At 53.0% G+C, this 57,168-nt stretch carries 52 protein-coding genes and 1 pseudogene (1 of these 53 cut by a window edge); 40 read left to right on the top strand and 13 right to left on the bottom strand.

What is annotated here, in order from left to right; genetic code table 11:
- Positions 1 to 29 precede the first annotated feature (29 nt).
- Together Q3F21_RS27450 and Q3F21_RS14120 are read left to right on the top strand one after the other, a co-directional pair.
- Entirely contained in the window at positions 30 to 131 is a 102-nt protein-coding gene (locus Q3F21_RS27450) for a PH domain-containing protein (RefSeq protein WP_425341256.1), read from the top strand.
- Positions 132 to 146: 15 nt separating this feature from the next.
- On the top strand, positions 147 to 989 hold the full coding sequence (locus Q3F21_RS14120) for an alpha/beta hydrolase family protein (RefSeq protein ID WP_340253845.1): 843 nt from the start codon (positions 147 to 149) through the stop codon (positions 987 to 989).
- 119 nt (positions 990 to 1,108) lie between these two features.
- Here Q3F21_RS14120 and Q3F21_RS14115 read toward each other — a convergent pair whose 3' ends face one another.
- Positions 1,109 to 1,807, bottom strand: a complete 699-nt coding sequence (locus Q3F21_RS14115) for an MBL fold metallo-hydrolase (protein ID WP_340253842.1) — start codon at positions 1,805 to 1,807, stop codon at positions 1,109 to 1,111.
- Positions 1,804 to 2,445, bottom strand: a complete 642-nt coding sequence (locus tag Q3F21_RS14110) for a TetR/AcrR family transcriptional regulator (RefSeq protein ID WP_340253839.1) — start codon at positions 2,443 to 2,445, stop codon at positions 1,804 to 1,806. The genes Q3F21_RS14115 and Q3F21_RS14110 overlap by 4 nt, the downstream gene beginning before the upstream one ends.
- Positions 2,446 to 2,709: 264 nt before the next feature.
- Here Q3F21_RS14110 and Q3F21_RS14105 point away from each other — a divergent pair, with 264 nt between their 5' ends.
- The 9 genes from Q3F21_RS14105 (at position 2,710) to Q3F21_RS14065 (ending at position 14,174) form a co-directional block, all read left to right on the top strand.
- Positions 2,710 to 3,135 carry an NUDIX domain-containing protein gene (locus Q3F21_RS14105; RefSeq protein WP_340253836.1) on the top strand — a complete coding sequence of 142 codons (426 nt, stop codon included), beginning with the start codon at positions 2,710 to 2,712 and terminating at the stop codon, positions 3,133 to 3,135.
- Between the two features lie 129 nt (positions 3,136 to 3,264).
- Positions 3,265 to 4,965, top strand: coding sequence for a DUF262 domain-containing protein (locus Q3F21_RS14100; RefSeq protein WP_340253833.1), 1,701 nt, complete (start codon positions 3,265 to 3,267; stop codon positions 4,963 to 4,965).
- A gap of 543 nt (positions 4,966 to 5,508) precedes the next feature.
- Complete coding sequence (gene eutH / locus Q3F21_RS14095; protein ID WP_340253830.1) at positions 5,509 to 6,783, top strand: ethanolamine utilization protein EutH; 1,275 nt, start codon at positions 5,509 to 5,511, stop codon at positions 6,781 to 6,783.
- Between the two features lie 156 nt (positions 6,784 to 6,939).
- Positions 6,940 to 8,409 (top strand): hypothetical protein, encoded by a 1,470-nt coding sequence (locus tag Q3F21_RS14090; protein WP_340253827.1) that lies wholly within the window; start codon positions 6,940 to 6,942, stop codon positions 8,407 to 8,409.
- Positions 8,410 to 8,484: 75 nt separating this feature from the next.
- Entirely contained in the window at positions 8,485 to 9,027 is a 543-nt protein-coding gene (locus Q3F21_RS14085) for an RNA polymerase sigma factor (RefSeq protein ID WP_340253824.1), read from the top strand.
- Positions 9,014 to 10,591 carry a hypothetical protein gene (locus tag Q3F21_RS14080; RefSeq protein ID WP_340253821.1) on the top strand — a complete coding sequence of 526 codons (1,578 nt, stop codon included), beginning with the start codon at positions 9,014 to 9,016 and terminating at the stop codon, positions 10,589 to 10,591. The genes Q3F21_RS14085 and Q3F21_RS14080 overlap by 14 nt, the downstream gene beginning before the upstream one ends.
- A gap of 501 nt (positions 10,592 to 11,092) precedes the next feature.
- On the top strand, positions 11,093 to 11,749 hold the full coding sequence (locus tag Q3F21_RS14075) for a TetR/AcrR family transcriptional regulator (protein WP_340253818.1): 657 nt from the start codon (positions 11,093 to 11,095) through the stop codon (positions 11,747 to 11,749).
- The gene (gene map / locus Q3F21_RS14070) at positions 11,746 to 12,495 is read left to right on the top strand and encodes a type I methionyl aminopeptidase (RefSeq protein ID WP_340253815.1); all 750 of its coding nucleotides are present in this window, start codon (positions 11,746 to 11,748) and stop codon (positions 12,493 to 12,495) included. The genes Q3F21_RS14075 and map overlap by 4 nt, the downstream gene beginning before the upstream one ends.
- A gap of 224 nt (positions 12,496 to 12,719) precedes the next feature.
- The gene (locus tag Q3F21_RS14065) at positions 12,720 to 14,174 is read left to right on the top strand and encodes a nicotinate phosphoribosyltransferase (RefSeq protein ID WP_340253812.1); all 1,455 of its coding nucleotides are present in this window, start codon (positions 12,720 to 12,722) and stop codon (positions 14,172 to 14,174) included.
- Here Q3F21_RS14065 and Q3F21_RS14060 read toward each other — a convergent pair.
- On the bottom strand, positions 14,153 to 14,599 hold the full coding sequence (locus Q3F21_RS14060; protein WP_340253809.1) for a hypothetical protein: 447 nt from the start codon (positions 14,597 to 14,599) through the stop codon (positions 14,153 to 14,155). The genes Q3F21_RS14065 and Q3F21_RS14060 overlap by 22 nt on opposite strands.
- Positions 14,600 to 14,667: 68 nt before the next feature.
- A complete protein-coding gene (locus Q3F21_RS14055) occupies positions 14,668 to 15,354 on the bottom strand; it encodes a hypothetical protein (RefSeq protein ID WP_340253806.1) in 687 nt (228 codons plus the stop codon).
- Positions 15,355 to 15,710: 356 nt separating this feature from the next.
- Between Q3F21_RS14055 and Q3F21_RS14050 the strand changes: the two genes are divergently transcribed.
- From Q3F21_RS14050 to Q3F21_RS13970, 17 genes are all read left to right on the top strand, one after another.
- On the top strand, positions 15,711 to 17,129 hold the full coding sequence (locus Q3F21_RS14050; protein ID WP_425341257.1) for a DHA2 family efflux MFS transporter permease subunit: 1,419 nt from the start codon (positions 15,711 to 15,713) through the stop codon (positions 17,127 to 17,129).
- A 249-nt stretch (positions 17,130 to 17,378) separates the two neighbouring features.
- A complete protein-coding gene (gene metA, locus Q3F21_RS14045; protein ID WP_340253800.1) occupies positions 17,379 to 18,296 on the top strand; it encodes a homoserine O-acetyltransferase MetA in 918 nt (305 codons plus the stop codon).
- Positions 18,297 to 18,649: 353 nt separating this feature from the next.
- Positions 18,650 to 19,831 carry an ROK family transcriptional regulator gene (locus Q3F21_RS14040; protein WP_340253797.1) on the top strand — a complete coding sequence of 394 codons (1,182 nt, stop codon included), beginning with the start codon at positions 18,650 to 18,652 and terminating at the stop codon, positions 19,829 to 19,831.
- Between the two features lie 161 nt (positions 19,832 to 19,992).
- The gene (locus Q3F21_RS14035; RefSeq protein WP_340253794.1) at positions 19,993 to 21,651 is read left to right on the top strand and encodes a peptide ABC transporter substrate-binding protein; all 1,659 of its coding nucleotides are present in this window, start codon (positions 19,993 to 19,995) and stop codon (positions 21,649 to 21,651) included.
- A gap of 71 nt (positions 21,652 to 21,722) precedes the next feature.
- Positions 21,723 to 22,658: an ABC transporter permease gene (locus Q3F21_RS14030; RefSeq protein ID WP_340253791.1), complete on the top strand. Its 936-nt coding sequence runs from the start codon at positions 21,723 to 21,725 to the stop codon at positions 22,656 to 22,658.
- Between the two features lie 4 nt (positions 22,659 to 22,662).
- Positions 22,663 to 23,592, top strand: coding sequence for an ABC transporter permease (locus Q3F21_RS14025; protein ID WP_340253788.1), 930 nt, complete (start codon positions 22,663 to 22,665; stop codon positions 23,590 to 23,592).
- Between the two features lie 24 nt (positions 23,593 to 23,616).
- A complete protein-coding gene (locus Q3F21_RS14020) occupies positions 23,617 to 24,636 on the top strand; it encodes an oligopeptide/dipeptide ABC transporter ATP-binding protein (RefSeq protein WP_340253785.1) in 1,020 nt (339 codons plus the stop codon).
- A gap of 36 nt (positions 24,637 to 24,672) precedes the next feature.
- Positions 24,673 to 26,181, top strand: coding sequence for a Sapep family Mn(2+)-dependent dipeptidase (locus tag Q3F21_RS14015; protein WP_340253782.1), 1,509 nt, complete (start codon positions 24,673 to 24,675; stop codon positions 26,179 to 26,181).
- Positions 26,182 to 26,549: 368 nt separating this feature from the next.
- Positions 26,550 to 27,095 carry a hypothetical protein gene (locus Q3F21_RS14010; protein WP_340253779.1) on the top strand — a complete coding sequence of 182 codons (546 nt, stop codon included), beginning with the start codon at positions 26,550 to 26,552 and terminating at the stop codon, positions 27,093 to 27,095.
- Positions 27,096 to 27,111: 16 nt separating this feature from the next.
- The gene (locus Q3F21_RS14005) at positions 27,112 to 27,450 is read left to right on the top strand and encodes a transcriptional regulator (RefSeq protein WP_340253848.1); all 339 of its coding nucleotides are present in this window, start codon (positions 27,112 to 27,114) and stop codon (positions 27,448 to 27,450) included.
- Positions 27,451 to 27,464: 14 nt separating this feature from the next.
- Complete coding sequence (locus Q3F21_RS14000) at positions 27,465 to 28,349, top strand: LysR family transcriptional regulator (RefSeq protein WP_340253776.1); 885 nt, start codon at positions 27,465 to 27,467, stop codon at positions 28,347 to 28,349.
- 99 nt (positions 28,350 to 28,448) lie between these two features.
- Positions 28,449 to 28,841, top strand: coding sequence for a CidA/LrgA family protein (locus Q3F21_RS13995; protein ID WP_340253773.1), 393 nt, complete (start codon positions 28,449 to 28,451; stop codon positions 28,839 to 28,841).
- Positions 28,819 to 29,514 (top strand): LrgB family protein, encoded by a 696-nt coding sequence (locus Q3F21_RS13990; RefSeq protein ID WP_340253770.1) that lies wholly within the window; start codon positions 28,819 to 28,821, stop codon positions 29,512 to 29,514. Before Q3F21_RS13995 ends, Q3F21_RS13990 begins: the two co-directional genes overlap by 23 nt.
- 243 nt (positions 29,515 to 29,757) lie before the next feature.
- A complete protein-coding gene (locus tag Q3F21_RS13985; protein ID WP_340253767.1) occupies positions 29,758 to 30,936 on the top strand; it encodes a helix-turn-helix domain-containing protein in 1,179 nt (392 codons plus the stop codon).
- A 231-nt stretch (positions 30,937 to 31,167) separates the two neighbouring features.
- Entirely contained in the window at positions 31,168 to 31,383 is a 216-nt protein-coding gene (locus Q3F21_RS13980; RefSeq protein WP_340253764.1) for a Spo0E family sporulation regulatory protein-aspartic acid phosphatase, read from the top strand.
- A gap of 430 nt (positions 31,384 to 31,813) precedes the next feature.
- Positions 31,814 to 32,233 (top strand): GNAT family acetyltransferase, encoded by a 420-nt coding sequence (locus Q3F21_RS13975; protein ID WP_340253761.1) that lies wholly within the window; start codon positions 31,814 to 31,816, stop codon positions 32,231 to 32,233.
- 478 nt (positions 32,234 to 32,711) lie between these two features.
- Complete coding sequence (locus Q3F21_RS13970; RefSeq protein WP_340253758.1) at positions 32,712 to 33,542, top strand: protein-glutamine gamma-glutamyltransferase; 831 nt, start codon at positions 32,712 to 32,714, stop codon at positions 33,540 to 33,542.
- Between the two features lie 57 nt (positions 33,543 to 33,599).
- Here Q3F21_RS13970 and solA read toward each other — a convergent pair whose 3' ends face one another.
- Positions 33,600 to 34,730 carry an N-methyl-L-tryptophan oxidase gene (gene solA, locus Q3F21_RS13965; protein ID WP_340253755.1) on the bottom strand — a complete coding sequence of 377 codons (1,131 nt, stop codon included), beginning with the start codon at positions 34,728 to 34,730 and terminating at the stop codon, positions 33,600 to 33,602.
- A 193-nt stretch (positions 34,731 to 34,923) separates the two neighbouring features.
- On the opposite strand from solA, the gene Q3F21_RS13960 reads away from it, so the two are divergent.
- From Q3F21_RS13960 to Q3F21_RS13935, 6 genes are all read left to right on the top strand, one after another.
- Entirely contained in the window at positions 34,924 to 36,651 is a 1,728-nt protein-coding gene (locus tag Q3F21_RS13960; protein ID WP_340253752.1) for a methyl-accepting chemotaxis protein, read from the top strand.
- 293 nt (positions 36,652 to 36,944) lie between these two features.
- Positions 36,945 to 37,730, top strand: a complete 786-nt coding sequence (locus Q3F21_RS13955; RefSeq protein WP_340253749.1) for an IucA/IucC family C-terminal-domain containing protein — start codon at positions 36,945 to 36,947, stop codon at positions 37,728 to 37,730.
- 243 nt (positions 37,731 to 37,973) lie between these two features.
- Positions 37,974 to 38,705 (top strand): ZIP family metal transporter, encoded by a 732-nt coding sequence (locus tag Q3F21_RS13950; protein ID WP_340253746.1) that lies wholly within the window; start codon positions 37,974 to 37,976, stop codon positions 38,703 to 38,705.
- A 113-nt stretch (positions 38,706 to 38,818) separates the two neighbouring features.
- Entirely contained in the window at positions 38,819 to 39,622 is an 804-nt protein-coding gene (gene motA / locus Q3F21_RS13945; RefSeq protein ID WP_340253743.1) for a flagellar motor stator protein MotA, read from the top strand.
- On the top strand, positions 39,615 to 40,433 hold the full coding sequence (gene motB / locus Q3F21_RS13940) for a flagellar motor protein MotB (RefSeq protein WP_340253740.1): 819 nt from the start codon (positions 39,615 to 39,617) through the stop codon (positions 40,431 to 40,433). Before motA ends, motB begins: the two co-directional genes overlap by 8 nt.
- Before the next feature lie 378 nt (positions 40,434 to 40,811).
- A complete protein-coding gene (locus Q3F21_RS13935) occupies positions 40,812 to 41,633 on the top strand; it encodes an alpha/beta hydrolase (protein WP_340253737.1) in 822 nt (273 codons plus the stop codon).
- Between the two features lie 208 nt (positions 41,634 to 41,841).
- Here the strand turns inward: Q3F21_RS13935 and Q3F21_RS13930 are convergent, their stop codons facing one another.
- On the bottom strand, positions 41,842 to 42,771 hold the full coding sequence (locus Q3F21_RS13930; RefSeq protein ID WP_340253734.1) for a macrolide 2'-phosphotransferase: 930 nt from the start codon (positions 42,769 to 42,771) through the stop codon (positions 41,842 to 41,844).
- Positions 42,772 to 43,684: 913 nt separating this feature from the next.
- Between Q3F21_RS13930 and Q3F21_RS13925 the strand changes: the two genes are divergently transcribed.
- Positions 43,685 to 44,719, top strand: coding sequence for a hypothetical protein (locus Q3F21_RS13925; protein ID WP_340253731.1), 1,035 nt, complete (start codon positions 43,685 to 43,687; stop codon positions 44,717 to 44,719).
- Here the strand turns inward: Q3F21_RS13925 and Q3F21_RS13920 are convergent.
- Positions 44,709 to 45,347 (bottom strand): VC0807 family protein, encoded by a 639-nt coding sequence (locus Q3F21_RS13920; RefSeq protein WP_340253728.1) that lies wholly within the window; start codon positions 45,345 to 45,347, stop codon positions 44,709 to 44,711. The two genes, Q3F21_RS13925 and Q3F21_RS13920, sit on opposite strands and share 11 nt — an antisense overlap.
- Positions 45,348 to 45,440: 93 nt before the next feature.
- Positions 45,441 to 45,911 carry a low molecular weight protein-tyrosine-phosphatase gene (locus Q3F21_RS13915; RefSeq protein WP_340253725.1) on the bottom strand — a complete coding sequence of 157 codons (471 nt, stop codon included), beginning with the start codon at positions 45,909 to 45,911 and terminating at the stop codon, positions 45,441 to 45,443.
- Between the two features lie 92 nt (positions 45,912 to 46,003).
- Here Q3F21_RS13915 and atoS point away from each other — a divergent pair, with 92 nt between their 5' ends.
- The 3 genes from atoS to Q3F21_RS13900 all read left to right on the top strand — a co-directional run bounded on the left by atoS (position 46,004) and on the right by Q3F21_RS13900 (position 50,716).
- Complete coding sequence (gene atoS, locus Q3F21_RS13910; protein WP_340253722.1) at positions 46,004 to 47,824, top strand: two-component system sensor histidine kinase AtoS; 1,821 nt, start codon at positions 46,004 to 46,006, stop codon at positions 47,822 to 47,824.
- 2 nt (positions 47,825 to 47,826) lie between these two features.
- Positions 47,827 to 49,254 (top strand): sigma-54-dependent transcriptional regulator, encoded by a 1,428-nt coding sequence (locus Q3F21_RS13905; protein WP_340253719.1) that lies wholly within the window; start codon positions 47,827 to 47,829, stop codon positions 49,252 to 49,254.
- Between the two features lie 133 nt (positions 49,255 to 49,387).
- Complete coding sequence (locus tag Q3F21_RS13900; protein ID WP_340253716.1) at positions 49,388 to 50,716, top strand: short-chain fatty acid transporter; 1,329 nt, start codon at positions 49,388 to 49,390, stop codon at positions 50,714 to 50,716.
- A gap of 199 nt (positions 50,717 to 50,915) precedes the next feature.
- On the opposite strand, the pseudogene abc-f reads toward Q3F21_RS13900, so the two are convergent.
- Positions 50,916 to 52,137, bottom strand: a pseudogene (abc-f, locus tag Q3F21_RS13895) (ribosomal protection-like ABC-F family protein); the annotation flags it as partial.
- Between the two features lie 121 nt (positions 52,138 to 52,258).
- Between abc-f and Q3F21_RS13890 the strand changes: the two are divergent.
- Positions 52,259 to 53,302, top strand: coding sequence for a TIR domain-containing protein (locus tag Q3F21_RS13890; RefSeq protein ID WP_340253713.1), 1,044 nt, complete (start codon positions 52,259 to 52,261; stop codon positions 53,300 to 53,302).
- 4 nt (positions 53,303 to 53,306) lie between these two features.
- On the top strand, positions 53,307 to 53,537 hold the full coding sequence (locus Q3F21_RS13885; protein WP_340253710.1) for a hypothetical protein: 231 nt from the start codon (positions 53,307 to 53,309) through the stop codon (positions 53,535 to 53,537).
- 117 nt (positions 53,538 to 53,654) lie between these two features.
- Here Q3F21_RS13885 and Q3F21_RS13880 read toward each other — a convergent pair whose 3' ends face one another.
- The 4 genes from Q3F21_RS13880 to Q3F21_RS13865 form a co-directional block, all read right to left on the bottom strand.
- Entirely contained in the window at positions 53,655 to 55,001 is a 1,347-nt protein-coding gene (locus Q3F21_RS13880; RefSeq protein WP_340253707.1) for a hemolysin family protein, read from the bottom strand.
- 196 nt (positions 55,002 to 55,197) lie between these two features.
- Positions 55,198 to 56,316: a site-2 protease family protein gene (locus Q3F21_RS13875; protein ID WP_340253704.1), complete on the bottom strand. Its 1,119-nt coding sequence runs from the start codon at positions 56,314 to 56,316 to the stop codon at positions 55,198 to 55,200.
- 119 nt (positions 56,317 to 56,435) lie between these two features.
- Positions 56,436 to 56,738: an iron-sulfur cluster biosynthesis family protein gene (locus Q3F21_RS13870; RefSeq protein WP_340253701.1), complete on the bottom strand. Its 303-nt coding sequence runs from the start codon at positions 56,736 to 56,738 to the stop codon at positions 56,436 to 56,438.
- 145 nt (positions 56,739 to 56,883) lie between these two features.
- Positions 56,884 to 57,168 carry the 3' portion of a DUF3905 domain-containing protein gene (locus Q3F21_RS13865; RefSeq protein ID WP_340253698.1) on the bottom strand. The gene runs 63 nt beyond the window's last position, so only the last 285 of its 348 coding nucleotides appear in the window; its start codon lies off the right edge, out of view; its stop codon occupies positions 56,884 to 56,886.

Genomic DNA, 57,168 nt, shown 5'->3' with positions numbered 1-57,168 from the left:
GTGTCAAAATGAATCGAAGATGAACGGTTGTGCATTACGGGAATGGCGGAACGGTGCTGATTTCGCCGAAGGATCGGGACGCGTTTTTGAAAGAGCTGCGCCGCAAATGTCCGAATGCATTGATCGAGTAGAAGGAGGGGAGAACGATGTTTCTCTATGACAAAGAACGACCGCTTAGTTGGAAAGAACATTCTGTGGCAGCAAAAGAAGGGTACAGCGTGAGGGATATTGCCTACGACAGCCCGCTTGGAGGAGAGGTTCCGGCGTATTTGGTGACTCCGGAGGGGAAAGGCTGTCTGCCGGCTGTTCTGTTTTTGCACCCGGGCCAAGGGAACCGCGCTTCCTTTTTGCCGGAAGCGGAGAGATTGGCCACCCAGGGGATCGTATCGCTGTCGATTGACGCACCGTTTTTGCGGCAGGCCTTATCTCCGGAGCTGTCTCAGGAGGAAAGAGCGGTCCAGCTCGTAGAAATGATGATCAAAAAAGAATTGTTTGTCCAGACCATCGTCGATCTGCAAAGAGGGGTGGATCTCTTGGTCAGCCTGGATAACGTCGATGCGGAGCGGATCGGCTATGTGGGCCACAGCTATGGCGCGACCTGGGGCGGTGTCTTCGCGGGCGTGGAGAAGCGCGTCAAGGCCTATGTGCTCATGGCAGGCTACTCCCGGTCCACTGTCTGGCACCGGACCAGCGGGCACCCGGTGTCGGCCCTGGTTCGGCAGATTTTGCCCAAGGAGCGATTTGAGCGGGTTTTTGCCGATCTGGAAGAGCTGGATGCGGTTCACTACATAAAAAACGCGGCTCCTGCTCCTGTACTGTTTCAATTTGTGCATCATGATGAATTCATCGACAGGGAGCAGGCTGATCAGTATATGGCTGCCGCAAGCTCTCCCCGCGAGGTCAAATGGTATGAGAGCGACCATCTCTTCACAGGCTGCGAAGAGGCTGAAGTCGATCGGAGAGAATGGCTGCTTAGACAGTTGGGATAGGGCTGATCAGTGCACGAACAGGCTTCGGATGCCCTGTCTTTCTGCCTGCACGAAAGTCTGCCAGCCGGACGACAGTAGGGGGAGTCCGGCGAGTTCCCCCTACATAGGTAAAGTGTAATTCAAAATGCAATCCCCAGGTCAATCGAGTAGGCCTTCGCCGTTTTCTGCACATATTCATCCAGCTGCGCGGCCGCATCCATGACGGGCCCCCCGTGGCATACCTCCAGACGGCGGGGCGCCAGCTTTTTGACGATAACGCTGCTGCGCACCGCCTCGCCCATATCAGCCGTAAACATCGGCATTGGCCTGTGCAGCTTTCCTTTCTTTGAGGTAAACAAATCCCCGGCCAAAAGCACCTGATCTTCTTCGTGAAAGTAAACGACGTGTCCCGGTGAATGCCCGGGGGTGAGGCAGGGCCGCAAACCGGCCACTGTCAACAGCTGACCGTCCTCGTTCTCCTTGAGGGCTTCCGCCAGGCCGGGTGCCACGTTTTTCTCCGCTTTCCTGCGACCGGGGTACGCAAGCTGGCCTTCCATGTAAGGGATCTCCGTCCGGTGGGCGTAGACGGGGATGGCGTAGCGCTCCACGAGCGCCTTGACGGAACCGGTATGGTCGGAATGACCGTGAGTCAGGAGAATGCGCCGGAGAGGTCCCGCTCCCAGCTGATCCACGGCTTTTTCAATCCCTTTTGCCATAAACGGCATCCCCGCATCCACCAGCGTTACCCCTTCGTCATCGGCTACTGCCCATACGTGTACAGGGATCAGCATCCAGGAACGGATGCTCCAGATATGCTCCGAAATTTGTTCCACTTTCATTTCGCGGAAGCCTCCTCATGTGCGATTTGCTTGCAGCCTGCCAGCGCGACCCGCAGGGCCAGCTCAAAGGTGGAGCCCAGCCGTTCCATCAGCATGTCAAACGGCTCCTCCGACTGGGAGTACGTGCCGATCACGCCGTGCAGCGTGAAAAAATAGACGCGGGCATACGCCCACGACTGTTCTTCTGTCAGATGCGGCGGAAGGCAAGCGGTCACAGCGTCCTTCAGCAGACCAAACAACCGGTTTCGCAAGTGCTGAAGCGCAAGGGAAGGCTCCTTTTCGTCCACGCGGGAGGACTTCGCCATGAAAAACAGCGGGTACATGCTCCGGTTCAGCAAGCAAAAGCGAACGAAGCAGGTACTGACAGCGAGAAGCTTTTCCTCCGCTGAAAGCGAGCCATTTTGCAGTTCCGCCTCCATTTCCGAAAACAAGGCTTGCAGCGGCTCCATGGACAGATGGTGAAGCAGCGCTTCCTTGTCCTTAAAATAAATGTAGATCGTCGTATGGGAGCATCCCGCCGCCTTGGCGATTTCCCGCATCGTCACAGCATCGTAGCCCCGCTCTGCAAAAAGGCGTCCCGCCGCCTCCAGGATCAATCGCTTTGTCTCTTCCGAACGCTGTTCCTGTTTTCTGGTCATATAAGAAAATTCCTTTCCATGTTTCTATTTCAAGAAAAACAACGCAGAATTTATAACCATTGGTTATTAACCGTTGGTTATAATGTAACCGATGGTTATGTTTTGAGTCAAGCGGTTTTTGCCTGCGGTACGCGAAATTTTTGTTCCCCAAACAGTGGGGGATCGCAAGAAAGACAAAGATCGCCTATGAAGTGTAAAATAATGTGTAGGAAGGAAGAGAACATCGATGAGCGTTCTCGCAAATTCACGGACAGGAGATTGGATATGACACAGCAAGCACCCAAAATCGGCGTCGGCGCCGTCATCCTCGATTCAGACGACAGGCTGTTGCTCGTCTACAGAAATCGCGAGCCGGAAAAAGGGACCTGGAGCATTCCGGGAGGGAAGGTTGATCTATACGAGCCGTTGGAGCAGACAGTAGTACGGGAAATCAAAGAGGAAGTCGATTTGGAGGTACAGGTGGAAAGGCTGCTCTGCTTGGCTGAAACGATCCGGCCGGAAAAGGGGGAGCACTGGATTTCCGCCATCTATGTGACCCGCATCGTATCGGGCGAAGCTCGAAACAGGGAAGAGGGCGGAGCCATCGGGGAGATCGGCTGGTTTGCGTTGGATATGCTGCCGGAACATCTGGCCTGCTTCGCGGTGCCGGCGATCGAAAAGCTGCTCTTGGAAGCGCGGTCCCATGCTTAGCTGCAAGCGGCCATTTCCTTGTTTCCGCCCCGGACAATTTTGCTTGGAGCAGGACTGTCCGCTCGTATAAGATAGGAATATAGCACTACTTCCGGTATGTGAAGATAATAGAAAAAGGGAGCGGCAGAAATGACGGCAGGGAAGATCGATTCCGACAAGGAGATTTTTCAAATCATATTTTCAGAGAAATTCTGGTTTGTCATTCCCGAGTACCAGCGATCTTACGTTTGGCAAACGGACAACATCACCGAGCTGGTGGAGGACCTCGTATTTGCTTTTGAGAACAAGCCGGACAATGATTACTTCCTGGGCTCTCTCGTGCTGAAGCGGATCAAGACGAGCTCTTATCCGGAGTACGAGGTGCTGGACGGGCAGCAGCGGCTGACCACTTTCTTTATCATGATGGCCGTCCTGCGAGATTTGATCGACAGTGATCAATTCAAGCACACGCTGCAAAAGAAGATTTACCAGGAAGAAAACCTGTTGGAGAACGTCCCGGCGAGAACGCGGATTACGTACAAGATCCGGGACAAGGTGGAGGATTTCATTCAATCGCACCTGATCGCAATGGACGGAACGACGAAGGAAAAAGAGCTGCAGGCCCTGCGGGAAAGCGAAAACGTCTCGCTGGAGAACATGGCCAATGCCGCCCTCGTTCTGCGTTCCGAGCTGCAGGACAAAATTTCGCCGGGTGATATGCCCCAGTTTGTGCGGTTTATTTTCAACAAGGCCTTGTTCATTTACGTCTCCACGGAAAATACAGAAGACGCTTTTCGGATGTTTACGATCCTGAACAACAGGGGCATTCCTCTGACAAACGCGGATATTCTCAAATCGCAAAATATTGGGGCGCTCTCATCGGAAAGGGAAGTAAACAAATACGCCAAGGTTTGGGAAGAGATCGAAGGAAAGCACGGGGAAAATTTCGACCGCTTTCTCCAGTTCATCCGGACCATCCTGGTGCAGGAAAAAGCCCGCGCCAATCTGCTCGAAGAGTTCCACGACAACATTTACCGTCCGAAAGCGCCGAAACAGCCGAGCCTGCAAATGGGCAAAGACACATTTGAATTAATTGAGCGATACAATACGATTTACGAGGACATCATCGAGCTGCAGGGCTCGAATTTGAGCAATGGCTACAAAAATCTGATCACCGTCATGCGGATCGGCCTGCGTTCGGAGGATTGGATTCCGCCGCTCATGCATTATTATGCCAAATTCGGTGCGGCTCATCTGGAGCGATTCCTGAAAAAGCTGGAGCATAAATTCACCGGAGACTGGGTGTGCGGGATCACGCCTACGGTGCGTCTGGAAGCAATGAACAGCATTTTGAAGGCAATTGACAACACCCCTGCGGATCAAGTGGAAGAGTTGTTCAAGAGGAAGGAGCTCTTCGAGATTGACGAGGATGAGTTTGTCCGCAACATCGATGGACATGTGTACAAAAAGCAGTTCGCCCGTCATCTGCTGCTGAAGCTCGAGTACCTTTTGAGCGATAACACGGTGCATCTCTCCGGCCACAGCTACATTACGGTGGAGCATGTGCTGCCGCAAAATCCGGCGGATGCCAGCCAGTGGAAGCGGGATTTCACGGATGAACAGAGAGTGTATTGGACGAATCGCCTCGCCAACCTCGTCCTGATCAGCCAGAAGAAAAACAGCGCGCTTGGCAATCACGATTTTGAAGAGAAGAAGAAGCTGTATTTGCGAAAAAGGATTGACGCTTTCCAAGCCAACAAGGTATTCATTGAACAGCATTCCAAGTGGACGCCTGACGTTTTGCGGGACAGGCAGGCGAATATGATCGACTTGCTGAAGAAGGCAGATTAGACCGCATCGCTAAAAAACGGCCCCCTGTTCAGCTGCGGCAGGGGGATTTGCTTCGCAGCGTGCCCGAAAGGCGGCATGAAACACAATTCCACCGGTCCAAAAACGAGTGTTGACAACATGACTAACCGCCCATATAATTGGATTACGATAGGCGTAAAGCAATGGAGCTTTACCGTTGAATATTCAGAGTATATCAAGAAGTGGAAATTATGTTTATCACTCCCTTTATTTTTTTGGTTCAATTGTAAGCGGTTCCAGTTTTGTCCCGATTGTTCACAATTCACAAGTGTATATAAAAAAGCAAAGGCGCTTGGGTAATCTGCTACCAGATTACTAAGCGCTTTTATTGTTAATTTTTGCTATTTGCGCAGGGGGAGAACGATGAGGGAAAAAACAGGATGTCGCTGTCCCGGTCTTCGCGACTTGCCGGATGACGCCCCTGACAGCAGAGGAAGTCCGCGGCTGAAGGCTGGTTACACAGGCTTGGGATCGCTCCATGCCAACATGCACGAAAGAATGCTCGAGAAAAGGTGGGGTTGATACATGGACCAAATCGGAAGTTATGTCATTTACTTTATCATGATTTGCGCGGTGATCGGCGCAGTCGCGGCCATCCGCAACAGTGATGAAGGGCTCGGCAAGGAGTTTATGGAAGGTCTTCATTCCACCGGTTATATCTTCGTACCGGCGGCAGGCATCATGGCGTCGATTCCGTACATTTCCTGGTTCATCGACAAGGTTTGCGGGCCGATTTTCAACAAGATCGGGGCCGACCCGGCGCTTGCCGCCACGGCTATTTTGGCCAGCGACATGGGCGGCTACCAGTTGGCCAACGTGCTCAAGAGCTCGTACGAGGGCTGGATTATGGCGATGATCGTCGGATTCATGGCGGGCGCTACGATCGTGTTTTCGATTCCGATGGGGCTGGCGATGCTCGACAAACGGGATCACAAATACATGGCCCTTGGCGTGATGTCCGGGATTTTGACTGTTCCGATCGGCGCCTTTATCACCAGCGCCATCCTGGTGATGACGAATACCAAGGTGCGCGAAACGATTTCCACGGATGCGGAATCCACCTACGCCTTTGCCATCGGATACGGAAAAATCCTCATCAATCTGTCGCCGATTCTGGTGTTTGTGGTCGCGATTGCGCTTGGGCTTCGCTTCTTGCCCGACCTAATGATCAAGGCATTCATGATTTTCGGAAAAACGATGGATGCAGGCATCAAGCTCGTGCTTGTATTTTCGATCGTGGAGTACTTCACAGGCGTCTTTTCCAAGCTGTTTGGCTCCTGGGGCTTCGATCCGATCATCGCTGATCCGACCGATCAGTTCCGCGCCCTGGAGACGGCTGGCTATATTGGTATTATGCTGGCGGGTGCCTTCCCGATGGTGTACATGCTGCGGAAGTACGCGGCGAAGCCTTTGCAGGCGATGGGCAACCGGATGGGCCTGAGTCCGACAGGCAGCGCAGGCTTGCTTGCGACAATCGCCAACATCCTGGCGATGTTCCGACTGGTCCGATCCATGCCTCCGAAAGACAAGGTAATCAATATCGCGTTTGGGGTATGTGCGGCGTTCTTGCTGGGCGACCATCTGTCGTTCTCGGCCAACTTCCAGCCTACGATCATCCTGCCTCTGATTATCGGGAAGTTCGGGGCCGGCGTGATCGCAATCGGCCTGGCCTACTGGCTGTCCGTACCCAAAGCGCTTGAGCTGGAGAAACAGGATCGTGAAAACGGGATCATCGGTCCAACGGAATATCTCGAGGGACAGAAAGAGGTTTCGGCTGCGAAGGATGCAGCGGCGTCGTAAGCAGTCGCACAAGAGAAAAGCAGGATAGATGCAAACGCAGCCAGGCATGTAGAGCATGCCTGGTTTTTGTTGTTTTTTCCCAAAGTTGTAACCTGTACTTTGAAAATCCGTCTATTAGTAGCTGTAAAACAAAAAAGCAATCCGGAGGGAAGATGGATGAAACACTCTTACAAGATTTTATACGCCAACAAAGCAATTGCAGGCTTGGTTATGGCTGCGCTGCTTGCTCCAATTCCGGCTTGGCACGGTGCAACGGCGTCGGCAAAGGAGAGCACGGCGACAAAGGCAAACGAAAACGCGCAAGTCAATCAGGTATCCAAGCAAACAATGGAAAAGGTATACCGATACTGGCCGGAGTTGGGGTCAATGGGAACAAAAGTATTTCTGGGCGGAGGAAGCAGGCCGATCTATACGATCCGGTTTATGAAAGACGGACTCGTCTACGCCGATCTCAAGATTGACGCCGAGACAGGAGCAGTGCTGCAATTGGAGAAACGCTCCGACACCCCGGAAGCTGACGCTTCGGAGGCGGTCGCCAGGGAAAAAGGGGAGGCCTTCTTGCGGGATATGCTGGGGGATGAAGTGTCGCAGTACCGGTTCGGGAACAATTCGTCATTTGTCCGGTACGTCAACGACTTGCCTGTGGCCGGAGACAGCTACTTGATCCAGGTGAGCGACAAGGGGCAAATCGTCCAAGTCGAGGCAAAGGATGCAGCGGGGAGAAAAATTGACCCGGGAGCATTCCCCAAGCCGACCGAAGCGATGGACCGGGAGCAGGCGGAGAGCGCCTTTGCAAGCTATATGAAGCCTCTCTATGTCGGCCGCAACCAGCAGCAGGAGCTGGTATACCGGCCCGCTTTTTCCGGCTCTTTTGACGCCCGGACAGGGAAAGAAGTGGATGACGGTTCGCTGGGAAGCGGCTACACTCCCGTACAGGTGAAGGCGGGCGGCAAGCGGGTGACGATCAAAACGCCGCAGGAAGCGGCGCAGGTGCTGGAGAAGGAATGGGGAATCAAGCTGAACGGCGCGACGTTTGAACCTAGCGACATGCCGAAGGAAATGCTGGCGAAAAATGAAAAAGAGTACCAGACGACCGATGATAGTTTTCGGTTTTCCACGATCAACGATCAAGTCGTGCATTTTTATCTGACGAAGGCATCATTGGAAGAGCCTCCAAATGGAAAAATCTCGCGAGAAGAGGCTCTCTCGAAAGCGATTCAGTTCCTGGAACCGTATCTTGACCCGAATGTGACGGAGCTGCAGGTGAGGGACCGCGAGGAAACGAAAAGCAATCCCCCGAGACCTTATTGGGAGTTCAGCATGTACGTGTCGCATGAAGGAATCCCGGTAAAAAGCCAGCGGTACATGGTGAGAGTTGGCAAGTCAACAGGGGCAATCCTTTATTTCCGAAAGGATTTTCAAGATCAGAAGCTGACTTTCCCCAACGGCAAGCAGGCCATTTCCGCCAAGGCGGCAGCCGAAGCCTATCTCAAAGAAAATCCGTTGGAGCTGGAGTATGTGTACCCGGTGGAAAACGACAAGATTTCTTCCACGCCCGTACTGGTTTACCGCCTACAAAACCGGTACGCCTCTGTCGATGCGTTTACAGGGAAAATATCGAGGTAACGAACTACGCCGCTCCTGATCGGTCAAGAGCGGTGTTTGATCATTTTGAATCGTTTTGTTGAGGAGGTACCCTCGTTGTATGAAAAACAAAGTCTGGAACAGCAAATCATGGAGAACTATCATAAATACTTCAAAGAAATCTACCAAATGATGCTGTTCTTCACGGGAGACAGTCACAACGCGGAAGATTTGACGCAAGAGGTGTTTGTCCGCGTCTTAAAAGCGCTCCCAAGCTTTCAGGAACGCTCCGGTATGAGAACGTGGATTTTTAAAGTGGCGCGAAATGTAGCGATTGACGAGTATCGAAAAAAGCGTTTGCGAACATTGTTTTCACCGGATCTATTCAAAATTCTCCCCTCGACCAATGGATTGCCTGAACAGGAATTGCAGATAAAGGAGACACGTGAATACATTCAGAAGGCTTTATTGAAGCTAAACTCCCATCATCGCCTGGTCATAATCCTCAGGGGGCTGAAAGAATACAGCGTCAAGGAAACTGCAGAAATTTTAGGGTGCAGCGAAGCAAAAATAAAAGTGGATTTCCACCGTGCGTTAAAAAAGTTGAGAGGCACTGTGGAGGAATCTATGAAAGGAGCAAGGACAATTGAACTTTCATAGGGATGACGAGAAATTGTTGGATGAACTGAAAAAGAATCCTGACCTGGAGCCCAGGAGCGAATATTATCATTCTCTGGCAACGCTTCTGTCCAAAAAAGCAAAGGAGATGGAGAAACGAAGAAGATTTGTTTCTTTAGCGGGAACCGTGGGTACGTCGACCGCAGTGATCCTGTTGATTGCTTGGTTGACAGTATTTCCTCAACTGAAATACCCATTTTTTAAAGGGACAAATTCTATCGCTACGCCACAAGCAAACATTCCGGAGGAGAGCATTCAACAGCTGAACGGGATTGCCGGGAAGACGCTTGCAAAGCTGTACCGCTATTGGCCGGAGCTGAGGTCAATGGGAACAAAAGTATTTCTGGGCGGAGGAAGCAGGCCGATCTATACGATCCGGTTTATGAAAGACGGACTCGTCTACGCCGATCTCGAAATTGACGCCGAGACAGGAGCAGTGCTGCAATTGGAGAAACGCTCCGACACCCCGGAAGCTGACGCTTCGGAGGCGGTCGCCAGGGAAAAAGGGGAGGACTTCTTGCGGGATATTCTGGGGGATGAAGTGTCGCAGTACCGGTTCGGGAACAATTCGTCATTTGTCCGGTACGTCAACGACTTGCCTGTGGCCGGAGACAGCTACTTGATCCAGGTGAGCGACAAGGGGCAAATCGTCCGAGTCGAGGCAAAGGATGCAGCGGGGAGAAAAATTGACCCGGGAGCATTCCCCAAGCCGACCGAAGCGATGGACCGGGAGCAGGCGGAGAGCGCCTTTGCAAGCTATATGAAGCCTCTCTATGTCGGCCGCAACCAGCAGCAGGAGCTGGTATACCGGCCCGCTTTTTCCGGCTCTTTTGACGCCCGGACAGGGAAAGAAGTGGATGACGGTTCGCTGACAAGCGGCTACACTCCCGTACAGGTGAAGGCGGGCGGCAAGCGGGTGACGATCAAAACGCCGCAGGAAGCGGCGCAGGTGCTGGAGAAGGAATGGGGAATCAAGCTGAACGGCGCGACGTTTGAACCTAGCGACATGCCGAAGGAAATGCTGGCGGAAAATGAAAAAGAGTACCAGACGACCGATGATAGTTTTCGGTTTTCCACGATCAACGATCAAGTCGTGCATTTTTATCTGACGAAGGCATCATTGGAAGAGCCTCCAAATGGAAAAATCTCGCGAGAAGAGGCTCTCTCGAAAGCGATTCAGTTCCTGGAACCGTATCTTGACCCGAATGTGACGGAGCTGCAGGTGAGGGACCGCGAGGAAACGAAAAGAAATCTCCCGGGACCTTATTGGGAGTTCAGCATGTACGTGTCGCATGAAGGAATCCCGGTAAAAAGCCAGCGGTACATGGTGAGAGTTGGCAAGTCAACAGGGGCAATCCTTTATTTCCGAAAGGATTTTCAAGATCAGAAGCTGACTTTCCCCAACGGCAAGCAGGCCATTTCCGCCAAGGCGGCAGCCGAAGCCTATCTCAAAGAAAATCCGTTGGAGCTGGAGTATGTGTACCCGGTGGAAAACGACACAGTTTCTACCACACCCGTACTGGTTTACCGCCTACAAAACCGGTAAGCCTCTGTCAATGCGTTTACAGGCCAGCTGGCAAGGTAACGAACCTGGCTGTCTCTTGGCAAGAGCAAGGTGGACATGAACTTTTCTGCCAGATCTGGCCGAACATGAGCTGCAGCCGAGTACGAGCTTGCTGCCGCAGGAGCTGGTTCGACCACCGTCATGCACCACCACAACTTGCGCCGGGAGAGGCTCACGATTGAAAAATCCCTGCTCTTTCGGACACTGTCCAAGGCTTTCTTTCAAAAGCGAGACACTCTTTCGCGTCGACCTTTGAGCTGTTACTCGGATACGACTGCTTTTGGAGCGCAGTTTCGCTTTTGGAACGGGGCCGGACAGAAACACGCCAAGAACGTGTTTCACCGAGCCTTGTGTATGTTTCACCTGGTTCATTTCCCTTCCCCAAAAGTCCGGTCAAGACCTTCTCAAACAACTTGCAAGCGAAAACAAAAAGTGGTATTTTATTATCGACATACTTAAAGGTCTAAAAAACAGGAGGTTGCCATGTCTCCGCGAACGAAAGAACAATGCGAAGAGTTACGGGAAAAACGCATCCAACAAATCCTGGAAGCTGCGGAACAGATCTTTTTTGAAAAAGGTCCTCTCTTTGATATCCGCGACGTCGCCAAAAAAGCCGGGCTCGGCTACGGCACTGTTTACCATTATTACAGCAACAAGAACAGCCTCGTCGGCGATCTGTTGGATAGAGGGTTTGAGCTTGCGGAAGCGTTGACGAGAGTCTCTTTTTCCGGGCAAGACAAGTCTGCAGACCTTCTCGATGCGTATTGTGCCGGTCTCCTGCAGTTATGGCTGGAGGCTCCGGCTGCGTTCATCGTGTACAAATGGGCTGCCGAAAACTTTGTAGGGATGGAGGAGCAGCTCCGCCGGACAGCCAAACAGAGATTTGACGATACCCTGTATCAGCCGCTGCTGGAGTGTGTCGCAGAGATGCACAGACAGTCGGACACGCTGACGTCCGGGACCGATCCCGGCCGAATCGCCAACTTTATCATCGGCACCCTGGTCGGCTGCTTCGGCATCTCCATGTACCACAAGGATGCTGGTTTTTCACCGGAGGGAGTGCTGTTCATGATCCGAAAGAGCGTAGGTGAAGGTCTGCTGCTCCAAAGCAGAGAGAGCGATGGGAGGAGCCAGTTGTGATTTACTTGAAGACTCGCGAAGAGATCGAGCAGATGCGGCAAGCAGGCCAGATCGTGGCGACGTGCCACAAGGAGATCGCCAAGAGAATCAGGCCAGGCGTCACTACGCAGGAGATCAACGATTATGTCGAAAAGCTGATCAGGCAGCTCGGCGGAGGGACGTATCTCGATGGATACAACGGCTTCCCGGCAGCGATCTGCGCATCGGTCAACGACGTCATTGCACACGGCTTCCCCAGCAAGAAGCCCCTGAAAAACGGGGATATCGTCAAAATCGACATCGTCGCCACGCACAACGGCTGGGTGGGAGACTCTGCCTGGTGTTATGCGGTCGGCGACATTTCCGACGAAGCGAAAAGACTGATGCGGGTGACCAAGGAATGCCTGTACAAAGGGATCGCGCAAGCTTTGCCGGGGAATCGGATCGGAGACGTGATGCATGCGGTTCAGACCCATGCGGAGGAAAACGGCTACTCCGTTGTGCGCGATCTGCTGGCGCATGGAGTAGGAAAGTCGCTGCATGAGGAGCCCAACTACAATCACGTCGGAAAGCCAGGCAAAGGATTTCGGCTGAAAGAGGGCATGGTGCTTACGATCGAGCCGATGATTAATGCGGGAACCCACCTGATGACCATCGATGCCGACGGCTGGACAGCCCGGACGCTGGACGGCAAGCTGTCGGCCCAGTATGAGCATACGATCGCGATCACGTGCGACGGACCGATCGTGCTGACGGAACAAAACTAGCCGACGGAGCAAAACTATATCGGGCCTTGCCGGTGACCGGATCTCTTTGCACATTTCCGCCTGGCAGGCCTTTTTGCATTTCGGAGCTATACCTTGCCGCCGACAAGAGCTACAATAGGAGGAAGCGTTCTTTTTCGATTGCGCCCGGATGAAAGGGCGCGTCCGGCGCCGCGGAGCCTTCCGGCCTTTCGCACAGGCGCTGTAGCAACAGGAGGCGAAGCAGCTTGCTTTCACCAGGATTGGCTCTACATACAGACAAGTATCAAATAAACATGATGTACGCGCATTGGATCAATGGCACCCACAACCGCAAGGCGGTTTTCGAGGCGTTTTTTCGCAAGCTCCCGTTTGGAAACGGTTACGCCGTCTTTGCGGGCTTGGAGCGGATTGTCAAATACGTGGAGGACCTCCGCTTTGAAGAGAGCGATCTGGAGTATTTGCGCGAGCAGGAGGAAAACTACGATCCCGGATTTCTCGAAGAACTGCGCAATTTCCGCTTCACGGGGACGCTCCATTCGGTCAAGGAAGGCTCGCTCGTCTTTCCAAGCGAACCGTTGGTACGCGTCGAAAGCCGAATTTTTGAAGCGCAGCTGATGGAAACCGCGCTGCTTAATTTTATGAATTACCAAACCCTCATCGCCACAAAGGCGTCGCGAATCCGCCAGGTGGCCAAAGGCGATCTGTTGATGGAATTCGGCATCCGGCGGGCCCAGGAAGCGGATGCCGCGCTCTGGGGAACGCGGGCGGTCTACCTCGCCGGGTTTGACTCTACGTCCAATATGCTGGCCGGAAAGCTGTTTGGCATTCCGACAGCAGGGACCCACGCCCATTCCTGGGTCCAGTCGCACGAAAACGAGGAAGAAGCGTTCCGCCGCTATGCTGCCGCCCTGCCCGACCAAGTGACATTGCTGGTGGACACGTACGATACGCTGGGGAGCGGAGTGCCGCATGCGATCAACATCGGCCTGGAAATGCGCCGGCAGGGCAAACGGCTGAGGGCTGTCCGGCTGGACAGCGGCGATATTGCTTTTCTTTCGATCAAAACGAGGGAAATGCTCGACGAGGCAGGGCTTTCCGACGTGAAAATCGTCGCCTCCAACGATTTGGACGAGCATACGATTATGAACCTGAAGGTACAGGGGGCAAAGGTCGACTCCTGGGGAGTAGGGACGCAGCTGATTACGGCCGCGGATCAGCCGACGCTTGGCGGCGTCTACAAGCTCGTTGCCAGGGAGGGCGACGATGGCGAGTACATCCCGACGATCAAAATATCGGCGAATCCGGAGAAAGTGACGACGCCGGGGGCGAAAGACATTTACCGGCTGATCGACCAGAAAACCGGAAAGGCGATCGCCGATTACCTCTGTTATCCGACGGAGACAGACATCCAGGAGCAGAAGCCGATCAAGCTGTTCCACCCGAGTCATACGTACTTGAGCAAACAGGTGGAAAAGTACGTGGCGCAGCCGCTGCTCGTCCCGATCTTTGTGGACGGCATGCGTGTGTATCAATTGCCTGAACTAGCCGAAATCCGCCGCCATCACGACGAGCAGCTGAAGATGTTCTGGCCGGAGTATTTGCGCATGCTCAATCCGGAGCATTACCGGATTCATCTGAGCGAGAGGGTCTGGCTGACCAGAGCAAGCCTGATGCAGCGCTACATCGAAAAAGGCAAATAGCTGCCCGGCATAGCGGGGAATATGGCCGCATACACATGTGAAATAACGGATATTGAAGTGCGATTCGCCGCCAGGCCACCGTCCGTTACTCGATCCGCCACGGGAACATCATCGCCGAGACCGAGCCGAGCCAGCCTGTTCTCCGATTTGGAGATACGAGTGAAATCGTGACGTTCCAAAAATAACGAGGGGGGATATCCCTCTCTTTTTTTGTGCAAGGAAACATGACCATCAGGAATGACAGAAAATATCCGGTCAATAATGCCGGAGCCAGAGAGGGATGTTTGGCAATCGATCTCATTGAGGGAGAATGGTATGGCGAGGTTGCCGCAAGCAAGCAGGACGAACACGCCTTGAGAGGGAGACACAGAATCAATACCTTTTGCCGTTATCGGAAAATAGCGTCCTGACCTTTGCGTATACACGCACAGGCAAGCTCGGGAAGACGAAAGCCAGCTCTCCCGGCACAAGCGAAGGAATCTCCTCGGGCGTTTCAATAATATGTTCGATTCCGAGTTTTTTCAGAGCGTCGGAATGTTGCTTGGCGTCCGCCCAACTGACGACGAAATAGAGTGATTTTTCCACGGAACAGACTCCTTTTATACGGTAGTTCAGCCGGGCAATAAATGAATCCTCCCCAAAAATCAGGGGAGGATTTGTACGTTAACCCAGGAAATATTTGGCGGCCAGCAAGCCCGCCACCACGAGCACGATGAAAAATACAAATATTTTCAAATCCTTTACCGTTTTCCGAATCATCTCGGCATCTCGTTTGGTGTAATTCATTTTCCGCTTTTCCCCTCTCTGGAATGTCATGCGTTCCATAAGGGGAGCCGCCGATGAATATCGACCCATACCGGATGGGCATGAGCAAGATCCATTTTAGCAGCGTTTGAATCACGAACAGGAAGGTCACGAGCGGAACGGCAAACGTATGTTGAAAATCACGCAGCTTGTCCATGAACATGGACACTTGCAGCTTTTGCTTCAAAAACTTGACAGTAAAATGAGGCCGGTAGCTGACAATGTGAACGGCTTCGCTTTTTACAGACGTGTACTTCGCTGTTGCATCGGAAGCAAATGTATCGGCTGGCGAGGGGATCGCCGGGAATATGCACAAGCAAGCGATGACAATGGCGAGAATCCATTTATACGTCAACCAGTTTGAGCGCAGGGCCATTTTGTCTCCCTTTCTAGCAAAGGTCGTTACCATCTATCATACGCAAAAAGAAGGCCGATTTCCAGATCGGAGCCTTCGCTGGTCTCTTTTGGCGTCGCCCCTGCTCCCAATGCTTTCTCTGGAGCGTATTTTCGACATTGCTATCCCGCCATCAACAAAATAGCAATCGATAAGAAATGCGCGCAAGCATTTCAGGCTAGAATAAGGGTCTGAAAATGAAGCGTCCAGGAGATAACGGTAAGGAGAGCTCGTGAGAAGGGGCGCATTTGCCAAGGAGAGGAGAACGAACCGTGGAAAAACGCGAAGAAACACATACAGGAGGGACATTTGGAAGCAGAGAAAATTTTCTGGTAGTCATGGTCATGATTCTCGGTGTTTTCGTGGCCATTTTGAACGAAACCTTGCTCAACGTAGCTTTGTCCAAAATCATGGCCGACATCGGCATTTCGCCAAGCACGGCACAGTGGCTGACGACCGGGTACTTGCTCGTGATCGGCGTTCTTATCCCGATCACGGCGTATTTGCTCCAGCGATACACGACAAGGAGCCTGTTTCTGTCGGCTATGGGCTTGTTCGCTGCGGGAACATTCGTCGCGGCGGTATCGCCCGGATTCGCCTTGCTGCTTACGGGCCGGGTGCTGCAGGCTGCCGGGACCGGGCTGCTGTTTCCTTTGCTGACGAATGTCGTGTTTGCGATCGTTTCGATGGAAAAAAGAGGCTCGGCGATGGGGACGATTGGCATCGTGATCACATTTGCGCCCGCGATCGGACCTACGCTGTCCGGGGTTATTGTCGAGCACTTCAGCTGGCGTGTCCTCTTTTACGGAGTTCTGCCCATCGCCTTGTTTGTCATTTGTTTTGCCTATGCCAAGCTCAAAAATGTGACGGAGACGACAAATCCCAAGATTGACATCCTGTCGCTGCTCCTCTCAACCTTTGGCTTCGGCGGGATTGTGTACGGCTTCAGCAGCGCAGGAGAAGCGCACGGGGGATGGACGAGCAATGGCGTCCTCATACCGATTGTCATCGGCGTCGTTTCATTGGGGCTGTTCGTATGGAGGCAGCTTGCGATACCCGAGCCGCTGCTTGACCTGAAGGCATTTCGGTACAAGGTGTTTCGCATATCGACGCTGATCATGATGATCGTCATGATGGCGATGTTCTCGGCGATGATGCTGCTGCCGATTTTTCTACAAAACGCGCTGGGGTACAGTCCGCTCCGGGCGGGCCTGGTCATGCTGCCCGGCGGAGTGGTCATGGGGATCATGTCGCCGATCACAGGTCGGTTGTTTGATAAATTTGGCGCGAGGTGGCTGGCGGTCATCGGATTGGCGCTGATCGGAAATACGCTGTGGCAATTTGCCTTCATTACGCTGTCCACCTCTTACGGTACGATCATGCTGTTGAACACGCTGTTGATGCTGGGCATTTCCATGCTGATGATGCCGGTGATGACCAATGCCTTAAATGAGCTGCCGCCGCCGCTATACCCCCACGGCACCGCGATTATCGGCACGCTTCAGCAGGTGTCGGGCGCGGTCGGGACAGCGATGCTCGTAACGGTCATGACGAATAGCTCCAGGCGCTTCCTGGAAAGTCCGTCAGGTGCGCAAAATGATTCCGCTGCGCAAATCCTGGCTATGCTTGCGGGAATGAAAAGCGCGTTTCTCCTGGCATTTGGGCTGATCGTCATCGCTTGGGCATGCTCCCTGTTTCTCAGACGGGCAGCCGCACCGAAGCAGGAGCCGGGCGGCAAGCGGGTGTCCGCACACTGACAGTCGGCGGTTGGTGAAGGCAAGGCGGGTGTGGAAGCAACGAAGGCAGAAGAAACGCATGCGGATGAGTGTAGTAACAAAGAAGCAAATAACTGAAGAAGTGCCCCCTCGGAAAGCCGTTTTCCTGCTATAGTAGAGACAGAACATTTTGAATGCGTAAAAAAACAGCAGGAATCAATAGTAGTCATGTCGAATTTGTCGGATTATTGTCTGGCGACAGCGTTGTGACGGACTGAAAGGGGGAGAAACATGCCAATTAAATTGCCTGATGAGTTGCCGGCTACCGAGATACTGGAGAATGAAAACATCTTTGTGATGAAGGAGAGCAGGGCGTTTACCCAAGACATTCGCCCGCTGCGCATCGTCATTCTCAACCTGATGCCGGTAAAACAAACTACGGAGACACAGCTTCTCCGCCTTTTGGGGAATACCCCGCTGCAAGTGGAGGCCGTCTTGCTTCACCCATCCAGCCATACCTCCAAAAACACACCGGAAGAGCATCTGGCGACCTTCTACAAGACCTTTGAGGAAATCAGGCACGAGAAGTTCGACGGAATGGTCATCACCGGAGCGCCCGTGGAGCAAATGGATTTTTGCGAGGTGAACTACTGGGAGGAGCTGCAGCAAATTCTCGACTGGAAGATGGCCAACGTGACGTCGACGCTGCATATCTGCTGGGGAGCGCAGGCAGGGCTGTACCATCATTTCGGCGTACCGAAGCATCCGCTCTCCGAGAAGCTGTTCGGCGTTTTTCCGCACACCTTGAACAAGCAGAATGTAAAGCTGTTCCGCGGGTTTGACAACGTATTCTACATCCCGCACTCCCGCCACACCGAGAATCGGCGGGAGGACATCGAGAAAGTGCCGGAGCTGGAGATTTTGTCCGAGTCGGAGGAGGCGGGCGTCTACATCGTCGCGACCAAAGACGGTCGGCAAATTTTCGTCACCGGACATTCCGAGTACGATCCGTGCACGCTTCGGGATGAGTATGAACGCGATGTGAGCAAAGGCCTCGAGATCGCCATCCCCAAGCACTATTTCCCGGGGGATGACCCGAGCCAGCCGCCAGTGGTCAGGTGGCGCGCTCATTCCAACCTGCTGTTTTCCAACTGGCTCAACTACTATGTGTATCAGGAAACGCCATACGATTGGAGCGCGATTAAATAAGGCTTGCCAACCATCCGCTTTTGCCGGGTGGTTTTTTCTGCGGTCAAAGGGGGAAAGACGCGGTCGGACAGCGCAAAATCAAGTCCGGGGAGGGAAGCTGCGGGAGGCATTTTCAAAAAAATAAAAAGCATCGCACCATTTGGAAATAACAGTTGACTTCATACAGGATGCCAGATAAACTCATTATTAACACCGATGGAGAAATTAAAAAAGCTTTCCGACCGAATTGAAGCAAAAACCGTCTGCTCCTCGTGTTTGATCGGAGTATTATCCATCTTTTACCGTACAATTTATAACACTGTTGGATAAATAAACCTTGAGACGCGAATATGTGGAAGAGGAGCATGTCCGTGATGAAAAAAATCGTAAAACAGGACCAGGACGTCATAAGGCAGCACAACAAGCAGATGATCCTGGATATTATCAAAAAGCAGCGTCCGATCTCCAGGGCGGAACTGGCCAAGATCACCAAAATGAGCGCTACCTCTGTCGGCCGTTTTGTGAGCGAGCTGTGCGAGGAAGGCCTGGTGCAGGAGACGGATTTGACATCCTCGGGCGTCGGGCGCAAGGCAGTCCAGCTGGATATCATTGCTGACGCCGTGTATACCGTAGGAGTCGAAATTGAAAAAAAGCGAATCAAATTCGGGATAATGGATTTCAGCGAAACGATCGTAGAGCACCACCGCGTCGCTCATACGGCATTGGAGTCATCGCCGGCGGAAACGGCAGCGTTGATCGGGCGCCAGATCGCCGGGCTGATCGAGAAATGCCGGATCCCGCTGGAGAAAGTCGTCGGCATCGGGATCGGTGTCCCCGGTGTGATCGATTACGAAAAGGGGATCGTTCAGTTTTCCAGCACGCTTGGCTGGAGAAACGTGCCGTTTGCGGCTCTGGTGGAACAAATCCTCGCGATCAAGACGGTGATCGACAACGACCTGAAGGTGAAAATCCTTTCCGAATACTTGTACGGTTCGGCCAAGGGCTCGGCGAAAACGACCTTGATCGGGATCGGTACCGGTATCGGTTCGGCGCTGATCATCAACGGAGAAATTTTCCGGGGGGGCTCGAACAGCGCGGGGGAGCTGGGGCATACGACCTTGGACCCCAACGGCAATCTGTGTGAATGCGGCAAGCGCGGCTGCCTGCAGACCTATGTAGACGAAAACGCCCTGATCACCGAAGCGCGGCGCGTCAAGGAGATCACCGACATCGGCCAGGTATTCGAAGCGGCGCGTGCCGACGAGCGCTGGGCCAAGGAGATCGTCTCCCGCACAGCCCTGTACATCGGGATCACGATCAACAATATCGTCTGCATGTACAACCCGGATACGGTGATTCTCAGCGGAGATTTGATCGAGAATTACACGGAAATCGTCGATTTGGTTCACGAGCACTGCGAGCAAGTGATCTGGGAGCCGTTCAAGGGAACCTTCCGTATCATCGCTTCGGAGCTGAAGGGAGAAGCCATCGTAATCGGTGCGGGCGCGTTGGCGCTGCAGCACTTTGCCCCGCTGGCCGGAGCCGATATTGCATAAGACAGTCGGCCTGATTCACTCCTGCTGCCAGCTGGCTTTCTTCGCTTGAGAAAAGAGCCGTAATGCTGCTACTCGTGTATGGGACAGCGCTTCGTCATGAAAGTAAAAGCGCCGTCTTTATGCAAATATACATCTGACACCAAAAATAGGGGGACAGATCAATGAAGAAGAAGTGGTCCACATCCTTGCTATGTCTACTGATGCTGGTCAGCCTCGTCGCCACGGGATGCAACTTCAGCGGCGATAAGGGATCGAGCAGTGCTCCCGGAGGAACAGCACCCGCGGCAGACGGTCAGCAAGCGAAAAAAGAAAGCGTTATCAACCTTTCCTTTGAAAACGAGATTAAAGATCTGAACCAGTTTTCAACCTCGGACAACATTTCGTTCTCCGTGCTGAACAACGTCGGTGAAGGTCTGTATCGTCTGGACGAGAAGCACGAACCCCAGCCTGCATTGGCCCAGGGCGTGGAAGTTTCTGCAGACGGCTTGACCTATACATTTACCCTGCGTGACGGCGTCAAGTGGAGCAACGGCGATCCGATCACGGCAGCCGACTTCAAATTCGCCTGGCTCGGAGCGATGAACCCGAAAACGTCCAAAGGCGGCTATGCTTTCATCCTGTCCGACTACATAAAGGGCGGCGCTGAATACGCATCCGGAAAAGGCAGCGCAGATGCTGTCGGCATCGAAGCGAAAGACGACAAGACACTGGTGGTTACGCTGAACCAGCCGACCCCGTACTTCCTGCGTCTGACCACTTTCATCCTGTACTTCCCGCTGAACGAAAAGTTTGTGACGGAGAAGGGCGCGGATTACGCACTGAAACCGGAAAACATGCTGTATGCAGGTCCGTACAAGCTGACCTCGTTTGACCCGGCTTCCGGAGCGACGCTCGTGAAGAACGAAAACTACTGGGACAACGCCAATGTAAAAGTGGAAAAAATCAATCTGAAGGTCATCAAGGAGCAAAGCACAGCGCTTAATGCTTACAAGGCAGGCGAACTCGACCGCGTGATGCTCTCTTCTGCAGACGTCGACACCTTCAAGAACGATCCGGAGTACACGACAGACATCGAGTTCCGCACCAACTACATCCAGTTCAACACCAAAGGCGAAGGCACGTCCAACCTGAACATCCGCAAGGCGCTGCAGCTTGCCTATGACGCGACGATTCTGGAGCAAGTCATCCTGAACAACGGTTCGAAAGCGGCGACCGGCATGATTCCGGTTCAAATGAGCGGTGTCGATCACAAATCGTTCCGCGAGCTGCAAGGCGACCTGATCAAGGCCGACGCTGCGAAAGCGAAAGAGTACTGGGAGCAGGGCGTGAAAGAATTGGGCAAAGCGCCTCAATTGAAGCTTCTCGTGCCGGATGATTCCCTCTCCAAGGACCTGGGTACTTTCCTGCAAAGCGAATACAAGAAAAACCTCGGGATTGATGTAACGGTTGAAACGAAAACCGTAAAAGCGCGCAACCAGCAAATGGATGAAGGCAACTACCAGTTCGGTGTGACCGGATGGGGAGCGGACTACGACGACGCGATGACGTACCTCGATCTGTGGGCGAACCATACGCCTTACCGCGGCAATTACGAAAATCCGAAGTACGATGAGCTGATCGCCTCCGCGAAAAAAGAAGTCGATGAAACAAAACGGATCAACATGCTGCTGGAAGCAGAAAAAATTCTCTTGACCGAAGACGCGGTAGTTTCCCCGCTGTTCTACAGAGGAAACTCCTTCCTGCAAAAGCCGAATGTGAAAAACCTGATTTTCCATCCGTACGGTTCCCCGGTGGAATACAAGTACGCAACTGTGGAATAACAGCTTGACTCCCGGGAAGAAGAGAAGCCCCTTCTCTTCTTCCTTATCTTTCTGCTACAGGAGGTGTACGCATGAAACGATATATCGGCATGCGGCTGGTGTATCTCCTCATCACCCTGTTTGTCATCACGACGGCGACGTTTTTTCTGATGAAACAGCTTCCCGGTACGCCGTTTGACGAGGAAAAACTGAACAGACTGCCCGTAGAGGAGCGGCAGCTCTTGTACGCCAGCTACGGATTGGATCAGCCGGTGTACGTTCAGTATGTGCGCTACCTGGCGAACGTCGTTCAAGGCGATTTTGGAACTTCTTTTACCTATAAAAACATGCCAGTCAAAGACATTATCGTAAACCGGATCGGGCCATCCGCCCTGATCGGTCTGCAGGCGGTCGTACTCGGTTTGTCGATCGGCCTGATTTTGGGAATTATCGCTGCCTACCGGCATAATTCCGCCTGGGATTACTTCACCATGTTTATCGCCGTACTAGGGGTATCCGTCCCCAACTTCGTTCTGGCAGCCCTCTTGCAGTACTATGTCGGTCTCAAGTGGGGGCTGTTGCCTGTCGCTTTCTGGGACAGCTACGAAAACTCGATCCTGCCGTCTGTCGCGCTCTCTGTGGGTGTAGTTGCGATCATTGCCAGATTTGCCCGCAATGAGATGCTGGAGGTATTGCAGCAGGACTACATCACGACGGCAAAGGCAAAGGGATTGACCAATATGGCAGTGGTCATGCGGCACGCCGTACGCAATTCGCTGATTCCTGTCGTCACCATTCTGGGTCCGATCGTCGTCAATCTGTTGACCGGATCACTCGTCATCGAAAATATTTTTGGGGTACCCGGCATCGGCAGCCTGTTTGTGGACTCGATCAAAATGAACGACTATTCCACGATCATGGGTATCACCATTTTCTATAGCGCGTTTTACGTGTTCATCATGCTGATCGTCGATATTTTGTACAGCGTGATCGATCCGCGAATCCGACTGGCTTCGGGAGGGAAGTGAGAACATGCAGCAGCAGGAAAAAGCGAGTCTGGACCATTTATTTCGACCCGCCAGCGTCAGCGCCAAAGAACCGGAAAAGATTTCACGGCCCCCTCTCACAGCCTTTCAGGACAGCTTCCGAAGGCTGCGGAAAAACCGGGCGGCCATCGTCAGTCTGATCATCCTGATTCTGTTGGGAGCGCTGGCCATCATCGGTCCGTGGATGACGTCCTACACGTATTACGATACCGACTACAGCGCAGTGTACAAGGCGCCGAACGCCGACCACTGGCTGGGTACGGACAAGTTTGGCCGGGATCAATGGGCGCGTATCTGGGAGGGTACCCGCATCTCTTTGTTGATCGCCGTGCTGGCTGCGGTGCTCGATCTGGTCATCGGCGTCGCATATGGGGCAATTTCCGCCCTGATCGGCGGAAGAGTGGACAATATCATGCAGCGGATCGTCGAGATCATCATCGGGATTCCCAGCCTGATCATCATTATTTTGCTGATGATGGTCATGGAACCGGGGATCATGACCATCATGCTGGCGATGGTCATTACCGGATGGGTAAACATGGCCCGTCTGGTTCGGGCGCAAATCCTCAAGCTGAAAGAACAGGAGTTTGTGCTTGCGGCCCGCTCCCTGGGAGCATCCAACACGCAAATTATTTTGAAGCATTTGATTCCCAACACGATCGGGATTATCGTGATCAATACGATGTTTACAATTCCGTCGGCGATTTTCACCGAGGCGTTTTTGAGCTTTATCGGCCTTGGCCTGCAGGAGCCGATGGCTTCATTGGGCGTGCTGATTCACGACGGGTATCAGGCGATCAATACGCAGTACCATTTGCTCCTGTATCCGGCTATCGTGATCATCGCCATCATGGTCACCTTTAACATCCTGGGCGACGGATTGCGGGACGCGCTTGACCCGAGAATGCGCAAATAGCATCATGACGAGGAGCGAAGCGACATGAACAAACTACTGGAAGTCAGGGATTTGGAAGTGTCCTTCTCGACGTATGTCGGGGAAGTGAAGGCGGTGCGCGGCGTCAGTCTGGAGCTCGACAAGGGAGAGACGCTCGCGATCGTGGGCGAATCCGGCTCAGGCAAGTCCGTCACCTCCAAAAGCCTGATGCGTCTCTTGCCCAGCCCGATGGCACGGATCAAGAATGGGGAAATTCTGTTCGAGGGCAGGGATGTGGCCAAGCTGTCGGAAAAAGAGATGCAGGACATTCGCGGCGCGGAAATCTCGATGATTTTCCAGGACCCGATGACCTCGCTCAATCCGACGATGACCGTCGGGAAGCAAATCGACGAAGTCATTTTGAAGCACCAAAAGGTAAGCAAGGCGGAGGCCGCCAAAAGGTCGGTCGAGCTGCTGGCGCTGGTCGGCATCCCGCAGCCGGAGGCGCGTTACAAGCAGTATCCTCACCAAATGTCCGGGGGCATGCGGCAGCGCGTGGTGATCGCCATGGCACTGGCCTGCAACCCGAAAATTCTGATCGCGGACGAGCCGACGACTGCACTGGACGTTACCATCCAGGCGCAGATTCTCGATTTGATGAGAGATTTGCAGGAAAAGACGGGGACGGCCATCATCCTGATTACGCATGATCTGGGTGTCGTCGCCAACATGGCTACGCGGGTAGCGGTGATGTACGCCGGGAAAATCGTCGAGGTCGGCACGGTGGACGAAATCTTTTACCAGCCAAAGCACCCGTATACGATGGGACTGCTTGCCTCGATGCCCAAGCTGCACATGCAGGAGGAGCAGCTGATGGCGATTCCGGGGACGCCGCCGGACCTTTTGGACCCGCCCAAGGGCTGCGGATTCGCCTCGCGCTGTCCGTACGCGCTGGAGATCTGCCTGTCCTACCAGCCGGAGTACATGCGCTGTTCGGACACGCATCAGGCGGCTTGCTGGTTGCTGGACGAGCGGGCGCCGAAAATGGAAGACACGGTCGGCTGGAGAGAACGAAGCTTGAGATAAGAGACGGATGGAACGAGACGGAAAAGGGTGAAGAGCATGGATTGGATGGAAGAGGTACTGCGGCGAAAAGACGAGCTGCTGGACGATTTGAGCGGCCTGCTGCGCATCCCGAGCACGTACGACCTGTCAACGGCAGGGCCTGATCAGCCGATGGGGGCCGAGGTGGCGCGGGCGCTGGCCTATATGCTGGAGTTGTCCAGCCGGGCCGGCTTTCGCGTGAAAAATGAAGCGGGCTACTACGGCTACGCCGAGTACGGCCCGGGAGCGCCGGATGACGACTATATCGCCGTGCTCTGCCATCTGGACGTCGTGCCGGCGACCGGCGAGTGGACGAGCCCGCCGTATGAGCCGTCCATCCGAGACGGAAAGCTGTATGCGCGCGGCGCCATCGATGACAAGGGGCCGACCCTGGCGGCTTTTTACGCGTTGAAGATCGTCAAGGAGTCCGGGCTTCCCCTCAAGCGAAACATCCGGCTCATTTTCGGGACGAATGAAGAAAATCAGTGCCGCTGCATCGAGCACTACAAGGTGACGGAGAAAAAGCCGCTGACCGGCTTCGCGCCCGACGCGGACTTCCCGATCGTCCATGCGGAAAAAGGGCAGATCAACACGAGAGTAGTCTTGCGGCAAGGGGCGCGGGGCGGCGCTGGCGGAACTGTCGAGAAAACCGCTGCTAAAACGGGTTCCATCGCAGCGGGCGAATTCGGCTCGGCAAACGAAAATTCAGATCGGTCCGTACTTTTGCTGGTATCCTTTTTTGCGGGCGGCGTTCCCAACATGGTACCGGAATCTGCTCGTGCCACGGTGTCAGGCCAGCAGGAGAGGCTGGAGTCGTTGGCGGAGGAGTTTCGCGCCTATTGCGCCGCTTGCGGCCGCCCCGGACAGGCCCTAGTCGGAGACGGGAAAGCCACCTTTCACATGGAAGGAAAATCCGCCCACGGAATGGAGCCGGACCAGGGAATCAATGCGGGTCTTCTGCTCATCCACTTTCTCAAGGACTATTCCTTCCAGGAGGACGCGCAGCGCTTTCTGTCCTGCACGGATGCCTATCTGTTCGAGGATTGGCGGGGCAAGGCGCTGGGAATCGCCAGCGAGGACGAGATTACCGGTCCGCTGACGATCAACTCGGGGATTATCCAGTATGAGTCAGAGGGAGAGTCTTTCTTCCACATCAACCTCCGCTTCCCCGTCTGCGACGATGACAGCCGCATCCTGCCGCAGGTCGAGGAGAGCGTCGGCAAGTACGGTTTTACCGTCGAGCCGCCGATCATCAAAAAGCCGCACCACGTAGACCGCTCGCATCCGGTCATCCAGGTGCTGCAGCGCGTCTACCGTGACGCCACGGGCGAAGAGCCCAAGCTGCTCTCCACCGGCGGAGGCACATATGCCGCCCACATTCCGAACGGCGTCGCTTTCGGCCCGCTGTTCCCGGGCAAACTGTCCGCCGCCCACCAGCCGGATGAGTTTATCGAGCTGGACGATCTCTTCAAGTCCGCGGCGATGTATGCGCGGGCTATGTACGAGCTGGCTAATGAGGATATGTAAAAGACTTTGATAGTGTAATTCTTTTTTATCATGATTTAACAGGTACTAGTTGTTTTGAACTAACATATTAAAAAACGGGATTGTTTGGCTGTTCTGCCAGTAGAGATTTGATTTTCTACAAGTGGAGCAGTCTTTTTCTTTTCGGGTATCTCTTAACGTTAGACGCTAATTCCTTTGTTCAGCTATGAATGGGTTTGTAAAATTTTCACTTCGTGGATTGATGGTAAGTAAAGGAGTTCTATTTTTTAAAAATACTAATTCTAATTCGAAAAGACATTGCTCTGCTCATAAGATTTTATTTGAACATTGTTGAATCTATATATAATATTTTCATAATGAAATGAAATTCTAGTTAAGGAGTGGAAAGAATGCTGAATCTATTAGATATTGCTCGGAATAATTTTAATGTTGATTCTCAGGTAATTGGTCATCAATTTATAATTGATTTACTGGGTACTGACTTATCCATGGCTCCCGAGGAATTAGCTGTGCATATTTATAACGTTCAACGGAAAATCATTGGTTATTTTGGAGAAATAAATTCAAAAGAAATATTGCAAGTATTAAGCTATATTCAACGGATGTATACACAAATAGAGATTTATTATACTGCGGAAATAGGTAAGAATTTCAAAATCATTCATGGACTAGGTACGGTTATTGGAGCTAGGGTAATAATTGGGGATAATGTGACAATATACCAGAATGTTACTCTGGGTGATAAAGGAGATGGAAGTAGGAAGCGACCCAAAATAGATGATAACGTAGTAGTTTTTGCAGGAAGCAAGGTTTTAGGGGGCATTTGCATTGGAGCGAATTCGATAATCGGAGCGAATTCAGTAGTATTGGATTCATTCCCTGAAAATTCGATAATCGCCGGCAGTCCTGCACGGTTAGTAAGGAGGAAGATTTAAAATGGAGGAACCAAACATGCATAACAAGGTCATCCTGCTCGCTTCCGACCAATTCGGAAAAGGAGAGCCCGAGCTCGGAGAAATCGTGATGGAAACCTTTCTCGTCCACGTCAAACAGGCAGAGCAAAAACCGGCAGCCATCTTCTGCATGAACCGGGGCGTCTTCACCCTGACAGAGCAATCGCTCGCCCACCTTCACCTCAAGGAACTGGAGGAGCAGGGAGTCCCCGTGTACGGCTGCAAAACCTGCGTGGAGCATTACGGCGTGGCGCACAAGCTGAAAGCGGGACAGATCGCGGGCATGAACCTCTTTGTCGAGCTGTCCGGCCAGCATGAAGTGTTCACCATCTCCTGACGGGAGCAAGCGTTATGGACATCAAGCAGCTTCAGTACTTTGCCGAAGTGGCGAAGCAGAAAAGCTTTACCCGGGCGGCGGAGGTCCTCCATGTCTCGCAGCCGTCCATCAGCAAAATGCTCAAGAGCCTGGAGACGGAATTGGATGTCATCCTGCTCGACCGCACCGAGCGGAAAATCGAATTGACCGATGCGGGCCAGCTCGTCTTTGAACACGCCCAGCGCGTCCTGCAGATCATGGGCGACCTGACGGCTTCCATCGAAGAGCTGCGCCAGGTAGAGCGCGGATTCGTCCGCCTGGGACTGCTGCCGACAGTGGGGGCATTCCTGCTGCCGGCGGCCATTGCCGGCTTCAAAAAACGATACCCGCACATCGAGCTTGAGATGAGAGAGTACAGCGCAAGGCCATTGGAAGTTCAGGTCGAGCAGGGCCATATCGACATCGGCTTGACCGTGCTTCCCGTGGATGAGGATCGCTTTGAGGCAATCCCGCTGCGCTCCGAGGACATGGTTGCCATCGTACATGGGGAGCACTGGCTGTACGGCCGGGAAAGCGTCAATCTGGCGGAGCTTGAAGAAGAGTCGTTCGTCTTGTTTACGGAGGAGTATGCGATGCATGACGTGGTCCGGCAAGCGTGCGTGCGGGCAGGCTTTGAGCCAAAGGTCGCCTACATGAGCTCGCTGTGGGATTTTGTCGGGGAGATGGTCGCCGCGCAAATGGGAATTTCCCTCGTTCCGCGGTCTGTGGCTGAACGCCTGAGCAAAGGCCGCCTCCATGTCGTCGCCCTTTCCTGGCCGCCCATCGATTGGACGTACGCGCTGATCTGCCGGAGGGACCGTTATTTGTCTTACGCTGCCCGGGCGTTTATCGGGTTTGTTCGCGAGCACGCCTGTGTATAACTTTTTTGCATAGATTTGATGATGTTTATATATTGTACGAATAGAAGGGGAGTCACTTACAATGGTGCTATCAGTTAGTTGGCACCAGGGGTGGTCTCGATGAGAAAATGGCTGACGGCATTGCCGCAGATATTGATTTTAATTGCGTTTACCTGGCTGGGAAAAGCGGCTGCAGCGTTTTTCCAGCTGCATATACCTGGCAGCCTGATCGGACTTGGGCTCTTGTTCTTGGCTCTGCAATCGGGCCTGATCCGCCTGAAATGGGTGGAAGCGGGAGCGGCTCTGCTGCTGTCCGAAATGATCCTGTTCTTTATCCCCTCGATTGCGGGCATCGTTCAATACCCGTGGATGCTGGGCGTAAAGGGGCTGCTCGTTTTGGCTGTAGTCGTCAGCGGAACGGGATTGGTGATGATCTCCACAGGAGTTCTCGCACAGCGGCTGTTCCGATGGAGCGGGGTGAGCCAGCAGCGTGATTCTGTGGAAAACCTGTAGCATCGCTGCCACTGTCGCCTTGTACTGGGGAGCCAAGCGGATCAGCGCCAAAAAGACGGTGCTGCTCTTCTCTCCGGCAATACTGGCACCGCTGGGAATCGTCTTGTTCGTTTTGCTTTTCGATCTTCCGTTCGCGAAATACAAAGAAGCGACGTCGTTCTTTGCGGACATGCTGGATGTGGTGACGGTCGCTTTTGCGATCCCGCTCTACCGCAACTGGCCGATGCTTACGGCGAACTGGCGGATCATCGTCGGGAGCCTGGCGCTCGGTTCACTGTCGGCGGTCCTGGCCGGAGTAGTGAGCACCTTCTTCCTCGGCCTGGGGAGCGAAGCCGCCGTCAGTGTCATCCCCCGCTCGATCACGATGCCGGTGGCGGTCAATCTCTCAAAAGCGTTGGGCGGAGAGCCCGAGCTGACCGCGGCTTTTGTCATGCTGACCAGTTTCGCCGGTGTCTTCCTGGGGCCGAAAATCATCAGGCGGATGCGGCTCAAGCATTCGCTCGCCGTCGGGCTGATGTACGGGATGGGCGCCCATGCGCTCGGCATGGTAAAAGCGTTCGAGCGCGGCGACCTCGAGGGAAGCAGCGCCACGCTGGCCGTCATCGCCGGAGCGATGATTACGGTCGTTTGGGCGTACGTGTTTTTCCCTGTCGTGCAGTCGTGGTTGTTGTGAGGGATGGGAGAAACTGAATAGATAGTCGAAAGGGATAGATACGCGAGGAGAATGTCGCTGCTCTATCCTTTTATATTTTTTCGGGTATGGATAATATAAGAATCATTTCTTATTGATTTTCTGAACCAATTTATCAAAGTAAATCTTCAATTTACAAAGCAACTATATGATGTTAATATTTGGATAAAGAACTAGATGTAGAGACAATAGGAAATAGGAGCAATCTGTTGGAAGGTGGTAGCCGTGAAGGAAAGTGTACATACACTTGAATTTACAACCATCGGAGATGTCATAAAAAAATATCGGGAACAGTCCGACTTAAGCATTTCACAACTTGCAAGATTATCGGGAGTCCACAAGGGAGTTATTGCAAGGATCGAAAACGGGGATACCAGACGTCCAAGCTTAAAAACGACTATCCCCGTAGCAAAAGTATTAAATATTCCATCAGACGAATTCATTGAATACTACATTGAGATCGATAAGCGTCCGAAGGTCCTATTCGGACTTCTTAACGAAGCAATTCGGTTGTGCAATGTTTCGTTGGCCTCTAAAGTTGCTAAACGGTTTCTTGAGACACCTTACGAAGATAGTCATCTGTTGATGGAACGACTGTACAATTTTGTTGCAACTCTTTCAGATCAGAGATTTCAGTTACCGTTGTACCATGTAATCATAAAATACACCAGAGAACGTGGGATGCAGCGATTTTTGGCAAAAGGATTGCTTAAGAAATACCTGTTAGAACGAGATGACTTTAATCGATTAGAAGAAACCTATTACAATGGAGAAGAAATATTACACTATGCCGATTTTCTGGATAATGAAGAAAAGGTAATCATTTATTATAAAATGGCCTTTCATGCTCATGCTATGAAAAAGTATGATAAATGCATAGAATTCGGAAAATTGGGACACGCTGAAGATCATACACAAAATGAACTTAAAGAGCGAGTAGCCTTGGCTATCTGCAATTCATACATGTTCTTGGGAGATTACTGCGCTTTAGAACAACACCTTGATTTGTATGAAAAGTTGAATTACCGCTTTATTATTGAACGTGTAAAATTCTTTCGCGGGACTGTCTATTCAAGAACAGGAAATTACGTGGGAGCTATTCCTTTGTTACGGGAATGCTTGGCTGAGACTACAGAAGTAAACCGGATCTTTAGACTTACTGAGCTATTTGATGCATTAAGCAAAGTGAGTGATCCTGATTCGATCAAAAGTTTTCTGGAAGAAGAAGAGAAAAAAATTCAGATTTTCGATAATGACCCCTATCAATATTCTGAGTTGGGCAGATATTACAAGCTCAAGGGAAATTATTTTGTGACCAACGGTCTTTTCGATGAAGGCATGGATGCATATGTGCAGAGTATCTATTATTTTGGAAAAATAGGTGCCTTAAAATTAATTATGTAGACACGTTGTTCGGATACATTATCCCACTCTATGGAGATGGGGTATTTTTTTTGTGTTAATTAACTCGAATTTAGTCGAATTTTGTAAGATGTCTGTATTTATCTGTTGTTAAAAAAATTTTGCGACAGAATTTATAATGAAAACAAAGTATATGTCATGCCTCATAAAAGAAAGTCACATATACTAAATCAACTGTTAGATGATAGGAATTTGTGCTGGTAAATATCATTATTGAAATATACTGATTTTTTTAAAGAAAGGATATTGAAATTGGAGGAAAATAAACTAATATCCATAATTGAGCAGTTGCGACTGCAACTATGTAACATGGCAAAAGAAAAAGGCATCTCGCATACTTCTGTTTTAGAATTAAGCCAAGAGCTGGATGAATACATTGTTCAATATGTCCATAAATATGGGGGGAAGAATTTTAAAATTACGGAGTAGTCATCAATTCGGACCTTGCAGCTTCATGCCCGTGGTGGCTTATAATCCTTTAATTGACCCCTTGCATCAAGTTCCCCACCTTATTACTTGACATGAAAAGCTCTAGAGATGAAAAAGGGAGAAAACAGCGAAGGTCTTTGGGACACAACCCAGGCCTCATTCCGAAAGGGGAACACGCTTTTCGCATCCAACCTCTGAGACGCTTCCTGAAAACGCGGCTTTTGGATGCGGTTCCCCTTTCGGAATGAAGCCGGACAGAAGCAGCCCCCAAGCGGTGTCCCACCGAACCTGGAGCGTTTTCTCCCTTTTTCATCTCCTCCACTAAGCCCGACCTCAAGATAATAAAGAAAGTCTCAAATGCAATAATTAGATGCCGAATCTGTAGTATAATCATTCAATATTTCAAATCCTCCACCAAGGTAATAAAACCATGAACATTCGCTCTTTCAAGATGACAGACTACGAAACAGTAGCAGAACTATGGACACGTGCGGGACTGACCCTGTCCCCATCCGACAGCCGGGAAGCGATCGAAAAAAAGCTGAAGCGAGACCCCGAACTGTTTTTGGTAGCCACCGAGCAAGACCAATTAATCGGCGCTGTCATGGGCGCTTTCGACGGTCGCCGGAGATGGGTATACCACCTGGCCGTCGACCCGCAATGCCAGGGCAAGCAAATCGGACGCCTGTTGATGAATGAACTGGAAGAGCGGACGCGCGCGGTCGGCTGCGATAAGATGAATCTATTGGTTGCGCAGGAAAACGGCCAAGTCGGAGCGTTCTATGAAAAGCTCGGCTTCGCCCGCGATGACGTGTTTTTCATGGGAAAGTGGATCAATCGGCATTCATGAACACATGTATCAGAGCCCGATACAGGATGGTTATCATCCGCTGCATCGCGCTGTTTATCAGTTAGAAGCCCAAAAGGAAGAACTTCCATTCAAATCTCTTTTCCTCCATTGATTTGCTCAAAAGAAAACACCGTAAAAATCCAAAAGCTGTAGAGATGAAAAAGGGAGAAAACAGCAAAGGTCTTTGGGACACATCCCAGGCTTCGTTCCGAAAGGGGAACACGCTTTTCGCATCCAACCTTTGAGGCGCTTCCTGAAAACGCGGCTTTTGGATGCGGTTCCCCTTTCGGAATGAAGCCGGACACAAGCAGCCCCCAAGCGGTGTCCCACCGAACCTGAAGCGTTTTCTCCCTTTTTCATCTCCTCCACTACAGCCGGAACTACGAACGTTTCAGAAACCACCCAAGCCAGAAAAGTGATAATCCCCGCCGGAATGCATACAGTGTACCAATTGCTTCAGGAAGGGGGAATCTCAGGCGTGATCAGTATCGCAGGAATGCCAGTCGACCCGGCGGCATTGGCCAGCGAATGGCGCTTGAACAGCGTCCAGCGCGAGACCGTCGACAGAATGGCTCATGCCGGGGAAGTGTTTGACTATCCGGCTGCCGATTTGCTTCGGTATGAGCTCAGACTGCGCAATCAGATTGTCGTTTCGTCGCTGCAGCTGTACCGGAGCGGCCTGGCTTTTGCCACCTTTGAGGAGACGAGATGCAATGGAAGGTATTGGCAGCGGACGGATTACGGAGGGTGCATGCTCCGGCCGCAGGTGCTCCCGTCCACAGCCATAGAAGACATTTTCCGAAACGGCCATTCCTACGCGTTCGAATGCGCCACCGCGATGGTCATTATCTTGTATCATGCGGTTTTGCAGACGATCCGCAGGTCTGATTTTGACCAATTGTTTCAAGGCATCCTGCTTTATGACTGGAGGTATGATCAGGATTTGCGGCTGACTACAGAGCAAACGCGAACCTTTTTGCCGGGGGATATCCTGTACTTTGAAAATCCGGAGTACAGGCTTGATCAGCCGGAGTGGCAGGGGGAGAATGCCGTGGATTTGGGAAATGGCAGGTACTACGGACACGGGATTGGCGTCGAACCCGCAGAGGGGATACTCCGTCATCTGAACAGCAAGCGCAGACCCGGAGCGACGCGATACGCCCAACTGCTGAGCCAGGCGACGCGGCCGGGGTTTGCATACCTGGCTGCTTTTGAAGAGACGGGTGGTGTCCGCTTCATGTCCGGGAGCACAGAGACAGAGCCGGGGATAATCAGGGCTGAGATCGGGTCGGCAGTATGGGAGCTGTAGCGGAAAACTGGCCGGGAGAGGCATCTGCCCTTCCCGGCCCTTTTTGTTGTGGACAGTCTACCAGCGACCGATGGAAAAGCGGGACAGATCATGGTCAGCCCTTCCGCTGGTCAACAGCTGACTGGCAGCCTCTCCGACCGCGCTTGCAAACTTGAAGCCATGTCCGGAAAAGCCGGCGGCAATGACGATATGCGGATACTGCGGATGCTTGTCGATGATGAAATCTTCGTCCGGGGTGAAGGTGTACAAGCAGACCTTGCCCTGGCGCAGCGGTCCCGCCGCCTGCGGCATGAACCGCTCCAGGAACGAGCGAGTATCCGCCTCGTCAGAGGGATGCGTCCCGAACGTACGGTCCAGCTGATCGGGATGCACCGGCTGGCCGCCGTCATGACGCCCGATTTTGACACCCGCCCCGTCAAAGCTGGGGAAACCGTAAAAGATCGAGTCCGGCAAATCGAAAATAAACGCGGGAAACCGGTCGGAACGGTACAGATTCTCGTCCGCTTCAAACCAGGAGACCGTTTTTCGCGTAGGAGTCAGCGGCAGGGAAAGGTCGAGAGCGGCGAGTACATCCGGATTCCATGCTCCGGCGCTGATCAACAGCCTGTCGCAGGAGTACGTGCCATGTTCGGTCGTGACGACGGCTCCATCCTGCTTTGCAGAAACCTGCTTTACCCGCTCGTTGACCTGAAGCTCGGCTCCGTGCACAAGGGCTTGCTGACGGTAGGCGCGAATGCACTCCTCGCTGTAGAGGACACCGGATGTGGGCTCGTAGCAACCGGTATAATCGTCCGGCAGTTGAATCCCCGGCCATCGCTTGGCCACGTCTTTCGCGCTGAGCACCTCCAGCGGAAGCAAGTAGCGTTCCGCACTTTTTTGCACATTTTGCACGAAACGGGAGTCGCGAGGCCCTCCGCTCAAAACGCCTGTTTGCACAAACAAGCGCTTTCCTGTCGCCTCCTCCAGCTCCTTCCACAGCTGCATGGCCCGAATCGTCAACGGCACATACAGCTCGCCTTCCCCATACGCATGCCGGATAATGCGCGTGTCGCCGTGGTGGCTTCCCATCTGGTGAGGCGGGTCGCCGGCGTCTAGCAGCAAGGTTTTGACTCCTTGACTGGCCAGATAGCAGCCGGCGGCCATTCCCATCGAGCCGGCTCCGACAATAATTGCATCGTAGTGTTTCACAGTGGCTTCCTCCTATCCCACAGTGCTGACTCATACTGTTTTCAACTATTATCCTACAGATGTATCGCGAGGTCGAGCCGGCTTTGCGGGTACTTTCAGAAAGTTTTCTCACGATGGTTTGATTTGTAAAAATTTCGGGAAATACATAGCAAGCTAATCAAAAAAATTTCAAACAAAAGAAGTGGGTGATTGCATGAAAATGACCTTAGGGAAAAAATTAAGCGGTGCCTTCTCCGTCTTGCTAGTCATCATGATCCTCTCCGGATTTCTGGCCGTATACAAAATGCACACGCTGAATGGAAAGGTTTCGGAGTTTACAGATGGCTGGATGCCTGGTCTGAAAGCGGTCCTGGAAATAGACAAGGCGCTCCAAACGATTTACGCCTACGATCAAAGCCTGTATGCCACGGTAAATCCCGCCGATAAGGAGAAAATCGTCAAGCTAATCGACGAGCAATTTCTCTATGTAGACGAGCGAATCAAAGATTATGAAAAAACGATTCAAACCGATGACGAGGCTGAAATGTTTGAAAACCTGAAAAAGACGCTGGAGGTATACAAGACCTTCAACAATCGAATCATCGAGTCGGGGAAGGAAATCGACGTCTCCACCGTGGCTACGCAGGAGGATTTGAAGCGGTTGGCGGAGCTTCATCAGCAAGCCGACAGGCTGTTCAAAGAGCGGCAGCAATATGTGGATGAATTGAAGCAGTTGAACAGGGAGGGGGCCAGCCAGGCAGTCGCGGAAAGCAACCAGCTGTATCGGGACGGCATGCGGGATACACTGCTCCTGTTTGGCGTATCGCTGGTGGGCGGGATTCTTTTGGCTGTTGTTTTGACCAGAAACATACGCAATCCGCTCATTCAATTGGTGGCAAATGTAAAAGAGGTGGCGTCTGGAAATTTGCGGGTGGAACCGTTGATCATCAAGAACCGAGACGAGTTTGCCAGCTTGACGCAGTCCTTTAATGAAATGACAGCCAGTTTGCAGACCTTGATCCGTCAGGTGAGCACGTCATCGGAGCAGGTGGCAGCTTCCGCCGAAGAGCTCACGGCAAGCGCTGAACAAACGAGCAAGGCGACAGAGCAAATTGCCGTGACTGTCCAGGAAGTGGCAGCGGGAACGGACAGGCAGGTAAAGAGCGTCGATGAAGGAGCAAGAGTCGTCCGCGAAATGACAGCCAGCATCCAGCATATCGCGGCCAACGTGCAAAGTGCGTCTTCTACGGCTGTTCAGGTCGCGGAGCTGGCGGGCGAAGGGAATCAGGCCATTCAGGCGGCCGTACGGCAAATGAGCGCCATTCACGATTCCATCCGCGATCTGGCGGCGGCGGTGGAAGGACTGGGCGCGCATTCGCAAGCGATCGGTCAGATTATTGAAGTGATCACGGGAATTGCCGAACAGACCAATTTGCTTGCGTTGAACGCGGCGATCGAGGCTGCCCGGGCGGGAGAGCACGGACGAGGCTTCGCCGTCGTAGCAGACGAGGTCCGCAAGCTCGCCGAACAGTCGTCCCAGTCGGCAGCGCAAATTGCCGAGCTGATCAATACGATTCAGCAAGAGACAAAGCGTGCGGTCGATTCCATGGAGACAGGAAATCGGGAGGTGCAGTCCGGTATCGATGTCGTCCATCAGGCAGGCGAAACCTTTGGGCACATCCAGCACTCGATCCGGGATGTCACCGAGCAGATTCAGGATGTTTCCGCCGCAGTGCAGCAAGTGTCTGCCCATACCGATCAGGTAGTGGGCGTAATCGCCTTGATTTCCGAAGTCTCTGACGTAACCGCAGACGGCACGCAGAACGTTTCGGCCGCGACGGAAGAGCAGCTGGCTTCCATGGAGGAGATTGCCGCTTCGGCGACATCGCTGTCCAAGCTGGCGGAAGAGCTGCAGGATACCGTCTCCGCATTCAAAATATAGCGGGCCGTTGTTTCGGAAGCATGGAACCGGTGCTTGTCGTTACATACCTAGAAGGGAAGGGGACTGTAGAGAGAAAAATCTCTACGGTCTTTTTCATGGAGGGGCTTTAAGCGGGCCCTGTTTCAAACCGAAAGGAAGAACAAATGCAGCCCTGCCGACATAGGCTGGACCGTCAGCATTTTCAAGTTTTTTTCGCGGACACTTGTATCGGAGGAGACGGCGGCATATAATAAGTGTAACTGATAATGAAAATCATTGACAACGATACGGACGTACACTGAGGAAGGATGGAAATGATGGGAACCGATTGGAATGCAGCCGTGCTTGAGCAGAAATACCGCATCTCTTTTGCCGATGAGACCGATGCTCCGCTTGTCTTTCCGGCGGAAGGTCTGCTTCGAAAAGAGACAAGCATGATGTTTCTGCGTCAGGTGGGGGAGCATATCGGGTCTCCCGGCAGCATTGTGACGGCATCCCTCTTTTTCAAGCGTTTTCTTGCGCTGATATGCGGCGGTCTTCACGCCATGTCCCATGATTCGGTGGGCATGAATCTCGCTCTCTCCAATGTGGCGATTACGGGAGAAAAAAGCTGGAGCATTCCGCGCTTTGTCCTGCGTGATCAATCCGTGAGCAGGCCGGAAGACGGAGACCGCACAAAGTGGCGGGAGCAGGTCGTCCGCGAGCTGTTCGCGGGCACAGCCCAGCCTTTGATCGCGGCGCTTTGTGCGGCAACTTCTGTGAAAGCAGACATTCTATGGGCCCACGCGTCGTACCTCGTTCATTTTTACTATCAGCGCTGGCAGGATGCGGCGGAGTCGGCGGAGCTCAAAAGACAGATTGCCGACGACTTTCACTACCTGACCAAGGCTGCCGGTCCATCCGTGTTTGGCTTGAAAAAGGGCCGGCCATTCGATACGTCCTATACGATGATCCCCCATCCGTCGGACAAGGGGGAGCCGATCCAGATTCGGCGCCAATGCTGTTTTCAATACCGCTTGGAGGGCGGGCGGTGCTGCTACACATGTCCGCATCTCAATGAAACGCAGCGTGTGGAGCAAATACGCGCGCTAGGTCACTAAAATGAACAACAGTGCCGTCTTTTGACGGCACTGTTTTGTTTCGTTTGAAAAGAGCAGGCAACAACAGAAACCACCGATAAGAGCGTGCACAGGCTGAATTGTTCCCGGCATGTATAAAATCCGGATTTTTTCGTATAAGTACAGGGATGGCAGTGCAGCACTTTGTTATTTGCAGGTTTTCCCCGGATTTGTGAACCGTGATATGATGTTGGAATCATCGTACTTGGCCCTGGGGGTATATTCATGGAACATCTGGTAGTGGGCAGTTTTTTGTCTGCATTGGCAACGGGGGCTGGCGCTCTTCCGATCCTTTTCTTCAAGCGGGTAACGCATCGCTGGCGCGACATTCTGCTGGCGTTTACAGCGGGAATCATGGTGGCTGCGTGTACGTTCAGCCTGATCCCGCAGGCGATGGCAAACGAAAGGCTGATCGTCGTCTGTCTCGGGGTGCTGACGGGAACTGTGCTGCTGACGCTTTTGGAAAGCGTCATTCCGCACATCGATCTGGAGCACACGCGGGCGAATATCTCGATGGACTCGCAGTCTTTGCTGATTTTGTCGGCCATTACGCTGCACAATATTCCGGAGGGACTCTCCGTCGGGGTCAGTTATTCAGCCGAGCAGAGTGGCCTGGGCGGACTGATCGCCTTTGCCATCGGCGTCCAGAATGCGCCGGAGGGCTTTCTCGTGGCCTTGTTTTTGATCAATCAGCGGGTCAGCCGCTTTAAAGCCTTTTTGCTCGCGACGCTGACAGGATCAGTCGAGATCGTCTCTTCATTTGTCGGGTATTACCTGACGTCTTTCGTAGAGGGACTGGTGTCCTACGGGCTGTCGTTCGCGGCCGGAGCGATGCTGTTCATCGTGTACAAAGAGCTGATTCCGGAGAGCCACGGAGACGGTCATGAGCGCTCCGCGACCTTTTCGTTTATCGTCGGACTGCTGGTAATGATTTGTCTGATCAAGTGGTTTGGATAAGGTTTTCACAAAACTGTCCCGATTTTCCGCAACTTCCTCTCACAACCGAAGGCAGAATTACCGAAACCATATATATAGATATTTTTTGAACACGGTAGTTAGGGAGTGTCACAATGGAAAAATCGACCTTGCTCGGTATTGTATTAGGGATTGTTGCAGTTATCGTCGGGATGATACTGAAACACGCGAGCCCGAGCGCCTTGCTGAATCCGGCAGCCTTTATGATTATCATCGTAGGTACGGTTGCGGCTCTGCTGAACGCGTTTCCCCTCTCGGAAATCAAACGGGTTCCTGCACTCTTCAAAATTTTGTTCACCGAACAGAAGCTGCCGTCCAAACGGGAGCTGATCGACCAGTTTATGAACTGGGCTTCCATCGCTCGTCGCGAAGGTCTTCTGGCGCTGGAAAACACCTCGGACGAGATCGAGGACCCGTTCCTCAAAAACGGCATGAAAATGATCATCGACGGCGGAGAGCCGGAGTTTGTCCGGGACGTCTTGAATGAAGAGATTTACGCGATCGAAGAGCGGCACCAATCCGGCGCACTGATCTTCAGCCAGGCGGGAAGCTACGCCCCGACGCTCGGGGTATTGGGCGCGGTTGTCGGTCTGATTGCCGCCCTGGGGAACCTGAGCGACATCGATGCTCTCGGCGTGTCGATCGCGGCGGCATTCGTAGCGACGCTGCTGGGGATTTTCACCGGGTATGTTTTGTGGCACCCGTTCGCGACCAAGCTGAAGCGCAAATCCAAGCGGGAAATCGAGATCAAAAAAATCATGGTGGAAGGGCTGCTTTCCATTCAGGCGGGCGTTTCTCCAGCGGCTATCGAGCAGAAGCTCCTCGTGTACATCCCTTCGCAGGAACGTGCAGCAGTGAAGGAGGAGAAGAAGGAGGAGGAGGCCGCAGTAAATGGCTAAGCATTCCAAACGTCACGCCAATCATGACGAGCATATGGATGAATCCTGGCTGATTCCTTACGCGGACTTGCTGACTCTGCTTCTGGCCTTGTTCATCGTATTGTTTGCCTCCAGCAAGATGGACGCGAAAAAATTCGATCAGATGGTCCGTTCCTTTGATGTGGCGCTGAACGGCGGCATCGGCGTTTTTAATCAGCCGAGCCCCGTGCCGCTTGATCCGTCGCTGCCTCAGCAGACCTTGCATATGGGAAAAGAGACCGACGATAAGGAAAAGACAGAGGAAGAGAAGAAGATGGAAGAGGCCATCCGCAAAGAGACGGAGGATCTCAAGAAGCTGCAGCAGCGTATGGAAGATTACATCAAGACAAACAGCCTTGGGGACAAGCTGCAGACTCAGCTGACGGATGAAGGCTTGCTGATCACGATTTTGGACAATGCCCTGTTTGATTCCGGAAAAGCAGACCTCAAGCCGGAGGCCCGCAAATTGGCTGCGGAAATGGCCGCTATGCTGGTGCCGCATCCAAAAAAGGTGACGGTCACGGGCCATACGGACAACGTTCCGATTCATCGGTCTGAATTTCCGTCCAACTGGGATCTCAGCGTGAAGCGCTCCGTCAACTTTTTGAAGGTCCTGCTCGAAAACAGCAACCTGGACCCGTCCAAATTCAGCGCGACGGGGATGGGCGAATACCATCCGGTGGCTTCCAATGCGACGCCCGAAGGAAGAGCGAAAAACAGACGCGTAGAGGTAGCGATCCTGCGTGATTTGGCCTCGCCGCCAAAGAGCAGCCCTCCGCCGCCGACCGAGTAGACAGGATAAAGACTGAATAGACAAAGGACGAAGGACAGCGGTTTTCGCCGCTGTTCTTTTTTGTGCCGGGGCAGCCAGCCGCCAGTCAAAACAGCTCATCGACGAAATGAAATAGGACTGGAGCAGTCGACCTCGCTCGTTTATTGAAAGAGAAATCGGCAACCTCCGTGAATTCGCTTTTGGAAGGCACTCAGCGTTGGGCGGAAGTGCGAAAAAATAGTCACAGTGCGCTCCCTACACAAAAGAAACAGCGGCAGACCAGGACTCCGGCTTCCCGGCGCCGCTGGACGCCTTGACAATACGTGAGGAAAGAGGAATAATGCAAATATAACAAAGTAAGATAATCGGAATACTTTTATATAAAAAGGAGGAGTTCAGGTGAGCTACGCAGAACGGTCGGTTCGGATTCCCTTTGACCAGTATGAGCTGGCTGCCACGTTCCATGAGCCTGAGCTGATACGAAAAGACGATATGCTGGCGGATACGACGCTGCTCATCTGCCACGGATTTGTCGGCAACCGGATTGGAGTGGATCGACTCTTCGTCAAAGCGGCCCGCGATCTGGCGATGTCAGGGCTGACAGTGGTCCGATTTGATTACGGCGGATGCGGGGAAAGCGAGGGCGACTACGGCGCCGGAGGATTGGATCTCTTGGTCAGACAGACTCGCGAGGTGATTGCGTTTTTACGTTCCCGCAAGCAGGGGCGCGCTGCCCGCAGAATTCTCCTGCTTGGACACAGTCTGGGCGGGGCCGTTTCAGTCATTACGGCGTCGCTCGAACAAAACATCGAGGGCTTGATCCTTTGGGCGCCCGTTCCGCGGCCGTTTGCAGATATTGTGCGGATTGTAGGCGAAGCCGGTTACGAGGAAGCTGTGCAATACGGCCGGACCGATCACCGGGGGTACTCCTTGCAGGAGTCGTTCTTTCAATCCCTTCATGCCTACGACCCTTTGCAGCAAGCCGGTCAATTTTTGGGGGACGTCCTACTGCTGCACGGAAACAGGGATGAGGTCATCCCGCTGGACTCCCTTTTTTATTATGAGCGCGAATTTCGATTGCGAGAGAGCGGACGCTGCGAAACGGAGATTATCGTACGGGGAGATCATACGTTTTCGCTGGGAGACGCCTATCAGCGGCTGGTCGGAAGAACGAGCGGCTGGCTGAGCTCATTTGCCGGGAGTGGAACCGTGGCGATATGAGCAGATATAGGGGGCGGAGAAAAAGCATTGTAAATAGCAGTAGAAAAGACAAAGATCGCCGGGACCACCGAGCGATCTTTGTTTATCCAAGGTACATAAGCTTGAAGTGAATGGAAGCGATTTGTCGAGTCGCTTTTCCGATGCACGTGTTTCGACACGACTTAGGGCGTCGCACGGGAAGGCGATTCTTTTCGCCGGACTGCTCCCGTTATGGTTCGAGCACTCCCAACGCTCCCCGGGCCATTTCCAGGTCGCTCTCCTTTCCCGTATGCAAGGCGAACATTCCGATCAGTACCGGATAGGCGGCCCACTGTTCGGCAATATGCTCGCGCATGCGAGGCCATACTAGACCTCCGCAAGCCTCGTACGGTTTCAACAAGGCGTCAAGCCCGTTCTCTCCAAACAGCGCGTAATAAATGGTGAAATCCGTACCGGGATTCGTTACCTCTGCTTCGGTCCAATCTAAAAGTCCTGTCACCTGATTTTTCGCGTTTATCAGGATGTGCGGAGGATGGAGGTCTCCGTGAACCAAAGCGGAATGACTGGGCCAGTAGCTATCGTCAGAAATCCACCTTTGCCACCTGTCCCACAGCGTCTCGGAAACTCCCAGCTTTCGTTTGATGTCATCCATATTTTTGGAAAAGGTCTCCCGTGCCTCGTCGGGACTCTTGACGCGAAGACCGGCAGAAGCCGCCAGTTCATGGTCAACCCCATGCAGGGAAGCAAGTGTCCGGGCGAGAGAACTGACGAAGGCGGCAGGCAGCGGGTCGTGCTCCATTTTCCATGCATATCCCTGCGATGACGGATCTACCGTTGCGGCGGGAACTCCCTCCAACATCGGATAGGCGATCAGCTCCGGTGTGTAGATGCGCCAATTCGGAACGGTCGCAGGCAGATGACGGTGCACCAGCTGCAGTACCTTGTATTCATTCTCCGCTCTGTCCATCACGCCGGGCCGTCTTGGCTTGCGCAAAACCCAGGGGACGCCATCTTCATCCGTTACGAATGCGACCTGAAAGTCCATGCCAGACTCATTGATCTCTACACGACTCGGATCGATTCGAAGACCGTTCGTTTCGGCTATACGCAGCATATCAGCGATAATCGTTTGATGATTTGTTGATTGAATAGGGTTCATAGGGGCGAGTCCTCCTTTTATTTTTGCTCTTGTATGGCAGCAAACTTTGCTCTGCTGCCCGAGAACTGCGCCAGCAAAACGAAAAACACAGGCTGCTGCTGCCTGTGTTTGGAATAATCGGAAGGGATGGGACAGCTGCAAGAGGAGTCGCTTGTTTGCGGAAAGCGAAAAACACTCCTGACGGCTGACTGATTGGCCGAGATCAAATAAAATGAACGGTAATCACCGACAATTGCGGTACGTTGACAGCCACTATTCCTCTGACGTCCACACCATCCCTACTGCGATGCGAGGTGCAAAAAAGCGATGAGGAAACAAAGCGGTCTTCAAGACCAAAACCTGGCATTGTTCATTTATTCGATCATGCGTGTAGAAACAATGAGTACAAAGAGGAGGCTGCAAGGCCATCTCATTTTGTAACTCTGTTAGATTAGGTTACGAAAAATGGGCAGACCAATCCCGATTACCCTGCACACAGGCAGAGCCTTTGAGCACTATGATTTTTTAGTGGCGCAAAGTTCGCAAGCGGGAAAAATGGTCTAACACACGTAACCCTCCGTTCCTGTAAAATTTTTTTATTCTAACGGATTTTCATTCCAGTTGCAATACTTGGAAAATGATGTCCATTATGTTCCATGCATGGGGAAAATATCATACAATTTACTTGTACATTGAGGAAGGCGGTGAGGTCATGTATGACAGGCCACAAAAAGAGGGGCAGAGCAGTGCAGGATTGAGCAGGCGTACGGAAGAGCTCCGCAGACTGGGGGCATCAAAGCTGGCAGCTGTGATGCAATTGCAGAAGGCAGCCGGCAATCAACTATTTGCACAGATCATGAGGCATTCGCTCGGGGATGCATTGCTTGAAATGGCGACTCCGGACAGGGAGGACGCTGATCGATCCGACGGAGTCATGAATACGGACAAAGTCATTCAAGGCTCTTTTACCTTTAATGTGGACCCTCACAGCATGAAGATCAAAGACACGAAATACGATCGGGTAAAGGGTAAATTTTTGACAGGAAATAAGGAAGAGAAGCATACGACGGCAGACACGGTAAAAAAGGACATGTGGGTAGGTTTGGACGGGATGGACCTGGGGGATTTCATCTTGCGCCTGTTCACGATTATCGATACTTACTTGAATCTGCCGGGAATGGCGCTTCTTCAAGCGCATGTTCGGAAGACAGAAGGGAATTTGGGACAGCTCAACGGGCCGATGAACAATAATTATGACAGCTTGATCTCCTCGATGGAAGAGATGGAAAAGATCAAAAAAGACCTAGGGCCCGTATTGGATCAATATATGCAAATTAATCTGGCATCTGCCGGTCCTGATTTGATTGGGAGAAAGCAGCAGTACGCGTTCCTTTTACTGACACAGGGCACAGATTTAATCCGTCACATGGAGGCATTTCGCGATCTGATGCCGCTCGTAAATGTGATGTCTGGAGCTCAAGTAAGAGGCAAGGAAAGAGAAGCCAGGAAGACTTTGCGAGGAGGGAGCAGCGGAACAGAGTTAGAGGCTCTGTGGGATTTCTTTGATTTTGAAGCCATTAGTGAAATGATGGGATCGTATAAAAACGATGATGAGCTATATGGCATGATTCAGGACAGCATACCGTGGTTAGACATCGATTATCTGTATGACTATTTTCACGAATTTGCCAGTCATAAGGGGGAAATAACAGCAAAACATCTAGCTCATTATATTGCTTCTCTTATGCTGTCAAATCATATTGAGCTGATTAAGTTGAGCTATCCGGAACAGGCAAGAAGCGCCAACATCAGTGACGAAAAGGTGATGCGAGACGTGCTGAAAGCAAGGGATGTTCCTGCCGACCACGATCTGCTGATCTATTATATGTTCCACCAAGAGGACTCTCAAGACATGGACGTTGTCTCCGAGGTTGTTTCAGAGGAAGAAATGGAGGGGGTTAGCGGCTGAAGTAGTCCTCCTTCTCCAGCCGTTCAGCCAACGGATAGATATGCTTGCGGAAGATGTATCCGTAAGCGGCCAAGATGATGCCGTAGCTCAGCCAGCTTCCGAGGGAAAGCGCCGATAGGTACACGCCGTAGCCCTCGATGCCGAAGCGGCTGATGAGCAGCGCCCGGATCCCGGCTTTGACAAAGGCCCGTAGGCCCGTAAGGAAGGTAAGCAACAAAAACCAGCGATATGCCTCCGGGTGTCGAAATAACCGCAGGCTGCTCTGAACGGGATAGCCCATGGTAGCAGCGACATCAACAGAAAAGAGCATAGCGGCGGGTCTTTTTACTGCAATCGACAGAAAAAAGAACAGGCCGAGTGCTGCATCGGTGTATATATTGTTCCGCAGCAGCCATTCAGGGGAATCGGAAAGCAGGTCGAGGAAACGGGGAATAAGCAGTGTCGCGAGCAAAAAGACGCCCGTAAACGTGAAGCGCCGGTCTTTGAGCAGCACGTAAAGGCCATAGCAAAAGCCTGGCAGCCCTGACAAGAGAATCGCACTGTAGTCCCCGAGGACAGGCCTGCCGTAAGACCACACGAGGAGAGGCAGCGCCAGAAAAAACGCAGCTTCCAGAAAGACTCTTTTCATCCGGACACTCCACCTCCCGAAAACAGCCTCTGACTAACAAGATTTACCATCTGATGATAAACAAGAAGCGATGCCTATGCCAAATGAAATCTCTCATCTAGCAGGGGATTCGCTCTTTTTGATTTCCTCCAATAACCCCCGGCATCCAGCTTCCACTAGCTGATATACGTACTCAAACCGTCCGGTATAATACGGGTCCTCGACGTCTCTCTCCGGCAAGTGTCCGGCAAAATCCATCAGGCGATGTACATGCACGCCCGGAGGGGCCATCCGCTTTAGAGCCGCCAGATTTTCTTCATCCATGCAGACGATGTAGTCGAATGCGGAGAAGTCAGTTTGCGTGATCTGACGCGCTTTCAGGTTTTCGTGGGCGATTCCTTTTCCGGACAAGACCTTCCGCGTGCCGCTGTGGGGAGGCTCGCCTGCGTGCCAGCCCCCGATACCGGCTGAGTCGATGGAGATCAGGTGGGCCATTCCCTCTGACTCGACCATATGGCGAAAAACGGCTTCGGCCATAGGAGAGCGGCAAATATTTCCCAGGCAAACAAAAAGGACATGTGTCATAGCTGTGCTCCTTTCTCGCAAAGCTTTCTCGAAACTTCTGTATGATAGAATACCATAGAGAGGGAGAAAAAGAGAGGGACGGGAAGGTTATTGTGAAGTCATATGTGTACCGCATCCGCTTCATTGTGTCCGTCATTGCCGTTACCGTACTGCCCATTATCGTGACCGGAATTGTTTTGCTGAAAGCGGCAGAGCAGGCGTTGCTCCAGGAGAAGGAGAAAAAGCTGCTGGCGATTACGCAGCAGCTGGATTTTGCCCTGTCGCAAGATTTTGAAAATGTCTTGCGCGAACAAGGGATGCAGAACGCCTCGCGAAAGCAGCAAATCAAAGCGCTCAACCGCGGACTGGAGCAGCTTACCGACAAAATCGCCGAAGCTCATCCGGGCATCGGCGTCGGCTATTACGCAAGGAGACTGGACGCGATCGTTACATACGGCCCCAGCAAGGAAATGGGGCAGCATGTAGGCATGCCTATCGCGCCCGATCACCCGGGAAGACAAGTGATGAATCAGCGGTCTGCCGATGTCGTCGTCGGTCCGCAAGTGCGCGGCGATATTATGAATGCGATGCACCCCATCGAACGAGGCGGCGAGGTAATCGGCTACGCCTGGGCAAATGAACTGATGCAAAGCATTGATATACAGCTTGCCGGGATGCGCCAGGGCATCTATTCCATCGTCGGGATCGGTTGCGTAATCGCGGCGGTAGCCAGCGGCCTGATGGTGCACCGGGTCGAGATTATTTTGCTGGAAATCAAAGAAGGCTTGCGGCGCCTCAGTCATGACCTGTCCTTCCGGATGAAGCCGGCAGCCGGGGAGCCGGGAGAGATTTTTGAGGCGATCAACAAAATGGCCGCAGACCTGCAGGCAAGCCGCAGCCATACGGAGACAATCATTCACAGCATGGAGAGCGGAGTCATCGCGCTCGATCACTCTGGCCGCATAACGGCTTGGAACGAAGCGGCCACCAGGATCACAGGCGTGAGTCTGGAGCAGGCGATCGACAAGGAATACACGGATGTTTTCCGGGGGGAAGAAGAGATTCTGAAAGCGCTGTCGGAGGCGCTGAGCGAGGGGCGAACGACACGGGATGCGGAGTGGAGCCCGCGCGGCGGCGGGATTAGACTGTATGTAAAAATCGGGACGTTTATCTGGAAAAGTCCGATGGAACAGGTGCTTGGCGCGATCATCGTGATGGATGATCGAACCGAATGGAAACGGATGGAGTCGAGTCTGGCACAGGCCAAGCGACTGGCGGTGATTGGGGAGCTCGCGGCCAGCATCGCGCATGAAGTCCGCAACCCGCTCACCTCGATCAAGGCATTTGCCCAAATCATCGAGGATGAGCTGCCGGCCGGACATGACAGTCGGGAATATACGGGAATCATTGTCGATGAAGTGGAGCGGCTGAATCGGTTTACAGATGAGCTGCTGCTTTTCTCCCGGCCCAACGAAGAGCATCACGTACCGGCACGTGTCGGCGAGGTGCTCGATCAGACCTTGCTGCTCATCGAGCGCAGCGCTGTCAGCAGGGGAGTCGTTTTGCACAAGGTGTATCGGGATTCTCCGGCATCTGTTCTGGCCTCGCCCGAGCTGCTCAAGCAGGTGTTCCTCAATATCCTGATCAATGCCCTGCAGGCGATGAAGGACGGAGGGCGGCTGCTGGTGCAAACCGAGGCGGTGGACGGGCAGGTGTGCATACGCATCACCAACGAAGGCCCGCCTATTGCGGAAGAGCATCTGCAGACCGTGTTTGAGCCGTTTTTTACGACCAAGAAATCGGGCACCGGGCTTGGACTGGCCATATCGCAGCGCATCGTGCAAGCGTACGGCGGGCATATTTCCGCCCGCAATGTGGACATGGGCGTGCAGCTCACGGTGGTGCTGCCCGCAAAAGAGGAGGAGGAAGCATAGCAATGAAAAAACGAGTGCTGCTGGTCGATGACGAGATCAATGTCCGAAAAGCGCTGACCACGGCGCTTCGCAAGGTAGGATACGAAACCAGGGAAGCAGCCAGCGGAGGAGAAGCGCTGGAGCTGTTGAAAGACTTTCGCCCTGAAGTCATGCTGCTCGATTTGCGCATGCCGGAGCAGGACGGCATGGAGACGCTGCGGCGGCTCAGAGAAATGCAGGAGACCGGAGGCACAAGTCCCAGCGTAGTGATGATGACTGCTTACGGCTCGGCCAAGGACGTGATGGAAGCGATCAAGCTGGGCGCATTCGACTACGTGCAAAAGCCGTTTGATCTGGGCCGGGTCAAGCAAGTAGTGGAACAGGCGCTGCGCCAAAGGGAAAACGACCAGGCCAACCGGGCAAGCGATGCCTCGCCGGAAGCGGCGTGGGAGAGCCCCGGTCTGGTCGGTCTCAGTCCGGCTATGCAGGAAGTGTACAAGCTGGTCGGGCGGGTAAGCATGACAAAATCGACAGTGCTGATCCAGGGGGAGAGCGGCACAGGCAAAGAGTTGATTGCCCGAGCCATTCACAACAACAGTCCCCGGGCGGGCCAGCCGCTGGTCGCCGTCAACTGCGGAGCGATTCCTGAAAACTTGCTCGAAAGCGAGCTGTTTGGGTACGAACGCGGCGCTTTTACAGGGGCGGCGGGGCGGAAGCCGGGCATGGCCGAACTGGCGGATGGCGGGACGCTGTTTCTGGATGAGGTCGGCGAGCTCAGCCCCAGCCTGCAAGTAAAGCTCCTCAGAGTCCTCCAGGAACGAACCTTCGTCAGGCTGGGCGGCGTAGAGCCGGTATCGGTCGATGTAAGGGTGATTGCCGCGACCAACCGAGATTTGCAGGAGCGTATCCGCCAGGGACTGTTCCGGGAGGATCTGTACTACCGGCTGAACGTCGTTCCCATCCATATGCCCCCGCTGCGGGAGAGGAAGGAGGATATCCCGCTGCTCGCTGAGTACTTTTTATCCAAGTACGGAAAGGAGATGGGCAAAGGACCTTGTTACCTGTCGAAAGCAGCCATGGAGTCGCTGCTCTCCTATCATTGGCCGGGCAATGTCCGCCAGCTTGAAAACACGATAGAGCGTGCGCTGGTTATCGCGGGCGGGTCAGCCATTTTGCCCGAACACGTCATGGGGTCTTTGCAGGAAACGGAGTCGGCGGAGGAAGCCGGAATTGGCAGCCTGCTTCGCTGGGAGGATCGGCCGATGCGTGAAATCATCCAGGAGGTGGAACGGGAGGCGATTGCCAGAGCCTTGCAAAAGGAGCGAGGAAACAAGCTGCAGACGGCAAAGCGGCTGGGGATCTCCAGACGGGCGCTGCTGTACAAGCTGGAGATGTACGGGCTAAACGGGACAGACGGTGTGCAAAATGGAGGCGATGTGCGCAAAAAGTAGTCAATGAAGAACGAGCGGCCTAATGAAAGCGCATACAATAGAAGCAGCTTCCAGCTGCCGGAAATGATTGGCATGGCACTTGCATTCTCCTGAATAAAGAAGTCATACATTGTTTCTGAGAGGAGAATGCCTAGTGTTTCAAGCATTGACCAACGCCTCCGTTCGGATGGTGCAGCGTTATTTGCCTGACGCTTTTTTGTTTGCTGTCATTCTTACTTTTATCGTTTTTGCGGCAGGGATTGTCGTCAACGGAAAATCGCCGCTGGAGATGGTCAGCTTCTGGGGTGACGGTTTCTGGGGACTGCTCAGCTTCACCATGCAGATGGTGCTGATCCTGGTCACCGGGCATACGCTGGCCGAGACAGACATTTGCAAAAAGGGCCTGCGGGCAGTCGCTTCCATGGCGCAGACTCCTGGCCGGGCGATCGTCCTCGTCACGCTGGTCTCCTGTATCGCCAACTGGATCAACTGGGGCTTCGGGCTTGTCGTCAGCGCTCTGTTGGCCCGCGAGATCGCCAAGCGGGTGGAGAAAGTCGATTACCGCTTGCTGGTAGCCAGCGCATACGGCGGATTTGTCGTCTGGCATGGCGGTCTGGCCGGCTCGGTGCCGCTGACGGTAGCGACGGAAAAGCACAGTCTGGAGGACGTGATCGGCGTCATACCCACGTCCGAGACGATGTTTTCAGCGATGAACCTGACAATTGTAATCGCGATCATGGTTATTCTACCGCTGGTCAACCGACTGATGCTGCCAGCCGAGAAGGACCGAATCGTCTTCAAGGGGGCAGACCTGGGGCGCGAGGAAACGGCTGCCTCTGCCGATCCGACAGCGGACGTGAACAGTCCGGCTGTTAAGATGGAGAACAGCCGCGTCATTTCCTACCTGATCTCGGCCATCGGCTTTGTGTATCTGATTTCATACTTTGTGGAGAAGGGCTTCAAGCTCAATCTCGACATCGTCAGCCTGGCTTTTTTGTTCCTGGGAATTTTCCTGCACGGGACGCCGCGCAAATTCCTCGATGCGATGGGAGAAGCGATCAAGACCACGACCGGGATTGTCGTGCAATTCCCGTTTTACGCCGGCATTATCGGGATGATGACCGCTTCGGGACTGGCTGCGAGCATCTCCCAGTGGTTCATCAGCATTTCGACACCGACCACGTTTCCGCTCTTTACCTTCTGGAGCGCTGGTCTTTTGAACGTGTTTGTCCCTTCCGGAGGCGGTCAATGGGCTGTGCAAGGACCGATCATGATGCCTGTAGCGACGGAGCTGGGCGTATCGCACGCCAAGGTGGCCATGGCCATCGCCTGGGGCGATGCGTGGACCAACCTGATTCAACCGTTCTGGGCGCTGCCCGTCCTCGCTCTGGCAGGACTCGGGGCAAGAGATATCATGGGCTACTGCCTGATGATGCTCTTCGTCACGGGAGCCATCATCAGCCTCGGATTTTTGCTGTTCTAGTGACGACGTTGGAAATACATGTGCCGCAGGCGGCTGGAAACTGAGCGCTGCTCGTTTCCGCCGCCTGCTTTTCAGAAGAAAAGTTATCCCCGAAGTGTTCCGCCGCACGTTATTTCCCCTGGCTGAACGTTGCCTCCCCTATTTGGAGAAAAACAGAAATCCCGACTTCCCGGTACCAGGCTCACGATGCCGGTTTCCCTCAAAGCTCAATGGTCTTCGTCGCTATTTTTCTGCAAAATTCACGGTCATGCTCCACAAACAGAATGGTGGGCGCGTATTCAAGCAGCAGCTCTTCAATTTGCATGCGAGAGATGACATCGATAAAATTAAGCGGTTCATCCCAAATATGCAAATGGACGCTCTCGGAAAGGCTTTTCGCGATCAGCACTTTCTTCTTTTGGCCGCCGCTAAAGGCTGACATATCCTTTTCAAATTGATCCCTGGAAAAATCGAGCTTTCGCAAGATGGATTTAAACAAGGTTTCGTCTATCCCGCTGTTTCTGGCATAAATTGCCCTGCAAATGCGAGGTGTCCTGGGAAACATAGGATATTTTCAGTTGGCTTCCCTTGTTGAAAGTGCCCGTATAGTCGATGTTCCCGCCGCAAAGCAGTTTGAGAAGGCTCGTTTTTCCGGAGCCGTTCTTGCCTGACAGCGCAATTCGCTCCTCTTGCTCAATCGTAAAGCTGACATCGCTGCATACCAGCTTTGCGCCGTAGAAAATCGAAACGTCTTTTAGCTCGGCAAGCTGCTTTTTATGATAGGGAAGCTGCGTAATCTTCAGGCTGTCAGCCGTCTCGATATTTTTCAGGAGCCCGGCCCTTTCATCGATCGCCGCTTGCTGCCTCTGCTCGATTGCTTTTGAGCGCTTCATCATTTTGGCCGCCTTGTGGCCGATATAGCCTTTATCTACCTTCGAGCCGGAATTTCTTGTACCGTTTTTCGTCTTTTCCACCTCGTGGGACCAGTTGCTCGTTCGTCTGGAGGCATCGGACAAGCGTTTGATGTCTTTTTTCAGCTTTTCGTTCTCCGCAAGCTCAAAGCTGTCCTGTCTCTTTTTGTTTTCCCACCAGTCCGAGAAGCTGCCTCTTTGAATGTCAATGTTGGTCTTATTGATAGAAAGTATGTGATCTACGCAGTTGTCGAGAAAGGCTCTGTCGTGGGACACCAGAATAAAGCCGCTTTTTGTGTTGAGATAATCGCTGACAAGCTTCCTTGCCCCCATGTCCAGATGATTGGTCGGTTCATCAATCAGCAGAAAGCTGTTTTCTTTGAGAAACAGTGCAGCCAACAGCACTTTCGTCTGCTCGCCGTTGGACAGTGTGTCAAAGGGCCGGTACAACACATCCTCGGAAACCTTCAGCAGGGAAAGCTCGCGCATGAGCTGCCAGTGAAGATAGTCGGGAATGATCTCGCTAATCATCAACAAAATATGCTCGGACCGGAAAATTTGTTGGATGAATTTGGGAGGTCTGCTAATATACATAGAGAGACGGCAAACATAGGCGTACGGACATGGAATCAAATGATGGGGGTACAAAACCATGAGCCCTAGTGCAAAACCGCGGGTATTTGTCGGCTCCTCGGTCGAGGGGTTACCTCTGGCGCAAGCGATCCAGGCCAATCTCTCATACGTTGCACAGGTTACACTCTGGTCGCAGGGCGTGTTTTCCCTGAATCAAACGGCGCTTGCCAGTCTGCTGGAACATTTGGAATCAACCGATTTTGCCGTGTTTGTCTTTTCCCCCGACGATCAGCTTCGTCTGCGCGGAGAGGAGTGGAACGCGGCTCGCGATAACGTACTGTTTGAGCTCGGGCTGTCCATGGGCAAGCTGGGACCGAACCGGGCCTTTTTTGTAAAGCCTCGCGGGATGACGATGCTTCGCATTCCCACCGATCTGTTCGGCATTTTGGCGGGAGAATATGAAGCCGACCGGGATGACGGGAACATCTCTGCCGCGCTCGGCGTCTTTACGGGCGAGCTCACCCGGATTGTCAAAAAATGGGGACGCAGGCAAGAGATTCGTGATATTATCGTAAGAAAAGAGAGACTTGAAGCACAATTGCACTTTTTGTATTCACTGGTCAAGTACAGCAAGCATACCGTGGAGACGAGAAATCATGTCAACCGGATTCTCGATAAATTGCTCGGCTCCTGTCATATTCCGGAAACGTTCAGTCCATCGGCAGCTACGCTGTTTTCGCTGGTCGACCGTGAGCTTGTGCAGATCGGCAACGCCCGGGACGTCGATGAAGACCATCGCTTTCGCCTGGATCACAATGAAATGTACCCGCAGAACCAGAACTGGATGGTAGCCGCTTTTTTGTCCAATCAGTCAGTGATGGGCTGCAAAGGGCAGCTTGGTCTGTTTGGTGAATACGAGTACATCATCTCCATCCCCATTGCCAAAACATACGTGATCACATTCCATCTCGTCACCCATACGCAGATAGCCGAGTCCGAATACGATCATTTTCTGGAACAGTTTACGACAGTGAACAAGCCACTTCTTGATACATTCAATGTATTTCTTGAGAGGGGGGTGGAATGGTATGCTAGCCAACAACCATCCACGCAAAAGAGGTAAAACGATGCGATTGACGTTGACGGGGCACCCGTTTAGTCCAGACGAGACGGATGTGACGTGGAAGCGCAAGAAAACAGTAGAGATTGCCGAAGTAGCTCGGGAGCAGTACGCCCAGGAGGCGGAAACGCTGCTCGACGAGGTGTTTCCGGAGGGGCCGAGCGTCCTGAAATCAACGGAGGGCGTACGGATTGTAGCGACCCGGAGAATCAACTTTGACGAACCGACTTTTGGCTGAAGATGTGTATCACCTGTTCCCACAGCCTCATCCAGAGAAAAAGCCGACACCCCGGAGGGCGTCGGCTTTTTCAGCAACGTTGCATGATTGGGATTATTTTTACGATCGCAGCCACCGTTACACAGCGCTCATTTCCGGTTCTCCCTGTTGTTCGGCCTGCGGGCGGACCACTTGTTTGATCGTAACCCGGGTGACGCGGTGGTTATCCATTTGAGCGACCGTAAACAAGTGATCCTCCAGCTCGACGGACGCGCCCACGCCGATATCCTCTTCCAGCTGGCTGTAGAGCCATCCCCCGACAGTGTCGACGTCTTCGGAAACGAGCTCGAACGGCAAATGATCGTTCAATTCGCTCAAAAGCATTTTGCCTGCGACAGACAGGCCGTTCTCCAGCTTTTCCAGCTCGGGGCGTTCTTCGGTATCGAACTCGTCTTGAATATCGCCGACGATTTCTTCCAAAATGTCCTCCATCGTCAACAGACCGGCGGTGCCGCCGTACTCATCGATAACGATAGCCATCTGCGAGCGTTTTTTCTGCATCAAGCGAAGCACATGGCTGATTTCCATCGATTCCGGCACAGTCAGCAGCGGACGAAGCATGTCTTCCAAACGGGCGGTCTCATCCTGCAGGGCCGACAGGTAAAAGTCGGTCGCATGCACGAAACCGATCAGGTTGTCCTTGTCTTCCGCGGCTACAGGGAAGCGGGTGTGGCGCTCCGTGCTGATAATCTCCAGATTTTCCTCAAACGTATTCGTCGTATATAAGCAAACCATGTCGATCCGGGGGATCATAATCTCCCGGGCGAGCGTTTCGGAAAAATCAAATACGTGCTCCACGAGCGACAATTCCGTCTGGTCGATATGGCCGCTTTGGTGGCTTTGGTTGACCAGCAGGCGAATCTCTTCCTCGGTATGGGCCGCTTCGTGTTCGGAAACCGGTTCCAGACCAACCCATTTCAGCAGCTTGTTGGCGGTTCCGTTCAACACCCAGATAGCCGGGTAAAGCAATTTATAGAAAAGCATCAATGGTGCCGCAACCCACAGCGAAGTTGTTTCCGCTTTTTGAATAGCGAGCGATTTCGGAGCGAGCTCACCCAGCACGATGTGCAGGAAGGTGATGATCGCAAACGCCACGCCGAAGGAGATCGTCGACACAAGGTAAGAAGGCAGCTGGTACGAACCGAGCAGCGGCTCCACGATCATCTTGGCGATCGCGGGTTCACCCACCCAACCGAGACCAAGCGATGCGAGCGTGATCCCCACCTGGCAGGCAGACAGATACGCGTCCAGCTTTTGTGTAACCTTCTGGGCAAAAGCGGCTCGCTTGTTCCCCTCGTTTACCAGTTGCGTCAAGCGTGTCTGCCGCACTTTGACAAGCGCGAATTCGGCGGCTACGAAAAAGCCGTTCAACACGACGAGAAACAACACAAGCAGCAGGTTAAGCACTATCGGAATACTGTCCAAGCAAAAAGTCATCCTCTCTGGAATTTTTTTGAATGTATACTACTATGGTACAGCCTTTTCCCTTTTTGCTCAAAGGCCATTTCGGTCCATTGTGAGCAATTCAACCCCGTTCCGCCCGAATAACGAGTGTAGGGTATCCGGCTCACACGTTTTTGAGCGCTGGGTTAGCCAGAGAGGGTAAAACGGAGGTTCTGCCTCATCGAATCTGCAGCAGCAGCTGCGCGTAGACGAAAAAGAGCGAGAGCACGGCAGCCAGTCCCAGGTAGGCGACCAATACCTTCCATTTGGTGGAGGCGGGCGCCTCGTAATAGGTTGACAGCCGGTGCAGCAGCTCGTCGATCTGGGCCATGCGTTCCCGGGCCTGCTTTTCGGCCTCGGTCAGCAGGGGAGAGGGAACGGGCTGCGTCCGTTCGTAGTCGTAGAATTCCATCGGTTCCCGCTCCCATTTGCGGAAGAGCTCCCAGGTCTGTTCCGCGAACAATTTGTCCAGACGCACCTGATCCTTGGCAAAGCGCTTGTCGTCCTGCAAAAAGGGAATGGCAAAGCCCTCCGGAGCCTTTTTTGCCGCCTCCTCCAGGTGCTTGGCGTTCAGGCTTTCCCGCGTTTCCCATGTCGACTCGAGCCGCGGCCAGCCGGCCATTGTCTCCAGCAGGGTGTGGAGCTTCTGCTTTTCGTATTCCAGCACCCGCTTTTTATACCCTTCCCGTGCGCGGTTCCACCAGGTAACGAGGCCGAGGATAAAGATAAAGACCATGATCGGTCCCGGTCTGGCGAACAGCATGACCCCCAGCCCGATCAGTCCGATCAGCCAGATTTTTGTGGACAAGACGGAGACGATGCGTCCGCCGTCCAGCGGAGAGACAGGCAGCAGGTTGAACAGGTTCAACAACGCTCCCAAGTAAATCACCAAGGCCCAGAAAGGATCGTGCGTCCACCAGTACAGCGGCAGAGCGGGGAGAAACGCGAGCATTCCCGCCAGCGGACCGCCGTAAGCCAAATACGCTTCGGTGCTCGCGTCCCGGGGATGATCCTTCATCGCGATAAAGGCTCCGGCAAACGGAATAAAGACGGCCGGCGACGTAGCGATTCCTTTTTGTTTCGCGGCGATCACGTGGCCCATTTCGTGAACAAAGATGAGATAGACCAACGCGGCGGCAAACTTCCAGCCATAGAGCATCGCGTAGGCGCCGAGACTGAGAATCATGGACAAAAGCGTGGTTCCAAATTTTGAGAATTTCAACAGGCCCAATACCCATTTCAGATTGGCCAAGAGAAAAGCGCCGATAGCCAGCAGCGCCGACCTGGTTTTATTCATGCCATTTCCTCCTGTACGGTTTTCAAAGCTGCCCTCCGGTTCATCGTGCAAGCGCTAAAAGGAGGAGAAGCGGATATGCCGATCAACCTTTACATACGTACAGGGCAGCGGAAAGTTTCCTAATCGTTCAGCAGACGGGGATTGACAAAGGAGAAGCCGTATTCCCCGTATCTTTTATCGTAGCGCAGCTCGCCTCCGTCAAAGTACCAAAAGTCGTTCGGGCGAATGACGAACCGCATCCCTTCCACTTCAAAAACAGCGTCGTCCGGTTCGATTTCGTCCTTTTCAATCGCGAAAAACAGCCCGCCTGTTCCCGGGCCTCCGGTACGTACGTACAGCCGGAGCGCGTCTCCGGGACGAAAGTCTGCGTATTGCTGATAGGCGAGGGCAAATGCCGGTTCGATTTTCAGGTGTATACTCATGAAGAGACTCCTCTCAAGCATCTGTCTGTCCGTCTAGTTTACCATTAGAAAACGCGGTTCCGCCAATTTTCGCGGGGAAAAGGGAAAAACGCCGCGTGATGGCGGCGTTTGCTTTGGTCCGCTTCTGGACCGCTACAATAAACAACTAATCTTTTCCTTTGCTCACATCGATCGTCGGGTGCATGAAGCGGGCCCGATTCGGCGGGATGTCCTCGAGCATCTCCTTGTTTTCCGTAGTGTTCCAGCCGATGTCGTTGGTCGGATGGACCCAGCTGTCCCCAGCCATGTCGGATGGATCTGTGTCCGTGCTCCACTGGTTGAGCGGAGAATCCTCAGAATTGTAGTAGCTGTCCCCGATGACCACACCGTACTTGTTTACAAACGGCTTTTGCATGGTGCGCGAAGAATCCTTGTAATCGGGGGCGCTGAT

This window comes from Brevibacillus borstelensis (assembly GCF_037834415.1).
In the GTDB taxonomy this organism is placed as follows: Bacteria; Bacillota; Bacilli; order Brevibacillales; family Brevibacillaceae; genus Brevibacillus; species Brevibacillus borstelensis_A.
This window is presented reverse-complemented; position numbering and strand designations above follow the sequence as displayed.

Bases quoted from the DNA above. Each gene is read 5' to 3' on its own strand.
- Q3F21_RS14115 (WP_340253842.1), bottom strand. From the start codon at position 1,807: ATGAAAGTGGAACAAATTTCGGAGCATATCTGGAGCATCCGTTCCTGG.
- Q3F21_RS13975 (WP_340253761.1), top strand. From the start codon at position 31,814: ATGAACATTCGCTCTTTCAAGATGACAGACTACGAAACAGTAGCAGAA.
- Q3F21_RS14055 (WP_340253806.1), bottom strand. From the start codon at position 15,354: ATGGCCCTGCGCTCAAACTGGTTGACGTATAAATGGATTCTCGCCATT.
- Q3F21_RS14110 (WP_340253839.1), bottom strand. From the start codon at position 2,445: ATGACCAGAAAACAGGAACAGCGTTCGGAAGAGACAAAGCGATTGATC.
- motA (WP_340253743.1), top strand. From the start codon at position 38,819: ATGGAAAAATCGACCTTGCTCGGTATTGTATTAGGGATTGTTGCAGTT.
- Q3F21_RS13960 (WP_340253752.1), top strand. From the start codon at position 34,924: ATGAAAATGACCTTAGGGAAAAAATTAAGCGGTGCCTTCTCCGTCTTG.
- Q3F21_RS14075 (WP_340253818.1), top strand. From the start codon at position 11,093: ATGTCTCCGCGAACGAAAGAACAATGCGAAGAGTTACGGGAAAAACGC.
- Q3F21_RS14040 (WP_340253797.1), top strand. From the start codon at position 18,650: ATGAAAAAAATCGTAAAACAGGACCAGGACGTCATAAGGCAGCACAAC.
- Q3F21_RS13885 (WP_340253710.1), top strand. From the start codon at position 53,307: ATGCGATTGACGTTGACGGGGCACCCGTTTAGTCCAGACGAGACGGAT.
- Q3F21_RS13995 (WP_340253773.1), top strand. From the start codon at position 28,449: ATGAGAAAATGGCTGACGGCATTGCCGCAGATATTGATTTTAATTGCG.
- metA (WP_340253800.1), top strand. From the start codon at position 17,379: ATGCCAATTAAATTGCCTGATGAGTTGCCGGCTACCGAGATACTGGAG.
- Q3F21_RS14020 (WP_340253785.1), top strand. From the start codon at position 23,617: ATGAACAAACTACTGGAAGTCAGGGATTTGGAAGTGTCCTTCTCGACG.
- Q3F21_RS13950 (WP_340253746.1), top strand. From the start codon at position 37,974: ATGGAACATCTGGTAGTGGGCAGTTTTTTGTCTGCATTGGCAACGGGG.
- Q3F21_RS14035 (WP_340253794.1), top strand. From the start codon at position 19,993: ATGAAGAAGAAGTGGTCCACATCCTTGCTATGTCTACTGATGCTGGTC.
- Q3F21_RS14000 (WP_340253776.1), top strand. From the start codon at position 27,465: ATGGACATCAAGCAGCTTCAGTACTTTGCCGAAGTGGCGAAGCAGAAA.
- Q3F21_RS13925 (WP_340253731.1), top strand. From the start codon at position 43,685: ATGAATACGGACAAAGTCATTCAAGGCTCTTTTACCTTTAATGTGGAC.
- Q3F21_RS13890 (WP_340253713.1), top strand. From the start codon at position 52,259: ATGAGCCCTAGTGCAAAACCGCGGGTATTTGTCGGCTCCTCGGTCGAG.
- Q3F21_RS14010 (WP_340253779.1), top strand. From the start codon at position 26,550: ATGCTGAATCTATTAGATATTGCTCGGAATAATTTTAATGTTGATTCT.
- Q3F21_RS13870 (WP_340253701.1), bottom strand. From the start codon at position 56,738: ATGAGTATACACCTGAAAATCGAACCGGCATTTGCCCTCGCCTATCAG.
- Q3F21_RS13930 (WP_340253734.1), bottom strand. From the start codon at position 42,771: ATGAACCCTATTCAATCAACAAATCATCAAACGATTATCGCTGATATG.
- Q3F21_RS14105 (WP_340253836.1), top strand. From the start codon at position 2,710: ATGACACAGCAAGCACCCAAAATCGGCGTCGGCGCCGTCATCCTCGAT.
- Q3F21_RS14120 (WP_340253845.1), top strand. From the start codon at position 147: ATGTTTCTCTATGACAAAGAACGACCGCTTAGTTGGAAAGAACATTCT.
- Q3F21_RS13875 (WP_340253704.1), bottom strand. From the start codon at position 56,316: ATGAATAAAACCAGGTCGGCGCTGCTGGCTATCGGCGCTTTTCTCTTG.
- Q3F21_RS14050 (WP_425341257.1), top strand. From the start codon at position 15,711: ATGGTCATGATTCTCGGTGTTTTCGTGGCCATTTTGAACGAAACCTTG.
- Q3F21_RS14100 (WP_340253833.1), top strand. From the start codon at position 3,265: ATGACGGCAGGGAAGATCGATTCCGACAAGGAGATTTTTCAAATCATA.
- Q3F21_RS13915 (WP_340253725.1), bottom strand. From the start codon at position 45,911: ATGACACATGTCCTTTTTGTTTGCCTGGGAAATATTTGCCGCTCTCCT.
- Q3F21_RS14090 (WP_340253827.1), top strand. From the start codon at position 6,940: ATGAAACACTCTTACAAGATTTTATACGCCAACAAAGCAATTGCAGGC.
- Q3F21_RS13955 (WP_340253749.1), top strand. From the start codon at position 36,945: ATGATGGGAACCGATTGGAATGCAGCCGTGCTTGAGCAGAAATACCGC.
- motB (WP_340253740.1), top strand. From the start codon at position 39,615: ATGGCTAAGCATTCCAAACGTCACGCCAATCATGACGAGCATATGGAT.
- Q3F21_RS13920 (WP_340253728.1), bottom strand. From the start codon at position 45,347: ATGAAAAGAGTCTTTCTGGAAGCTGCGTTTTTTCTGGCGCTGCCTCTC.
- Q3F21_RS14030 (WP_340253791.1), top strand. From the start codon at position 21,723: ATGAAACGATATATCGGCATGCGGCTGGTGTATCTCCTCATCACCCTG.
- Q3F21_RS13905 (WP_340253719.1), top strand. From the start codon at position 47,827: ATGAAAAAACGAGTGCTGCTGGTCGATGACGAGATCAATGTCCGAAAA.
- Q3F21_RS14015 (WP_340253782.1), top strand. From the start codon at position 24,673: ATGGATTGGATGGAAGAGGTACTGCGGCGAAAAGACGAGCTGCTGGAC.
- Q3F21_RS14025 (WP_340253788.1), top strand. From the start codon at position 22,663: ATGCAGCAGCAGGAAAAAGCGAGTCTGGACCATTTATTTCGACCCGCC.
- Q3F21_RS14005 (WP_340253848.1), top strand. From the start codon at position 27,112: ATGCATAACAAGGTCATCCTGCTCGCTTCCGACCAATTCGGAAAAGGA.
- eutH (WP_340253830.1), top strand. From the start codon at position 5,509: ATGGACCAAATCGGAAGTTATGTCATTTACTTTATCATGATTTGCGCG.